At 56.7% G+C, this 43,120-nt stretch carries 32 protein-coding genes; 18 read left to right on the top strand and 14 right to left on the bottom strand.

The genetic code is table 11. The features are described from left to right. The coding region (locus tag NB063_RS28025; RefSeq protein ID WP_250932374.1) for a hypothetical protein at positions 1-194 on the top strand (194 nt) is incomplete at its 5' end. Here NB063_RS28025 and NB063_RS28020 read toward each other — a convergent pair. Together NB063_RS28020 and NB063_RS28015 are read right to left on the bottom strand one after the other, a co-directional pair. Further along, a complete protein-coding gene (locus tag NB063_RS28020; RefSeq protein ID WP_250932373.1) occupies positions 182-361 on the bottom strand; it encodes a hypothetical protein in 180 nt (59 codons plus the stop codon). The two genes, NB063_RS28025 and NB063_RS28020, sit on opposite strands and share 13 nt — an antisense overlap. A gap of 94 nt (positions 362-455) precedes the next feature. Beyond that, entirely contained in the window at positions 456-1,637 is a 1,182-nt protein-coding gene (locus tag NB063_RS28015; protein WP_250932372.1) for a DUF1559 domain-containing protein, read from the bottom strand. A 560-nt stretch (positions 1,638-2,197) separates the two neighbouring features. On the opposite strand from NB063_RS28015, the gene NB063_RS28010 reads away from it, so the two are divergent. Next, entirely contained in the window at positions 2,198-6,673 is a 4,476-nt protein-coding gene (locus NB063_RS28010; RefSeq protein WP_250932371.1) for a protein kinase domain-containing protein, read from the top strand. A gap of 85 nt (positions 6,674-6,758) precedes the next feature. Here the strand turns inward: NB063_RS28010 and NB063_RS28005 are convergent, their stop codons facing one another. The 3 genes from NB063_RS28005 to NB063_RS27995 form a co-directional block, all read right to left on the bottom strand. Beyond that, complete coding sequence (locus NB063_RS28005; protein ID WP_250932370.1) at positions 6,759-8,225, bottom strand: sulfatase; 1,467 nt, start codon at positions 8,223-8,225, stop codon at positions 6,759-6,761. Between the two features lie 243 nt (positions 8,226-8,468). Further along, on the bottom strand, positions 8,469-8,978 hold the full coding sequence (locus tag NB063_RS28000; protein WP_250932369.1) for a nucleoside deaminase: 510 nt from the start codon (positions 8,976-8,978) through the stop codon (positions 8,469-8,471). 39 nt (positions 8,979-9,017) lie between these two features. Next, a complete protein-coding gene (locus NB063_RS27995; protein WP_250932368.1) occupies positions 9,018-9,257 on the bottom strand; it encodes a hypothetical protein in 240 nt (79 codons plus the stop codon). A gap of 118 nt (positions 9,258-9,375) precedes the next feature. Between NB063_RS27995 and NB063_RS27990 the strand changes: the two genes are divergently transcribed. After that, a complete protein-coding gene (locus tag NB063_RS27990) occupies positions 9,376-10,884 on the top strand; it encodes an aldehyde dehydrogenase family protein (RefSeq protein WP_250932367.1) in 1,509 nt (502 codons plus the stop codon). Positions 10,885-10,944: 60 nt separating this feature from the next. On the opposite strand, the gene NB063_RS27985 is transcribed toward NB063_RS27990, so the two are convergent. The 3 genes from NB063_RS27985 to NB063_RS27975 form a co-directional block, all read right to left on the bottom strand. Next, on the bottom strand, positions 10,945-12,699 hold the full coding sequence (locus NB063_RS27985) for a TIGR03545 family protein (protein ID WP_250932366.1): 1,755 nt from the start codon (positions 12,697-12,699) through the stop codon (positions 10,945-10,947). Continuing rightward, on the bottom strand, positions 12,696-13,610 hold the full coding sequence (locus tag NB063_RS27980; RefSeq protein ID WP_407652738.1) for a TIGR03546 family protein: 915 nt from the start codon (positions 13,608-13,610) through the stop codon (positions 12,696-12,698). Before NB063_RS27980 ends, NB063_RS27985 begins: the two co-directional genes overlap by 4 nt. Positions 13,611-13,815: 205 nt before the next feature. Continuing rightward, a complete protein-coding gene (locus tag NB063_RS27975; protein WP_250932365.1) occupies positions 13,816-14,754 on the bottom strand; it encodes a prenyltransferase/squalene oxidase repeat-containing protein in 939 nt (312 codons plus the stop codon). A gap of 301 nt (positions 14,755-15,055) precedes the next feature. Between NB063_RS27975 and NB063_RS27970 the strand changes: the two genes are divergently transcribed. Together NB063_RS27970 and NB063_RS27965 are read left to right on the top strand one after the other, a co-directional pair. Beyond that, positions 15,056-15,319: a Flp family type IVb pilin gene (locus NB063_RS27970; RefSeq protein WP_250932364.1), complete on the top strand. Its 264-nt coding sequence runs from the start codon at positions 15,056-15,058 to the stop codon at positions 15,317-15,319. A gap of 83 nt (positions 15,320-15,402) precedes the next feature. Next, positions 15,403-15,942, top strand: coding sequence for a hypothetical protein (locus NB063_RS27965; protein ID WP_250932363.1), 540 nt, complete (start codon positions 15,403-15,405; stop codon positions 15,940-15,942). Between the two features lie 149 nt (positions 15,943-16,091). Here the strand turns inward: NB063_RS27965 and NB063_RS27960 are convergent, their stop codons facing one another. Beyond that, complete coding sequence (locus NB063_RS27960; RefSeq protein WP_250932362.1) at positions 16,092-16,520, bottom strand: hypothetical protein; 429 nt, start codon at positions 16,518-16,520, stop codon at positions 16,092-16,094. A gap of 217 nt (positions 16,521-16,737) precedes the next feature. On the opposite strand from NB063_RS27960, the gene NB063_RS27955 reads away from it, so the two are divergent. After that, the gene (locus NB063_RS27955) at positions 16,738-17,985 is read left to right on the top strand and encodes a hypothetical protein (RefSeq protein WP_250932361.1); all 1,248 of its coding nucleotides are present in this window, start codon (positions 16,738-16,740) and stop codon (positions 17,983-17,985) included. Positions 17,986-18,175: 190 nt separating this feature from the next. After that, positions 18,176-20,773, top strand: a complete 2,598-nt coding sequence (locus NB063_RS27950) for an ATP-dependent Clp protease ATP-binding subunit (protein ID WP_250932360.1) — start codon at positions 18,176-18,178, stop codon at positions 20,771-20,773. Positions 20,774-21,215: 442 nt separating this feature from the next. On the opposite strand, the gene NB063_RS27945 is transcribed toward NB063_RS27950, so the two are convergent. From NB063_RS27945 to NB063_RS27935, 3 genes are all read right to left on the bottom strand, one after another. Then, complete coding sequence (locus NB063_RS27945) at positions 21,216-22,055, bottom strand: DUF6690 family protein (RefSeq protein WP_250932359.1); 840 nt, start codon at positions 22,053-22,055, stop codon at positions 21,216-21,218. A gap of 388 nt (positions 22,056-22,443) precedes the next feature. Further along, positions 22,444-22,761 (bottom strand): hypothetical protein, encoded by a 318-nt coding sequence (locus NB063_RS27940; RefSeq protein WP_250932358.1) that lies wholly within the window; start codon positions 22,759-22,761, stop codon positions 22,444-22,446. Positions 22,762-22,797: 36 nt separating this feature from the next. Continuing rightward, positions 22,798-23,448, bottom strand: a complete 651-nt coding sequence (locus NB063_RS27935) for an arsenate-mycothiol transferase ArsC (protein ID WP_250932357.1) — start codon at positions 23,446-23,448, stop codon at positions 22,798-22,800. 428 nt (positions 23,449-23,876) lie between these two features. On the opposite strand from NB063_RS27935, the gene NB063_RS27930 reads away from it, so the two are divergent. Genes NB063_RS27930 through NB063_RS27915 form a run of 4 tightly spaced genes read left to right on the top strand, consistent with a single transcriptional unit; the run spans position 23,877 to position 28,100 of the window. Further along, entirely contained in the window at positions 23,877-24,890 is a 1,014-nt protein-coding gene (locus NB063_RS27930; protein WP_250932356.1) for a 4Fe-4S dicluster domain-containing protein, read from the top strand. After that, positions 24,887-25,630: an HAD family hydrolase gene (locus NB063_RS27925; RefSeq protein ID WP_322975321.1), complete on the top strand. Its 744-nt coding sequence runs from the start codon at positions 24,887-24,889 to the stop codon at positions 25,628-25,630. The genes NB063_RS27930 and NB063_RS27925 overlap by 4 nt, the downstream gene beginning before the upstream one ends. Then, the gene (locus NB063_RS27920) at positions 25,627-26,865 is read left to right on the top strand and encodes a GTPase (RefSeq protein ID WP_250932355.1); all 1,239 of its coding nucleotides are present in this window, start codon (positions 25,627-25,629) and stop codon (positions 26,863-26,865) included. The genes NB063_RS27925 and NB063_RS27920 overlap by 4 nt, the downstream gene beginning before the upstream one ends. Continuing rightward, positions 26,862-28,100, top strand: a complete 1,239-nt coding sequence (locus NB063_RS27915) for a class I SAM-dependent methyltransferase (RefSeq protein WP_250932354.1) — start codon at positions 26,862-26,864, stop codon at positions 28,098-28,100. The genes NB063_RS27920 and NB063_RS27915 overlap by 4 nt, the downstream gene beginning before the upstream one ends. 864 nt (positions 28,101-28,964) lie before the next feature. Here the strand turns inward: NB063_RS27915 and NB063_RS27910 are convergent. Beyond that, positions 28,965-29,261 (bottom strand): sulfatase-like hydrolase/transferase, encoded by a 297-nt coding sequence (locus NB063_RS27910; protein ID WP_250932353.1) that lies wholly within the window; start codon positions 29,259-29,261, stop codon positions 28,965-28,967. A gap of 80 nt (positions 29,262-29,341) precedes the next feature. Then, the gene (locus NB063_RS27905) at positions 29,342-30,526 is read right to left on the bottom strand and encodes an AraC family transcriptional regulator (RefSeq protein ID WP_250932352.1); all 1,185 of its coding nucleotides are present in this window, start codon (positions 30,524-30,526) and stop codon (positions 29,342-29,344) included. A 312-nt stretch (positions 30,527-30,838) separates the two neighbouring features. Here NB063_RS27905 and fucP point away from each other — a divergent pair, with 312 nt between their 5' ends. The 7 genes from fucP to NB063_RS27870 all read left to right on the top strand — a co-directional run bounded on the left by fucP (position 30,839) and on the right by NB063_RS27870 (position 42,962). Then, the gene (gene fucP, locus NB063_RS27900) at positions 30,839-32,284 is read left to right on the top strand and encodes an L-fucose:H+ symporter permease (protein WP_250932351.1); all 1,446 of its coding nucleotides are present in this window, start codon (positions 30,839-30,841) and stop codon (positions 32,282-32,284) included. A gap of 220 nt (positions 32,285-32,504) precedes the next feature. Beyond that, positions 32,505-34,316 (top strand): L-fucose isomerase, encoded by a 1,812-nt coding sequence (locus tag NB063_RS27895; protein WP_250932350.1) that lies wholly within the window; start codon positions 32,505-32,507, stop codon positions 34,314-34,316. 93 nt (positions 34,317-34,409) lie between these two features. Beyond that, positions 34,410-35,168 (top strand): class II aldolase/adducin family protein, encoded by a 759-nt coding sequence (locus NB063_RS27890; protein ID WP_250932349.1) that lies wholly within the window; start codon positions 34,410-34,412, stop codon positions 35,166-35,168. Then, entirely contained in the window at positions 35,165-36,646 is a 1,482-nt protein-coding gene (locus NB063_RS27885; protein WP_250932348.1) for a rhamnulokinase, read from the top strand. The genes NB063_RS27890 and NB063_RS27885 overlap by 4 nt, the downstream gene beginning before the upstream one ends. A 575-nt stretch (positions 36,647-37,221) precedes the next feature. Then, the gene (locus NB063_RS27880) at positions 37,222-39,606 is read left to right on the top strand and encodes a hybrid sensor histidine kinase/response regulator (protein ID WP_250932347.1); all 2,385 of its coding nucleotides are present in this window, start codon (positions 37,222-37,224) and stop codon (positions 39,604-39,606) included. Between the two features lie 169 nt (positions 39,607-39,775). Further along, positions 39,776-41,068, top strand: coding sequence for a class II aldolase/adducin family protein (locus tag NB063_RS27875; protein ID WP_250932346.1), 1,293 nt, complete (start codon positions 39,776-39,778; stop codon positions 41,066-41,068). A gap of 97 nt (positions 41,069-41,165) precedes the next feature. Then, the gene (locus NB063_RS27870) at positions 41,166-42,962 is read left to right on the top strand and encodes an alpha-L-fucosidase (RefSeq protein WP_250932345.1); all 1,797 of its coding nucleotides are present in this window, start codon (positions 41,166-41,168) and stop codon (positions 42,960-42,962) included. Positions 42,963-43,120: the final 158 nt, after the last annotated feature.

The following is a 43,120-nucleotide window of genomic DNA, read 5'->3' as shown; positions in this document are numbered from 1 at the left end:
CAATTATTGGGACGCTTCCTGAAGCCGTGGGGATGCCGTTTCTCAGGGTCACGTGGTCGCTAGGTGATGATCGGCGGGGCGGATACGACATGACGCAATGCGCCCGTATCCGCGCCACCATCATCGAATTAAAGGGAGACCGCGCGACGGTCATCCAAACCCAAGATCACGACGGTGATTATTACTCGTTATAATCAGTGTCGTCTTCCTCCATCATGTCGATGCCTTCTTGGTTCAATCGGTTGTACTCTTCAATCGCTGCCGCATCCGCATCTTCGGCAACATTGACTGACTGTGAATCTGAACAACCGCTAGCGACCATCATCACACCGACGAAAAGTGCCACATATAAATGTTTCATCTCATTTCCTAACTTGATCAACACGTTGATTTAATTGAACACACATGACGCCCGACCCAAATTGCGTTTTGGGCCGGGCTTGTAAAGAGTCTGTTTAGAACTCTTCACTAATGACTTCTTTGGCAGCGCGAGTTCCGAGCGATCCCCACAGCCCATAGGGGCTTTGATGACCGTCTCGGTACCCGTTGGATATCTGCCGCGCCGTTTCATCCCCCGCTTCGATTGAGTCGGTGATGAATTTCACAGCACCGTCACCCATCAAGACATGAACACCGCCCTGGTGTCGGCTCGACATCGTCGAGACCAAAGTGACGCCTGCTGAGTTGTACGGACCACAGACTTCACGATTGGGAGGAAGGATTGTCATGCAAGAGGTATAGGTCGGTTGGTAGTCGGCCCACTTGAAGCCTCGGCCTTGGCTCGCATTCACGTCGACAGTATGAATCGGATCCCAAAACTGAGGTCGATCCGCTTGCACTTTACTCTTGCACCGTGAGGGATTGTTACGAACTTGTCCCCAGGTAGGGCTCTTGTTCGAATTATCTCGCCAATTGACCGTGCGTTTGTCATCATCGCCAAGGTCCGTGGCAATTTCTCCCGCAGCAATGGTGTTCGCCAGTCCATCCAAACAATCCCGGAACCGAGTCTTGTCGAGGGTCTTGAAGAAACCACGACTACTTATTCGAGACCCTTCCTCGCCGGTCCGTTGGGTCCGATAAGAATTCCAGGGACCATGCGGATGAGTGCTAAAGCTGTCACCGACACATGCTGCGTAGTTGGTTCGACCGAGCGCGGGTAGTCCAAACCCGGGGTCGCTGGGACAACGAAAACCAGGAATCTCAGTCGCCCAGGGGCCATAGGCCAAAACATCGGGGGTAGGCCCCATCGCGGGATAGGTCGTCCCCATCGGATTCGAAATTTGCTCCCAAATCGCTTGTTGCTCGATGAACGGAGTGATTCCAACCAGCATGCTCAGCCGCATCCGGTTTCCCATGTTGGAAGACCGGTGGTGATCCCACGGTCCGTTGGCCGTTTTCTCGGCGGTGAGTAGCGGGTTGGTTCCCGTACCGTGCGTCGGCAGTTGATTGTAGGCGGAGTGATAGTTGTGAATCGCCAGCCCAATCTGTTTGAAATTGTTGCTACAACTCATCCTGCGAGCAGCCTCGCGGGCCGCTTGGACTGCTGGTAGCAGCAATCCGACCAGCACACCGATGATCGCGATCACGACGAGAAGCTCTACGAGCGTAAACCCGCGTCTTTGTAAACACTTGTTCATATGGAGTCCCTGCGTACAAAAAAAGGAATTCGAGGTCGTGTAAATCGACCCGAACGCTATGAGGTGACATAGCCGGACAACATCCAGCGTCTTAAGTGCCTTTGTAGTCCTGTAGGCCTCCGCGGCGTATCGTGTGTTTACAGGACTAGGAGCAAATACCCCACCATGAACGGGCGTCTAGTTTGCACCGGATTCTGTTTGCGTTGCAACGACGACCGAGTGACGGACGACGTAGGTAGCCTGCTCCCAAAATCGACACACGTCGCGCACAGAACGCCTTGAAAACGCTAGCCAAAGCAAACCCTGGTGGACTTGCAACACTCAATAGAGGTGAGAACGGCGTGGGGCTGGGTAGGATTGTGGGATTGAGTTGACCTGGGGGTTGGTTTCATGGTCGCTAGACGATGATTGTGGCAACTTGGTCTTAGAAAACGGGTGAAATGTACATGTTCCACGGTGAAGACCTGTTTGGATCTCGCTAGACTAACGGGGGGCACTATCGGTCCCGTGCGATGCACACCCGTCTCTACCATTCATATGTTCAGTTAGACCATTCGCCGATGCCTGCCGTAATTCAACGAGGACTCGAGATCGTGCCGGGCTACACGCTCGTTCGTCGACTCGGATCTGGAATGGCAGGTGAAGTTTGGGTAGCGCGGGCCTCCGGCGGGGTTTACGTCGCGGTGAAGGTCGTTCGCGACATGGGCATGATCGGCAGCAAGCGGGAACTCGGGGCGCTGCGGATCGTTCGCGAAGTCAAACACACGAACCTGTGTCCTTTGATCGGGGTGTGGTTTTTTGATGCCGAAGGGGAACTGCTCAGCAACTCCGCGACGGATGAAATTCTCGGCCGCGAGTCGTCCTTAATCGACACCGAGTGTTTGGGCGGTGAACGAGATCCCGATGGCGTGCGAGAAACGCATGCGATGGGGTTGGCCGATTCGGCGGTCGACCCCGATTCATCAGAGAAATCCGGAACGAGTGATAGTCAGCTGCGCGAGACCGGCGAGTACCTCGGTGACGCGAGCTCTGGGTTCCTAGCGGCGCTCGGGCGGAAATCGGCCTCACCGACCGCCGGCGAAACGGAGAGATCGGATTCTTCGATCATCCGTACGCCTGGAGACCGACGCAACGAAGACGACCAGGATGCCTCACTGGGCGAAGCCCGGCAGATGGTGATCGCAATGGGACTGGGCGAGAAAACGCTCCACGATCGATTGGTCGAGATGCGTGCCCCCGGAAACGCCCCCGAGGGTGATGACCCGCTGCACCTGCCCGGCGGTGTGCCCGCACCCGAGTTGCTGCGCTACATCACCGGCGCGGCGTCGGCAATCGACGAACTCAATATCCATCACAACATTTATCACTGTGATATCAAGCCGCAGAACATTCTGATCGTTGGTGGCAACGCGCAGGTATGCGATTTCGGACTAGCCCGCCGTGTGCACGAAAATCGACGCACTCAGCTGGCAATCGGCACGCCCGCCTATGGTGCGCCGGAAATGTTGTTCGACCAAACCTACACCAAGACGATTGATCAGTATTCACTGGCGATCACCTACTACGAGCTTCGCACCGGGTCGCTGCCGTTTGAAACTTCGAGGCGGTCGTCGTTCCTTCGCGCCAAGGCAAACGGCGAGTTGCAACTCGGAGCGTTGTCACAACCAGAACGCGAAGTGATCGAACGGGCGACGCGACTCGATCCAGCACAACGATACAGTTCCTGTTCCGAATTCGCGGAGAAACTCAGCGAGGCGGTTCTCAACAAGGGTAAGAGCGGGGCAACTTCGCGACGGAGCCACGCTCTGATCGCCACGGCAATCTTCCTCGGTTGTTTGGCCGGAGGCGGTCTGTATCTCTATTTAGCCAATCAAACGCCCTCCGTGGCGGAAGCTGACAACGGCGACGCAACCGTTGCCACCATTCCCCGGATCACGCCAAACGACTCCACCGATATTCCACTGGCAAAAGATCCAGATGCCAACGTCTCCCCAAGTTTGACGACGGATTTGCCGACGGACGTCGGCATCGAACCAAGCCGCCAGGGTCGTTCAGATGGCGACTCGGCGATGCCAGAGACCGAAGAACCAAACGTCGCGTTAGAAACTCGAGAGAACAATGACAACCGTTCCCAGCCAGACGTTTCAACGATCCCCAGCGTTCCACCGGGAATAGTCGAGAGCCCCGCTAGCTCAAACGAGACCATTGAATCGGACGCCAACGCGACCGAGATGCCCAACGTCGAATCCACGGAGTCTTCGGATCCCGCGATCGAAGCGCCGCCGACCAAGCAACCAGAAACGATTGAAGAACATCTCGCTCTCGCGCGAGCCGATTTGGATCGTTGGGACGATGCGGACGGCGCCGATCTGTCGATTCGGGATCTACAGGCATTCGTCTCGCGATTGGAGAAGTTTGCGCCGACCTTGGACGAGGCAGGCAATTGGATCGAGCCCGAAATTGCCAAAATCACCGACCTCCCCTATGAAGAACGGTTTGTGGCCGAAGGCAATTCGATTGCCGATCGATTCCGCCAATCGACGCTGCGAGATTCCTCAGTGGCGTTCGATGCGAGCATGAAAGACGCTATCGCGGAGTTGGCCGCCCGGGTCGATCTCACGTCGCTCTCGTCGCTAGTTTGGCTTACGTCACGTCCCAACTCGAACGTCGCTCCACTGGAACGCCAGACGCTTATCGAAGGGCTGCCCACACGTGCCGCGGTTGTTCGTGACTCGTTTATTGCCGACAACCAATTTCCAGCGAACAACCGGGCGGCGGATGCAAGCTACACGCTCGCTCGAATCGTCATCGACGATAAAGGCGTGACGCAATTCAACGGCGAACAACTCGACTCGATCGCGACTCGGAGCAACGACCTGCGTCGCGCGATGATGCTTAATACCAACGCAACGCGGCTCACGCGAGTAGCGGAATCGCAAATGCAAACACTCGTCGCGCTCCGCAGAACCCGCGACGCGCAGACAGCAGATGACCGGAAGGTTGATGACGAGATCGCTTCGATTGACCGCATGGCGATTGACTTGGTTCAACAGCTCGGACAAACCGCGTCGCACGCGGATCGCAAACAGGGCTGGGACCGAGTCAGCGGTAAACTACGACTAATCGCGCGCACCGTCGCAGGATTGGTGATGTGGGACAGCAACCGCGTTAGCGATGCAATGAAGAATTGGATCGACGTGCAGAATGATCCCATGTTGGAACTGATCGTTCCTGACGTCTGGCGTGAGGATGTCGCCTATCGTTGCCTGGACTGGTTACAGGAAAACTCTGGCGCGGCCGACGACGATATCGAAACGATCAGGCATGCTAGATCGATCACACGTAGCACCGGGGTGCTGGATTTGGCCCAGCGTTTCGCGGGGCAATCAAACGCATTCCGGATACAGGTTCAGCCTGAACGTTTCCTGCTCGTCGCCGCGAGCGGTGATCTACCGGACGCGATGAAAATCTGGGATTCGATGAACATGTCGCTGGACGACGCTCGCCGAACACCGCAAGTTGGGTTTGCGTTGTGGCAGTTGGTCTCGCGTCGGCTCAATGAAACGATTCAAGATTCAGAACGTTCGGATCTGGCCGGCAAACTGGTATTCGCCTCCGTCGGACAACTCGACTCATCAGACATCGACAAACCATTTAACGTCACCGCAAATGCTGACGAAACGCTGGTCAGCCGTTTCACCAAAGCGATCGATGCGGTTCGTGAATTGACGTCGCAGCCAGTTGCCGGATCACCTGTCATTCCCTCGGTACTCGATCGTCCCGAATTGACGGTGCTGTGTCATCGTTATCTCGATGCGATCTCACGGTCGACCGCTCCGATGGAATATGCGAATTTTCTCGATCGGCTCGATCGCGTCGAATTCGCCGCCGCAACCGCTGCGGCCCGCGAGAAAAACGCTCAGCTTCGCGATGAACTTTACCTGATTGCCGCGGAAGCCTTCATTCAAAAACGATACGAAGAAATCGACGATCTGCCGGCGTCGGTCATGATCGAGCGATTGTTTGCATACGAAGCGGCTGCCGAGCGAAACAGCGATTCCCCGCCGTCCGTTTACCGCACTTTCTTGTTCGGACGTGCGGAGGACCAGCGTGGATTCATTAGCCGCGAGGATGACGACGCCCGCAGGCATTACTCGCAAGCGCGTGACGCGTACACGAAAGTGATTGACAGTCGCGACGTCCCTGCGGACTTGCGGGGAAGCGCATACCGATGTCGCGCGGGATTGCTATCGCGGATGGCGGTACTGGAGACGCCTCCACGATCTCGCGAACTCCTTGAGCTTGCCTCGGAGGATGCGGCAGCGGCTATCGCATTGCCGCCACGGTGGCACTTTGATAACGATGACCGGTTGACGACCGCCGCTGAAGTTGACATCTCGACGGTGCGACTGGCGACGGATTTAGACTTGCCTCGCGTCCAGGAATTACTGGATGACGCGGACCGTTTTCTCGCCGAGGCGATTGCCGTTCGCAATCAGCGTGGGTACCCCGTTTACATGCAAGAAACGCACCGGCTCAACGGTTACCTATTCGACCTGTTGAAGTCACCCAAAGGTCGACGTCACAGCAATCGCGAACAAAAAGCGATGACGTTGATGAGTCAGCTCGCGACCGAACCGATTCCGGAGTCCGAGAGCGATGGCATTGAGATGACGATTGCCGTGCCTTCGATTCGGACCAAGGTGCATTGGCACTGCATGTGTGCCATGGTGCATCGGCTCGCCGAACATCCCGAGATGTCGATGAGCCACATTCGCTATGCAATACGCATCGCCGAACAACACTTACCCCAAACTGATGAGCGGCGCCACCGGGCGGTTTTGATTTACATCGAGTTTAAAGGTTACGAATTGCTCGAAGGTATCAAACAGACCGGACGTCCCAATCTTGAGCTGGTGAAAGAGCTCAATGACCTGCTCGACACTGTCGTCGATCCGTCAACGCAACTGCGAATCAAGAAAGAAGGCTACCTTCGAGATCTTGAAGCCATGGTCAAGAAACAGCCGAGCAGGTAGGCACGAATACTCAGCGAAGCTCATAATCGAAGGTTGGGTGTTCACTCCGGTCGCACGGTAAAACCATGGCAACGTCCGGTCAATATTACTTGTTTCGCTTGGCCTTTTTCTTCGCGGCCGGCTCGTCGGGGTGATAGTTCGGATTGGGCGTCATCATTTGGGCACCCGTTGCTTTTCGCCAGGTAACCAGTTGTTGAAGGAGCCCTTCGGCTTGCTCGGGCTTTGTCTGAGCTAGGTTTTTTGTTTCACCAGGATCATCGCTGAGATTGTAGAGTTCGAGGCGACCGTCTTCAAAGAATTCAATCAGCTTCCAATCGCCCCGGCGAATCGCGCCGTACGGTGCCGTGCGATGATAATGCGGATAGTGCCAGTACAATGCCTCACGCGGGAGGCTCGCAGACTCTCCCTTCAGCAGCGGAACGAGGCTGATTCCATCTTGATGCTCGTTTGGACGCAGTGGTAATCCGGCGATGTCGAGCATGGTGGGATAGAAGTCGGTGCCGATCACCGACTCGTCGCATGACGTCCCCGATTGCGTGACCCCCGGCCAATGAACGATGAGCGGTTCACGCGTACCGCCCTCGTGCGAGAAGCCTTTGAAATCTCGCAATCCGCCGGACGTGCCTTGAAAGTTACCGCCGTTGTCACCCGTGATCATCACGACGGTGTTGTCGGCGACGCCGAGTTCGTCCAGCTTTTGCATCAGACGACCGACGCTCGCATCGAGACGTTCGACCATCCCCGCACGTGCCGGATCAAGGTGTTCGTTTTTCGTATTCTCAAAGTTTTTCGCCTTCGTTCGATACTTCTCGACCAAGTCTGGCGGGGACATGATCGGGCCGTGAAGCGTGTAGTAGGAAAAGTACAGTAAGAACGGCTTTGATTTTCCAGTCTTGTCTAAGAAGTCTACGGCAGCATCCGTCAGTTTGTCTGTCAGGAAATCACCAGGCTCGCCGTCGTCGAGATTGGGCATGTCAAAAGGTGAGAAGTATTTTCCTGGCCCTTTGGGTTGCCCCCATTCACGACCACCAATATTGATGTCGAATCCGTGGGCGGTCGGATAATGTTGATCGAAGTCGTCCTGCCCGTTAGGCATGAGATGCCACTTGCCAAAGAACGCGGTCGCGTAGCCAGCCTCCTTTAATGCCTCCGGTAGCGTCACCCGCTCATGATCGATCTTCATCTTCCAATCCGGCACGGCGAGTTTGGCGTGTGGATGACGATGGCCTGCGATCCAGTCGGTGAGTTGTAGGCGAGCGGGATAGCAACCCGTCATGATCGCGGCTCGACTCGGCGAGCAAACCGTGCAGGCGGCGTAGGCGTTTTGAAACGTCATGCCCTCCTTCGCTAACGCGTCGATATGCGGCGTTTCATGGAAACGAGATCCGTAGCACCCGAAATCTCCCCAGCCCAGATCATCAACCAGCAAAAAAACAAAGTTCGGCTGGGCCGATTCCCCCGGAGTCGCTTCCGCCTGCTCGGCGTGGGCGGAGCACAGCGGAAACGCGGTGAGGACGAGACAAAACGCTAACACGAATCGAGGTGGGGACATCTTGGTGGCTCAGGCGGTGCGGTTCTCGATGATCAAACGGACGCCGAGGATACCGGGTCCGTACTGAGCATGCAAATTTCCCCTTGTCGCCTCGTGACCGGCGGCGCGGAACCCACCACATTTGGCAAAAGAACGAGAAATCCCCCGTGAGAGAGGGACGCTAATCGACCACCGCCGGTTGCTCGCCGATCATTGCGGTCGATCGCGAACCAACCGATGCCACTTCAGTCCGCCGCTTTCAAATCAGGCAGAACGCTCACGTTTTCGGTTCCGTAACAGCAGCGTGATGCAGTCGTTACCGAGAACTGAGCCACGCACGTCGACGTCGCAAGAAAACATCTGGGCAAGCTCGCGTCCGGTAACGCCCAGGCCACCATATCCGGCTTCACTGACCACGATTTGATTGGCACCAAACGCGATGTGCCGAATGCCAGCCAAAACCGAGGCCGACATGCACATCGGACACGGCTCTGCGGTCGACGCCAACCAACAGCCCTGGAGGTTTCGGCTGCCAAGAGTCTTGCACGCTTCGGTGATCGCATTAATTTCCGCGTGTGCGGACGGGTTGTTTGTCGATCTCGCCGTGTTGTGCGCAACCGCGACTTGTTCACCTCCCGGCGAAAAGATCGCAGCGCCGAACGGGTTCTCTCCCCGCTCGACGCCCTCCTCGGCGCTCTTCAACGCCGCCTTCATCCATTGCTTCAACATCCAGTCGGTTACCGTCTGCGGATTCCTTGCAGGCTTGTCACTCATAAATTTTTGGTCTCTAGAAAGAATCATCTGTCGCTTTGTTCACGTGGAGACGCGGCATTGCGGTAGAAACGGGTAGGCTGCGTACCCAGCGGGAGCATAGTCGTCAGCGATCGCTGTAGACAGCATTTCCCGCGCCGCTGGCGGCAACAGTTGACCGCTAAAAATGATCGGTCTGACGCACGTATTCGCCAAGAAGCTCGGCTGCGTTTGCTCGGGACTCACCGCGTCGGCGGATCCCGCTACAAATCGCCAACTCAGGAGGCTTCTTCGGTGGCGCATCCGACCGCGTCCGCCTCGCAATGGATGGCATCAAAACGAGGTCGATGGCATGAAATCTGTTACGATCGTCAATTGTCTTCACCTCACAATCCTCCCCACAACCGCAGGTTGAAAACCGATGTCTTCCTCTACCGCATCCCGTTCCCACGTACCGGCTGATCTTGAATCGTTTCTGTCGTCGCCCAAGAAGATGTTGATCAACGGACAATGGGTGAATTCGAAAAGTGGCAAGAAATTCGATGTCTACGATCCTGCGACGGATCAGGTGATCGCTCAGGTTGCAGAAGGTGATCGGGAAGACATCAACGCGGCCGTCTCCGCCGCCCGCGCAGCATTCGACTCCGGCCCGTGGTCTCGGATGACTGCGTCGGAGCGCAGTCGATTGATTTGGAAGGTGGGAGAACTCATCGAATCCAACGCGGACGAACTCGCTCAACTAGAAACCCTCGACAACGGAAAACCGCTCGCCGTAGCAAAGGCGGCGGATGTCGCACTCGCGGCAGACATGTTCCGTTACATGGCGGGATGGGCAACCAAGATCGAAGGCAACACGATCTCGTTGAACGTACCCTACTCGCCCGGGAGCGAATTCCATGCTTACACGCTCAAAGAGCCCGTTGGCGTCGTCGGGCAGATCATTCCGTGGAACTTTCCGCTCTTGATGGCTGCTTGGAAACTCGGCCCCGCTTTGGCCACCGGTTGCACGATCGTGCTCAAGCCGGCTGAACAAACACCACTCTCTGCCATCCGTCTCGGCGAGTTGATCACCGAAGCCGGAATTCCTGAAGGCGTTGTTAACATTGTGACAGGTTTTGGGGAAACCGCCGGTGCCGCACTCGCGTCCCACGATGACGTCGACAAGGTTGCGTTCACGGGTTCGACCGAGGTCGGCAAGCTGATCATTCACGCCGCCGCAGGCAACCTCAAAAAGGTCACCCTTGAACTCGGAGGAAAAAGCCCCAACGTGATCTACGATGATGCTGACATCGACACCGCTGTCGCCGGCGCTGCCGATGCGATCTTCTTCAACCAAGGTCAGGTCTGCAGTGCGGGATCTCGGTTGTATGTGCAACGCGGGATCTATGACGAAGTCGTTGCGGGCGTCAGCGAGATCGCGACAAACATGAAACTTGGCAGCGGATTCGATCCGGACACGCAAATGGGGCCCCTCGTATCACGGGAGCAATTCGAGCGCGTCAGTGGGTACTTGCGTGCCGGAATGACCGAGGGCGCCGAAGCGGCCGCGGGCGGCGCCGTGGTCGATCGCGCCGGGTACTTTGTCCAGCCCACGGTACTCAAAAACGCGTCACCCGAAATGTCGATCGTTCGCGAAGAAATATTTGGCCCGGTCGTCGCCGCGATGCCGTTTGACAACGATCGCGAGATCGCTACCCAAGCCAACGACTCGACCTATGGCTTGGCGGCCGGGATTTGGACCCGAGACATCTCAAAGGCACACCGGTTGGCACGAACCGTCAAAGCGGGAACGGTGTGGATCAACTGCTACAGCATCTTTGACGCCGCGTTACCGTTCGGCGGATACAAGCAATCAGGTTGGGGGCGCGAGATGGGCCACGCGGCACTGGAGAACTATCTGCAGACCAAATCGGTCTGCGTCAAGTTGTAGCCATTCGCCACTGAGCGATTCGCTCGATAGCAAATCGCGCAGAGTCGGCAATCACCGCGATTAACGCAAACTCTTGCCAAATGACGTGCGAAGTTTGCCAAGATAGCTGTCCGCATCGCCAACTTCCGCAAGCACCTTCTGGCTCATCTCTTCGATCGAGCGATCTGCCGAGGCGAGCAAAGTTTGTGCTTCGGTTTGTTGCTTGGACATCCACTCACGCATGCTCAACATTTGCTCACGGTGCACCGCTTCGACCTTGGCGGCGAGTTTCGCCTTGCTGACTTCCAGCTGTTTCGCGATCGCACCTTTCGCGGCGTCGCTGAATGCGTTGCCGAGGTTCGTGTTCAGGTCAAGATCGAGTTCCTTCCAGTTGCCTGTGAATGCTGCATCAACTTCGATCGTATTCACGTTGGCAAGCGATTGATTCATCGAAACGACAGCGGCGGAATTTGCCGCGTCGCCATCGACAGCGATGTGCATGTTGACACCGACTTGCTTGCTAACCAAGCGGCCTTGCACGTCATCGCCATGGCTATTGAGCTGAACCCAAACTTCACGCTGCCCACCACTGATCGCGACGGCAACATCGCTGCCATCACCCAAACGCACGGGATCAACAAGCATCTGTGGCCAATGCAAGGTCAAGCGATCGAGTGTATCGCCTTCGCGTCGGTCGCGAACGTAATCGACTTGGACCGTCTCAGGCCCTTCGAGCAACAAACGTGCACGGGTCGGCGTTTGCAACAGTTCCGGTTGCGGAGTCATGTTTTCGACAACGCCAGTCAACGCATAGGTTTTTCCGTCAGCACGCATCAATCCATCGACATGGCATTCGCGGATCAACATTTCAGGTTGACGCCGTTGTCCGAGGAAGTCGAAATCCTCCCCGCGGATACGTTCACTATCGGGCGCCACAACGGTGTAATTTGCCAGAGTACGCCCGTTATCAAGGTAGCCCCGTAGCTGAGCAAGCGAACGGCGAATTTCGGCGGCGATCAGGTCGACGCCAAAATTCTTTGACTCGCTTAGATCACCGGGAACATACGCGTCGACTTTCGCAAGATCCGCTTTGCGGGCTTCTTCCAGTCGCGCCAGGTCGGCTTGCATTTCGTCCGGTAACGCGTCGAGTTTCGCACGGACACGCAACAGCTCTTCGCGGGCACTGCGGGCTTCGGCGAGCGTTCGCTCAAGTTCGGGCCAATCTCGCAGCGGATTGTCGATGCCTTTGGCTGCGTCTCGAATGGTCTTGACGCGTTGCTCGAGATCGCGAGCTTGCTGCAACAGGTCCGCGTATTCCTCTTTCCAGCGCACGCGGATTTCTTCACCCGTCTTGACCGTTTCAAGATCCTCACCGATCGCTTCCGCCTGATCGGATAAACCCGATGTGAACTGCGTCAGCATTTTCGAGATCATCGAAGGGCTATCGGGCTCGTCGGCCGAATCAACCTCTCGATCGTATTGGCCCGAGCTATCACGCTGCGAACCGATTTGCAGTCCCGTGATTTTTCCTTGACGAATGACCCAGCGACGACGCAGGAATGCGTCACCGTCAATCGTGAGGTCGACGGAGTCGGCGACGAATGCATCGCGGAACTCTTTCCCATCACGTGGATCGGCAACACGCACGTCGGCATAGTGGATCGACGGTGGAAACAGTCCCACCTTTGCCGAACCGATCTCAGCCTTCGCGCCCGTGGTTGTTTCCAAGCCGGCGATGGTAACGTACGTCGCCATCGGGCCGAGGCCCAATGCGAGGATCATCATTATGGCGACAACGAGAATGACTCGTGTCAATAAAAAACGCCAACGAATCATGCCGCATCCTTGTCTTGGGAATCACGCAGTTGACGAAGCAAGTAGCTAAGCGCTTCGTCGATCTTTTGCTGGTCATCGGCAGCCGACAAATTCTCTTCGGCGCCTAATTTTGTTTTGACGAACTGATCTGACCCAGTTGCACCCGGCGACTTGTCGCCAGCGATAGCGACAAGCGTTTGCCGTACCGGTTGGGCTGGGGTCGATGGCTTCACGGCAGCCGTGTTCGTGGTGCCTGGATCGATCCGACGGACGTCGTAGACACGTCCCGATGTCGCAGTCATAGGGGCATCACCGCCTCCTGTCGTGCGTGTCTTTTCAGCCGCTGGACGACTGGGCCTTTGCGGACGCTCTGCAGGAGCGACGTGGGGCGCCGCGGCGTTGTGCTTGGTGTCGACGCGGTGAACAGGCGGCTCGTCCACAGCTTTGTTTTTGCGTGGTTTAGCGTGACGAGGCGATGAGCCGTCTCCGGACTCTTCGTCAGCCGGTGCGAGGGCGCGGAAGATCGGATAGGTCAGCAGAAACAGCGGTACCAACGCGACCAAACCGATCAGAAAACTCCCCGCGACAACGGTGTTATTGAGATCCGTCCACGCCACGAGTGGAAATTGCCAGGCTTTCGCGAGGTTCATCGACACGTCGGGTTGGGCAAAAAACCAGCGGCCGACGGCGTCGAACGTGGGGTCAATATTGGGTGCCACAAGCGTGACACCGACACCGACGAGCGCCACCATGGCGTGATTGACGCGGAGAGACAACACGAACAGCACCAAGGCGACGGCGAGCAGGTTCCCGTGCGGAATCAGGCCGACGAGCACACCGAAAGCGACACCCCAAGCCAATTGCGACGGGTATTTCCGTCCCGCAATTGCCTTGCGTATCGTGTTGATGACTTTAAATGTGAACAATATCATGGCTTGACGCCTCTTGCGGTTAAACGCTTCGCAGACCGAATGATCAATCGATGCGGCGCCGAGTTCCATCAACGCGCTATCCGTGTTAATCGGCACCATCGGCACGATCATTGAATACAATCGGCAAAATCGTTGCTGCCAGACCAATAGCCGTCATTTGTTCGCCCGAATGACAGCGAATTGACGCGATCTGGAACAGCGGTCGCTATTGCGAAGGGTTCAAACCGGCGCACATTGCAAGCGTCGCGAGGCCGTAGAACGTGTATTCCACGTCAGGGGTCTGGTCGAGTGCAAAACCGACAAATCCGCCGCCGGGTGCCTGCATCGACTCGGCGTATTGCCTGAGACGTGGTAGCGAAAGCTGGTCGGCGGCGGCGAGGTCGACCAGTGTTGTCAGCCCTGTGAAACTGCTCAACAAGTCCGCGAAAGGAATCCGCGTGTTGGCGCTCAGGCCACCCTCCTGGCTCTGCATTTCCAACAAAAACTCCGCCGTGTCGGACTGATCGCTGACGTCGAGCCGTCCGAGCGTTTTGAGGGTGCCGATGGCGGCGGCGGTCGGGTTAACGCCCGCACGTTTGGCGACGCGAATTTCCAGATAACCACCGTCTTCATGACGTTGCGAGTCAAGAAATCGGGTGATCCCTTCGACATCGGGAACGGGAACATCCATCAATTCATGGCACAGCACCGTCAAAAAGGTTTGATAGGTGCTGCCCGCTCGTCCCTCGGGGGTCTTGGCGAACCCGCCGTCGTCGCAGCGAAGCGTCGCAAGCATGTCGGCGACTTTCTTCCGCCAAGTCGTGTCGTCATCGGAAATGACCACTTCGCCCGTGGCCATCTCCAAAATCGCGGCGGCAAATATCAACGAAATCAAATCAATCACGCTGTCGCGCCGCGCCATCCGTTGCCTCAGAAACTCACCTGCGCGGGCAGCCACTGGTTCCTCGAGTCGGTCGAGTATCCACAACGCCCTCAGTGCAAAAGCGGTGTAGTACGGATCGCTTTCGCCTTCACGTCCCGCGAAACCACCATCACCGCGCTGACACTGCTGCAGCCATCGGGCGTGCGAATCCCGCAAGTCGGGGGCGAGGTTTGCGGCACCAATCGCCAATCGCAGGGTCAGTTCGTTGAGGTATCCGCTCATAAAATACTTAGATGGAGACGATCGGTGGGCGGCGAAAAGGGGGTGCTCGATTCAGCAAACGTCGCGAAGGACGACCAAGGTGCCGCAATCGGCGGGTGCCCATGGTGAATGATTCCGCTTAACTCGTCCAACCCGCACAATCGGATCAAGCGTCCTTTTTTACAGGTTTCTTGTAAACCTGAGGCGGTCGGTTTGCGGTGCAGACGTTCCGGCTGAGGGAGTTGACCTACGTTTGCTCTAGTGGGGATGGTGCCCACTGTGCGTCTCAACGCCTTCCTTCCTTTTCGCCAACGATGCGATCATGTTTGTCGCGACAACCACTCAACAAGTCAAACCCGCTAAAACGAGCCGCCGAGTGCCTCAAGCAAGCGCGTGCCTCCGCAATGTTCGACTGAACCGTCGCAGCATTCGGAATTGGATCGCTGACGAAGAAGGAACCACCGCTGTGGAATACGCCGTCATGGTCGCCATGATCGCCGTTGTTTGCATGGTCGGTGTCAATCTCATGACCGAAGCTGCGGAGGAGAGTTTCTCCAGTTCAGCTGCGGCAATCGGGAACGCGTAGTCTCCTGATTGTTCCAGCACTCTTGCCGAGTGCCAATCGAAGATATCGTCGTTTGTGCCCCCAAACATTATCGAGATCCCCCCATGCCCTCACGCCCCATTCGCCAGCAATTGCTGGTTGAACAAGATGTCCAAGTAAGCTTGGTCTTTCGGGCGGTGCTTTATGGCGCCGCCTGCATGACCTATTTCACCGTCATCCAGTTCTTCACCCAAGCGATGCATCATCCTGGCATTCTCATGTCAGAGATCTTTCTTTCGCTGACCGATGAAGCCGTTTACTGGGTACCAGGATTCCTCGTTCTCGGACCGCTGATGGTCTACGACATGCTGCGGATCACAAACCGCGTTGCAGGTCCGATTTACAGCATGAGACGCGAAATGCGTGCGCTCGCATCGGGCGCCGATGGACGCGGCTTGAAGTTCCGAAACGACGACTACTGGGATACGCTGGCAACCGAGTTCAACGAACTGCGTCGAACAGTCCTGGAACTGCGCGACGAAAACGACGAACTGCGTCTCGCTCAAGCCGAATCAACGACAACCCCCGAAGTCGCCACACCGGAGTCGCCCGAAATGGAAGCCGAACTGGCGAGCGAACCCGCCGGCGAAGTTGTGCCGAGCTAAGAAACGTCTCCTCTCCTAGACCGCTCTTTTAAATGGCCCATTGTGTCGTTGGCGAGTGGGCCATTTTTGAAAAATTGCGTTTGGGGCGATGCGGCTCCGCGATCGAACGACCGGCTTTCGGGTTGCCTCCGCTCGATTCTCGATTTCTCTCAGTCGGTGTACCCATGCACAATTTTGGCTGTCACGTGGATTCCAACCTGAGTCAGCACTTCAGCGAGTCTTTCGGATTCGATCAGGTTTTCGTTGGTTTCACCCGGCTGCGTCGTGTCGTAGATCGATTCCTCGAGATCCGCAATTAATCGATTTGCGGCGTCAGACACTTTGATTCTAAACGTCACCGTTGACACCATTCTCGCCCCGTTGTTGACGTATCGCACGTACAGACGCTCGCCGCGGGGTTCGCACTCCAGGAGTTGCAGGTCACGATAGATCGTAGAGACCGCGTCTCCGCCATAATTTAGCGAGTATCGACTCTGGTTTCCGCGAGTCAAAATCGCAATCGCGATGAGCACGGCAGCCACAATCAGAACCGCACAGACGGACGCCGCGAAGAACAAAGAGATGGTCAAGTACGTCATGTCCGTGAGCCCCGTGTTTCGTGTTAGAGTATTCAGGATAGCGTTTGATCGATGGCGTTTGGCTATCGCAGCGTCCGCGCGAGACGAAACTTGACGAACACATGGCCTCCCGTGTTTGACCGACGCAACCGCGGGCAGGTTCGCCGATCACGAAAGACACGGCAAATCTGGCGATGGACGCTTTGCCCTTTTTCCACCCTTTGATGAGCCCCCATCCGTGAATGCAGCTCCGACGACCACCACCGAAACCCCGTCGCTTGATCCCGGCATGCTGGAAAAACTCAGCCACGATCCTGCGAAGCGAATTGATGAGGTGATCGCGTTTTATCGGCGAGAACGTCGACCGGTGGAACTGTTCGAGGCGTTGAAAATGAAAACCCGGATGTTGTTCGGGTTACCGATGATCGCTCCACCCGACGAAAAGATCGGCATGCAAACGCCGCGAGAAGTCGAAATTCAGCGTGGTCTCGAAGAGGGCCTGCTCGACGCATGCCGCCAAGCCGGTGCGATGCTCATCGAGAACGGCAAGATTGGTGAAGGATGGATGTATTTACGGCCAATCGGTGATCCCGCCCTCACCAAAAGATTGTTCTCAAAAGTCGAAATCACCGAGGACAACTACGACGAAATGATTCACGTGCTGTTGCACGAAGGCGTCGATCTGCAGCGCGGCTTCGCCGCTGTGATCGCGCAGCAGGGGACGTGCAACTCCATCACGCTTTATGATTCCGTGATTGCGAGCCGGTCCCGCGAAGAGAAAAAAATCGCATCCAAATGCCTGCTTGAGCATCTCTACGAAGAACTCGATACCCGCGTTCGCGAGGATTTTTCGCAGCGGGCGGCCGACAACGGCGTCGACGCCGAAACCGTCCAACGGGAACTCGCGAATACGTCGCTCGGAGACTTGGTTTCCAAGCACAAGTGGATTTTGGGTGGGGGCGGCTACCACCTGGACACGACACATTTAGCGTCCGTCGTGCGATTTTCGCTGGTTTTGGATGATCGCGAGTTGCTGGAAAAGGCCTTGCAACTGTGCCAATATGGCCGGCGACTGCCAGCCGATTTTCAGTATCCCGGCGAGGAACCGTTTGTGGATTTCTACCCCGCTCACGCGGCCTTTTTCTCCGCACTGTTGGGGAAACAAGTCGACGCGGCGGTACGACTATTTGAGCAGCGGGCGAGGACGGTCGACGCCGTCGTTCATGGCAGCGGCTCTGTGGAGGTGTACATTGACCTGCTCGATCGCCTGGGCAGACCCGGAGACGCGCTGCGTGCGGCAATGGAATTGTTTCCCGATGGCGTCCCCTTGGGACGGGTTATGCCGGAGATGATCGAAATGGCGGCACGGGCGACAGAAATCGGTGACAAGCAAATTGCCTCGGAATTAGAAAAATTCTGCTTCGAACGCAACGATTTGCTGGGTGTAGCCGCTGTCAGCGAACTCCTATCCCCCAATCCACGTTAAACCATTAGGATGGCGGTTTATCGCCAGGTGTCGTAAGGTTTTGGTGTGCGGTTTGCGTTGCTGTTGACAGTGCCGCGAAAGATTCGCCAATTTGACAGCGTTACAAAAATGTTGATGCGGGCCGTGATCCGCCGACAGCGTTGAGGGTTCGGAACCAGATTTGAAGTTTTTGATTTAAGGACGAAAAAACATGTACGAACGGTTTACAGACCGAGCCCGGAAAGTCATGCAGTTGGCTAACCAAGAGGCTCAGCGATTCAATCACGAGTACATCGGTACCGAGCATATCCTGCTCGGACTGGTGAAAGAGGGCAGCGGCGTCGCCGCCAATGTCCTTAAGAATCTCGATGTCGACTTAAGAAAAATTCGTCTCGAAGTCGAAAAACTCGTCCAAAGCGGTCCCGAAATGGTGACCGTTGGGAAATTGCCCCAAACACCGCGAGCGAAGAAAGTCATCGAGTATTCGATGGAAGAAGCTCGTAATCTCAATCACAGCTACGTGGGCACCGAGCACATCCTGCTCGGTCTGCTGCGTGAGCAAGAGGGCGTCGCCGCTCAGGTTCTGATGAACCTGGGATTGAAACTCGAAGACGTCCGCGAAGAGGTGCTCAACCTCCTCGGCCACGGGCTCGAAGGCGCCGAAGTCGGCGAACGCGGCGGACGCACCGGCGAAGGTAGCGACGGCGGTTCGAGCGGTAGCGGCAGCAGCAAGAGCGGCAAGAGTAAGACGCCGGCCTTGGATAGCTTCGGTCGCGACCTCACTGAACTCGCCCGCAAAGGCGAACTCGATCCGGTCATCGGGCGTGAACGAGAAATCGAGCGTGCGATCCAAATCCTCTGCCGTCGTACCAAGAACAACCCCGTGTTGCTCGGTGAAGCCGGTGTCGGTAAGACCGCGATCATCGAAGGTTTCGCTCAACGGGTGATCAACGGCGAAGTTCCCGAAATTCTCAGTGAGAAACGAATCGTCGTGCTCGACCTCGCGATGATGGTCGCCGGTACCAAGTACCGCGGTCAATTCGAAGAGCGGATCAAAGCCGTTATGACGGAAGTCCGCCGGGTTAAGAACACAATCCTGTTCATCGACGAATTGCACACCCTGGTGGGTGCCGGTGGTGCCGAAGGCGCGATCGATGCCGCCAACGTGCTCAAACCCGCGCTCGCTCGCGGTGAGATCCAGTGCATCGGTGCAACCACCCTCGACGAGTACCGTAAGTACATCGAGAAGGACAATGCATTGGCACGTCGTTTCCAAGAAATCATGGTCGAACCGACCGGAACCAAGGAAACGATCGAAATCCTCAAAGGATTGCGTGAGCGTTACGAAGAACACCACCGCGTGCAGTTCACCGACGATGCCGTTGTGGCCGCCGTCGAAATGAGCGAACGCTACATCACCGCTCGTTGCTTGCCCGATAAGGCGATCGACGTGATCGATGAAGCCGGTGCACGGGTGCGACTCCGCTCGATGACCCGTCCACCAGATCTCAAAGAAATCGACGAGCAAGTCGAAACGCTGAACAAGGACAAAGAGGACGCGGTCGCAAACCAGGACTTCGAAAAAGCCGCCAACCTGCGTGATCAAGCCGAAAAACTTCGCAAGAAGAAAGAGAAGATCACTCAGGAGTGGCGTGAGAAGAGCCAGCAAACCGATGGCGTCGTCGACGAAGAAGTGATCGCCGAAGTTGTCAGCAAGATGACCGGTATCCCACTGACTCGCCTCTCGACCGAAGATTCGCTGCGTCTGCTCAAGATGGAAGAGGAACTGCACCAACGTGTGGTCAGCCAAGAGCAAGCCGTTACGGCGATCGCCAAAGCGGTCCGTCGCAGCCGCTCGGGTTTGAAAGATCCGAAACGGCCGACCGGTTCGTTCATCTTCGCCGGGCCCACCGGTGTGGGTAAAACGTTGCTCGCCAAAGCACTCGCCGAATACATGTTCGGTGACGCCGACGCGCTCGTTCACATCGACATGTCCGAATACATGGAGAAACACAACGTCAGCCGACTGATCGGGGCACCTCCCGGATTCGTCGGGTACGAAGAAGGCGGTCAGCTCACCGAGAAGATCCGTCGTCGCCCGTACGCCGTGGTCCTGTTCGACGAAATCGAAAAGGCTCACCCCGATGTGTTCAACATGTTGTTGCAAGTGATGGAAGAAGGTCGGTTGACGGACTCCTTCGGTCGCAACGTCGACTTCCGCAACACGATCTTGATCATGACCACCAACGCCGGTGCGGAAGCGATCAAGAACGAAGCGGCGTTCGGTTTTGCCAAACCGGATGGTGACGCGAGCTACGACTCGATGAAATCACGCGTGATGGATTCGATCGAACGCGTCTTCCGTCCTGAGTTCCTGAACCGACTCGACGACACGATCATCTTCCGTCACCTGACCACGACCGACCTCAAGGGCATCATCGACTTCGAATTGCAGAAGGTTCGCGAGCGGTTGCTCGAACGCGGATTGGCGTTGGAATTGACCGACGAAGCGAAGGAATTCTTGATCAAGAAAGGCAGCAACCTCGATTACGGTGCTCGTCCTTTGCGTCGTGCTCTCGAGCAACGCATCGAAGACCCGCTCGGCGAAGAACTGCTGCGTGGTACCTTCGAAGGCAAGGACACGATCGTGATCACCGTCCATCGCGACGATTCCGGCAAGATCACCCGACTGAACTTCGACGGCGAAGTTCGCGGGCTGCCCGATCCGAAGGATTCGCAAGAAACCGTCGGTGCGAGCGCCGGATCGAAAACCGAAAAGACGGACGAATCATCGGAAGACAAATCCTAACGATTCGGCTGATAGCTAAATAACGAAAGAGCGTCTGAGTGATCAGACGCTCTTTTTTTGTTTAACACATGGCGATTCTTGTATGCCGCCACCATTTGTGCGACGAGCCAATGTTTCGCGAATAGTTAGTCACGGACAGGCTGAGAAGTTATGAGTGTGGCCGTTCGCTCCGCGAACGAGCGTTCCCGCAAGCTTCGTTTGCGGAGCAAACGGCCACATTGCTTCGCCTCGGGATGTCGCTTGCATAACTGCGGGATTTCAAAAGTAGCGGAATGGCGCGAGCCGTCCGGTCCCGCGTTGCCAGACGACTCGCGCCGTTGCGCTAAAAACGTCACTAAAACAATCGACGTCCCCCGGCGAATAGATTCACAGCCTAGAAGTGTCGCCATACGCTAGCGGCGGACGTGAATCCGTGGTTTGGGATCGAGCTCGCCCCCGGCGACTACCAGCGACCGGTCCAGCGGTCGGTTTGGATGATCCGCCGTGCCTCTTCGCTGATCCCATACCGCAGGTTCGGCTGGTTCAGTTCGAGAAACACCGTGTACTTCTGGTGCACCGCGTCACTGAACACGACCGGCGCGTGGGTGATCCGCAACAAGTGCACCGGGATGCCGTTCCAACGCCTCGTATAAACCCCCGCGTCGAGAGCTCGCTCACCTTCGAGCCCATAGTGGTTCGTCAGCGTTGAGACGAGCCGCTGCGTGTCGCCGGTGAAGCCGTGTAAGTTGATTCGCTGGATCGAGCCCGACTGATCGAAGTAATACGTCAGCGTCCCGGCGAAATCGTCGCTGCGGATGCCCGTCACGACCGGAACGCGAAGGCCTTCGAGTTGCAGGTCAGCGAGCACGGTCGAAACTCGGGAGAACCGATTCAGAATCATCGGCGGGGTCAGGTCAAATCGCAACGCTTCCCGGATGTCCGCGACGTTGTTGCCGGCCAGACTCGGGGGTGCGTTCTCATCTTCGGGCATCGCTCCGAGTTTGCGAGCAATGTCTTCTTCATAGCGATAGCGGGACGATGAAACCGGTCGTAATGTTTCAACCTCATGCAGCGAATGGATCGGGTACCGGTTCGATCCCCGGCCCTGCGTCACGCCTCCAGGTGCCGGTTCGCCCGCTGCGGTACTCCACGGTGCGGACACGTTCCACGAGCCACCTTCGCCGCTGATTTGTCTCGTGATCGACGTCGTAGCGTCGCGGCCCCACTGGGTTTCGTTGGCAACGTACGGAGTGCCGGCGGCGACGGCTAAAACCGCGATTTTTCCAATGCGTCCGCCAATCATCACTTTTTCTCCCAATGCCGATTCACGCGATCGAGCGATGCGATGCGACTCTCCCGCACAATCGGAGAGCCTGGGTTACTGAGTCCCTTGTGTTCCAGCACGCCGCGGAACACTTCCTTACTCGTTCCATCGGCGTCCGCGAGGTTTAAGCAACCGTAATAATCCGTGCGCCACGACAGCAGTTACGACCGCGACAACCCGTCGACCGAGAGCTGAAATCCGCGAACTGATTGAATCAGGGCGTGTACTTGCGGGTGAAGACGCGCGTTTGACCCGTTGTCGGATTTAGCGCACTCGCGGAATCATGATCGAGCGTGACGATACGGAGCCGGGTGTGAGACTGCCCCGACTCATCATCGTGAATTTGCAAGTCACCCGTGTCGAGAATTTACCACTTCGCAACGACACCATAGACCGTATTCATTGGCTCGTTACCGTAGACCGGGTCGATGATGTCTTTCTTCCCGATTGTGCATGCGACGGTGCCATTGGTTTCGAATCGGTACTCGGCGATCTCCGATTCACTACTGAGCTGATAACGCCAACGCTCCGTTTTGAGATGGTCCCACGAGACCAATGGCGCCCCGCCAGCCATCGAGGGCGGTTGAGCAGGCGAGCAACCGCCTAGCGATGCGAGAAGAATCGACGCAGCAAACATCGCCAGCGACGTCAACCTGCGACAACGAAAGTGAGTCAATTTGCGCATCCAAGTCTCTCGCGATTGAACGTAAACGCCCGTTGATCATTTCACCAGTTGATCATTTCCGCCAGCGACCGACCGCTGTTTCGTTTGCCGCCGCTCGGCAACTTCGCCCATCACGATCCACATTTCCGTTGCAATCTGTCGATTGCGCAAATCATACGTTGCCGCCTCATCCGATGAGTCGTCAGATACTTTCGGATCAGTATAGAACATCGGTACGCGGAGAGACGCTCCTCGCACGACCGGGCAGTTGGCTTCGGCATGGTCGCAGCACATCACCGCGATGTAATTCGCACTCGGATTTTCACAGGTATCGTACACCTTGCTAAAACACTTCACCGGCCGGTGAGCTTGGCTGTACGCGATATCGTAGACACGATTTTCCTCCGCGCCCGTTTCCATGGTCAGATCTTCGGTGACGACAAATCCCGCACGTGCCAATGACGCAATCGTGCGGGGATTGCATGCGGTTGCTTCCGTTCCGCCGCTGTAACAGACAACGTCATCCCGGGTCATGCCAAAGTAGGCTGCGGCGGTTTGAGCCCACACCTGTGCAAATTGACTGCGTCGCGAATTGTGCGTGCAGATAAACGTGATTCGTGCGGGCAAACTCTGGCTCATTTGAGCCTCAACACGATCGGCCAGGCCGTTCACTAGTTCCTGACGATCCGCCGGCAGCGCGGTTCTCATGCTCCGCCAATCGGTTTCGCCGAGAAATTTCAGGACCGCATCTGAGACAGTCGTTTGGACGTTCAACGTTGGAACTCCACAAAAGAACCGATCGCGTGCTCGGCGGCTTTCGCACCACTGAAAACAGCAGAGGTAAACGCGAGGGCAACGATTCCCCGGATTGAGATAACAGGGAGGGAATGCTTGGCCAATCAAATGTCCAGAACGCAGCCGAGTAGCTTAGCAGCCGACCGGACGCGCCGCGAGTATCACGGGTGTATACCAAAAACGCAAAAAGGAGCTGTGATTCGTGACAACACGCGCTGCCCGGACAATCGTATCGCGATGTCAATGCACTCGTTACGAAAAACGGGTGGCTTGATCGTTACGGCCGCGGTGGTCAGGATAGTAGGCACTGGAATCCTTCCCCAAATCCCGCTGACCGCGTCATGATTCTCGCCGAGAAGATTCGATCCTGTACACTCGTCGTCTCCAAAGGCCAGTCTCGCAATCCGGCGAAACGGGCGTTGGAACAAGCGATTGCGGATGCCGCTGGCAAGATCGCGGATCTCGATGTCGTAATTGTCCCGCACCTTTATGATTTGCCGAAAAACGGCGAGTCGATCAATCGTCTGCGTGCGATCGAAGGAGACGTGATCCTCGCGAGCTGGATCTTCCCGCGTGCCGCCCACTGGGTGCTCGATCGAAATGGCGTCGGCGGCAATGTCGGCAAAGTGCTGCTGGGGAATGACGACTCGGACGAAGATGACGCGGAGTCAACACTGGGGGAACAGCAATCTGCGGACGCCGCCGACTCCACCGTTCGGATGACGGATCTGTACCCGCGCCCCGATCGCAAGATCTTCTGCATCGATCTGAAATCGTCGGAAGACACCACGGAATTCGTCGCTGAAATTTACCGCATTCTCGGCCTCGATTCCGAGCCAGCTGATTCGCGAGCACTGCCAATCGTCGGTGGCAAGATCGAATCGGTCGACGAAGCGACCGGTCGTCGCTGGTATCCGGTGATCGATTACAGCCGCTGCACGAACTGCATGGAGTGCGTCGACTTTTGCTTGTTCGGTGTTTACGGCGTCGATGGTGTCGAAAGCATCATGGTCGAACAGCCCGACAATTGTCGTAAGGGCTGTCCCGCCTGCAGTCGTGTGTGCCCCGAGAACGCGATCATCTTCCCACAACACAAAGCCCCGGCGATCGCGGGCGCGGAAACCGAAGGCGACGAGGGTTTCAAAATCGACCTGTCGCAGTTGTTCGGTGCTCCCGCCACAGGCGATGACCCGATCGCAACCGCCGCTCGCGAACGGGACGAACAATTACTGCTGGCCGGACGTGGCACAGTCGGAATCGACGAACGTTTAAAAAAACGGCAAGCTTCACGCCAGAATCAACCCAAAGACGAGCTCGATCGGCTCGTCGACTCTCTCGATGAGATGGACCTTTGACCCGCCCCAACGAAACGGACCCGACAAACGAACTGCATCGAAAGATTCACGGTGTGGCGCTCGACATGGACGGGTTGCTGTTCGACACCGAACGCATCTATTTCCGTGTCGGCGATGTCGTGCTGCAGCGGCGCGGATATCGGTTCAGCAATGAATTGCAAACACGAATGATGGGCCGAGTCGGTTTAAGTGCGATCGCAGAAATGATCGCATTCCATCAACTCGACGACGCGCCCGATGAACTGCTGGCGGAATCGAACACGGTTTACGGCGAGCTATTACTCGAACATTTGCGGCCAATGCCGCAGCTCGATCAATGGATGCAGCGCCTTCGTGACAGCGGTGTCCCTTTTGGAGTCGCCACCAGCAGCCAACGACAATTTGTCGAGATGATTCTCCCAACCACCCAGTGGCACGATCAGCTCGCGTTTGTGTTAACCGGCGACGACGTCACGCATGGCAAACCACATCCCGAGATGTACCTCAAAGCGGCCTCGGCGATGTCGATCTCGCCGGACAACATGCTCGTACTCGAAGACAGCGGCAACGGCGCCGCGGCGGCGGTCGCGGCAGGTGCGATTACGGTTGCGGTCCCCAACGAACACACCCGCGACCAAGCGTTCGATGGCGTGCATCTGATAGCCCAATCGCTGAGTGACCCGCGGTTGTGGGAAATGCTGCCGGAATCGTCGAGCAAGGAATTGCCTGCGTCGTCAACTGCGCAGCCCACTCGCCCATGAGCGAGACTTATGTCAGTCGCATCACCGCCGTAGGTCGTTCCGCAGTCGCTGTGGTCAGCGTCGCGGGGCCAGAAGCGGAAAAGTGGGTCAGGAAATGCTTTCGCGCGGCGACGAATGCCCCGTGGAATCCAGGCCAGATCCGCTATGGAACTTGGCAGGCCGCAGACGCGATCGAAAACTTAGCCGCCGAAGGTGAGTCTGTCGTCCTGACGCCACTAGGCAAAACCCATTTTGAAATCCACGGCCATGGCGGTTCCGCCGCGGTCAGACGGATCATCACGTCGCTCGTGCAACTCGGCGCCGTCGAAGTCGAATCGGCGGAATTCGCCCGCGTGAGCGTTCCGTCCGGCGATGGACCTTTTGAACCACTCATTGCGGAAGCTCAATGGGTGCTGGCGGCTTGCACGACCCAGCGAAATGCGGCGATCGCACTCGCCCAAACCCGCGGTTGTTTGCTCAATTGGACAAGCGATTGGATTGACAGAATCAAGAACCAACTTCAACGTGATGAAAACCAGACACATTCCCAAACACTCGACGAACTGATCTCGTCGGCGGCCGAAATACTGGGGCGTCGATCAATCGGTTTACATCTCACCACACCGTACCGCGTTGTCCTGGCGGGACCGCCCAACGTTGGCAAGAGCAGCCTAGTCAATCAAATCGTAGGCTATGGACGCAGTATCACGCACGATGCCGCGGGCACGACGCGTGACGTCGTGGACTGCGACACCGTCATTGACGGACTCGCCATCCGCCTCGGAGACACCGCTGGCATTCGCGCCGGTGGCGACGTGATTGAACAAGAAGGCATCCGTCGCGGGTCATTGGCGATCGCGGGAGCGGACCTAGTCGTCATGGTGGTCGATCCCGATACGGTTACTCACGCCGATGACATCTTGAAAACCATCCGATTGCACAACAGCGATGTGCCGACGTTGTCCGTGCTCAACAAAGCCGACCGGCTCGAAAGCGATACGCAAAGATCGCTCTATGCATCCAACTGGCTGACCACGGTCGCCGACGATTCGCACGGTCAAACAAGTGGCATCGTAGCGTTCATGCGATCGATCGTCGCAACACTTCGCCCCGATGAATTCGACCTCGCTTCCACGCCAATCCCGATCGTGCCTCGACAAATCAACTGGCTTAAACGCTTGACGCACGCGACTGACTTACATACCGCGTTGGATTGTTTGCTAGGCCTGCGCAGCGGAAGCGAGCCTAGCGAATGAGCGATACATCCTATTCGCATCACGCCCTCGGCGAGATCACCGACACCCTTCAAGCCCGACTGAACGAACTCAGCAACGATCCGAGCAGCAAGGCAAACCAGGACACGATCACGTCCGCTCAACGTGCCGTCTTAATCGACATCGCTTCGCTGCAGGTAAAAGCGAAACGCACGTTCGGTGAGGCGGCGAACCAACAGGACGCGTGGTGGGTGACACGCCGTGGACTCCAGCAATCGACGCATCACTGCGTCGCGAGCCTCAAGGCCTCTTGGATGGGAGATCGCCCCGTCGCGGACCTCTGCTGTGGCTTGGGAAGTGACTTGATCGCACTCGCCAAACGCGGCCCCGTGACAGGCGTTGATTTCGATCCCGATGTGCTCGCATTCACGGCGGCGAATTTACAGGTCGCCCGAGTGAGTGCAGAACTTCGTACTCTCGACGTAACTGTCGCTACGTCGGCCGACCTGATCGCTGGTGCCACCTACCTCCATGTCGATCCCGACCGACGCGCCGATGGACAACGCCACACGGACGCCAACGATTTAGTTCCTGACTGGTCTCGCGTCACGGAACTCGCGAAGTTGACACGGGGCGGATTAATCAAGCTCGCCCCGGCCACACAGCTTTCCGACGACCAAACCGCCGACCTCCATCGAACCTGGATTTCCGCATCGGGCAGCGTTCGGGAACAGACAGCAATTTACGGTGAACTCTTCGACAATCCTTGGATGCTCGAGCATGGCTTACGCCCTGGCCAACGATCGGCAATCGCTTTGCGCAACAGAATCCCTCACGTCTTTGCCGCACCCGCGGAAGATACCTCGGTTCCCAATTCGTCCGGGGCGGGGATCGGGGAGTGGATCATCGATCCCGATGCATCGATACGTGCCGCAGGATTAACCACATCGTTTGCACGAGAGATCGGCGGACGAGTCGTCGGATCGGCGAGCGGATTCTTGACGTGCGATTCACTCGAACAAATGAGTGACTGGGGGTCGATGGCGATGGCCGCACGCGTGATCGAAGTCGTCGGTTGCGACGATCGAAAATTGCGCCGATGTTTTCGCACTCGCAAAGCGCACCCAGAATTGATAAAAGTCCGCGGCAGTGACCTCGATCCCACGCAGTTAGGTCGCCGGATGAAGAGCTGTGGCGACACGCCGCTCGGTCTCTGGATCGGACGTGACGGCAAAAGAACCTTCGCCGCCATCACCGAGCCGATCGCAAGCGTTTAATGCTCTTCATCTTGGGAACTTGTGCGTTGCTCAACACCGCTGGCTCGCGCCACCGGCATGGGTTGTATCGGCCCTCCGGGCCTAGTCGCACACCAACGCCGCAGGCACTTGCCGGGGCAGACACGAGATGCCGCTCTCTAGATCTCACGCCGTCAGGAGGCCCAGCGGGCCGGTACAACCAATGCCGGGCCTGCAAAGGCCCGGTACAGATCCGATTCAATCACGCGAGGCCTGAAGGGCCGACACAATGGAGTTTGTATCGGCCCTCCAGGCCTCAAACGCATGCCCACTAACAACACCGGTGGCTCGCGCCACCGGCATGGGCTGTATCGGCCCTCCGGGCCTAGTCACACACCAACGCCGCAGGCACTTGCCGGGCATAAACGAGATGCCGCTCTCTAGATCACGCCGACACGAGGCCCAGCGGGCCGGTACAACCAATGCCGGGCCTGCGAAGGCCCGGTACAGATTCGGTTCAGTCAACCGAGGCCTGAAGGGCCGACACAATGGAGTTTGTACCGGCCCTCCAGGCCTCAAACGCTTTCCCGCTATCAACACCGGTGACTTGCGCCACCGGCACGGTTTGTATCGGCCCTCCGGGCCTAGTCGCGCACAAACGCCGCTGTCACTTGCCGACCAGACACGAAAGGTTCCACCCTCTAGACCACGCCGCCACGAGGCCCAGCGGGCCGGCACAACCAATGCCGGGCCTGCGAAGGCCCGGTAAAGAATTCGGTTAAGTCAAGCGAGGCCTGAAGGGCCGACACAATGGAGTTTGTGCCGGCCCTCCAGGCCTCAAACGCATGCCCGCTAACAACACCGGTGGCTCGCGCCACCGGCATGGACTGTATCGGCCCTCCGGGCCTAGTCGCACACCAACGCCGCTGCCACTTTCCAGGCAGATACGAGATGCCATTTGCCCACACAGGCGGTCTCGTATCCCGCGGTTCTTAACATGTCTGTAAGAGTCGTCTCGTCCGGCTGCAGCCCCTTGTTACTATGAGGAAACAAAACCGCATCCATGCTCAATCGTTGGTAATGACACCCTGTGAGTAGCGACGTTCGAGAGCCCGAGCAGACGGCGCAGCCGACATAGGAATCCGTAAACTTCATCCCCTCGCTCGCCATCTGGTCGAAGTTGGGTGTTTTGGGACCACTCACCCCACCTCGTCGCCGACGTGTCACCATGTGCGAAGAATCAAGCGGGGGAATCCGCCAATTGCCACGTCTCGTCGCGACAACTACGGAGCGGGCGGTTTGGCATTTTGGCTGCGGTACTCACCGGGAGTCTGTCCCGTTTCCCGTTTGAACACCGCACTCAATCGTTCCTTATGGCTGTATCCCGTCCGGTGCGTGATCTGCTCGAGTGTCATCTTGGTTTCAGTGAGCAGCTGTTTGACACGTGCGATTTGAGTCGCGGTGATCAATTGGTGCAGCGTCTGGTCTAATTCTTCTTGGCAACGACGTTCGAGCTGTCGGCGTGAGAGAGTCGTGAATTCCGCGACGTCGCCGACATTGATTCCGTCACAAGCATGTTGGCGAATGAAACGGCATACCCGCGCCAATTCGACGTCGTCGACCGCAATCACTTTGGTCGAAAAACGTTCGCACACCGACGTCGGCGAGATGTACTCGATTTGTTCTTCAGGCTGTAAACCCGAGAGCATCTGGTGCAAGATTTCTCCCGCCCGATACCCGACGCGAACCGCGTCTGGCCGAACGCTCGATAAAGTCGGATCACAAAGCAGACAGATCGCGTCGTCATCATCGACCCCGATGACGCCGATGTCATCAGGAACCGACGCTTCAATATTTCGGCACGCGTTGAGAACCTGTTGCCCTCGAATGTCGTTGCAAACAAACAGCCCCGTCGGACGCTGCAACGTTGCCAGCCACTTGGACAACGGCTCAAAGTCGACCAAGCCTGCTTCCTCGAGCATCGTCAACGAACTGCTCGGTTTCCCTTTCGACTCATACACCGACAGCGTGCAGCCGGATGCCGCAACGAGTTCACGGAAGTATCGCAACCGTGCGTCGGAGTAGGACGCGAAACGAAACCCGCAAAATGCGAACCGACGAAAGCCACGATCCCAAAGATGCTCGAACGCCAACTCGGCGACTTTCTTATTATCCGTCTCGACTTGTGGAATCCCATCGAACTTGCGATTGCAGCGCACGTCGACGATCGGCACGTTAAGCTTGCGTAACGGATCGATCGTGTGCAGATCGACGCGGGCGATCACACCACTGACTCGTGCACTCGAAATCCAGTCCGGGAACGCCGAATCGAGTGTCATTTCTTGATGCAGCAACGACCAATCCACCTGCGTGCGGGCAAAAAGAGCGACGCCGCGAAGAAGTTCACGTCCATAGGCGCGAGATGCCTCGACGAGCAACGCGATTCGGGGACGTGATTTAGGTTTCATGAGTTTATCCGAAAGCATTCTAGCTGACGCAAAAGATTAATTTTGTGTCGCGTTTTGTTCCCAGCGAGGGGGATTATTTCGCTATTATCTAGCCCCAAGGTGCCAAAGGAAGACGCATTTTATTCCTTTGCGATGCTCAGCGGAAGGCAGTTTGCGGCGAAACGTCACACACACTCCCGCTGAACAACGTGATCCTTAACCTTGAAGGAGCGCAGGCGGAGCTCGTCAAGATTCAAGGAAATGAACGCCTCCCCACGTGTCGCGTGCCCGCGATATTGTTCCTTTTTTCGAATTCTTTTAGTCGTCGCAATCATGCATTCAGAAGACTCTCCCGCGATTGCTGATACCGAGCAATCAACCGGTTCGAAAGCCGCCGTGGTTCCGAGCCAATACCTGTTCCCCTTCATTCTGGTCACAACGCTCTTTGCGTTATGGGGATTCGCCAACGATATTACCAACCCGTTGGTCCGAGCGTTCAAAGAAATCTTCTTGATTAGCAACGCCCAGAGCAGTTTGGTTCAGTGGGCGTTCTATGGCGGCTACGCAACCATGGCAATCCCGGCGGCTTTGGTGATCCGCAAAGTGTCCTACAAGTCGGGCATTATCATCGGCCTGACGCTCTATGCGATCGGTGCACTGTTGACGATTCCCGCCAGCATGATGATGGACTTCAACGTCTTCCTCGTCGGTTTTTACGTGCTGACCTTTGGTCTCGCGTTCTTGGAAACCACCGCAAACCCTTACATCTTGTCGATGGGCCCGCGGGAAACCGCGACTCAGCGATTGAATTTGGCTCAAGCGTTTAACCCGATGGGGTCGCTAACCGGCATGATCGTCGCCAGCACGTTTATTCTGCCTGGTCTTCAAGTTGCCGACTTCCGAGCTTCCGAGTTGGCCGCTCACCCCGAGTACGCAACCATGTTGCCCAGCGAAGTGGATGGACTGATCACCGTTGCGATGGAAGAACACGCCGTGGCGGAACCCGAGGCTCGCCAAGCGATGATGGCTCACGATTTGGATGTTGTGAAAACTCCGTACGTCGTGATCGCGTTCATCGTCTTGGCAGTGTTGGTGCTATTCGTGGTCACCAAATTGCCTGATACGGGCCATGAGGAAGAAGAAATTCACATCGCCGTCTTGATGAAAAACCTCCTTACCAATTGGCAATACGTCGGCGGCGTGATCGCGCAAACGTTCTATGTCGGTGCCCAAATCATGTGTTGGACCTTCGTCATCCACTACGGGATGACGTTGGTCGGTCTCAGCGCTTCGCAAGCTCAGAATGCCAACATTGTCGCAATGATCATCTTCTTGGTCAGTCGCTTCATCTGCACGTTTATCCTGAAGTTCATGCAGCCCGGGTTGCTACTCGGCATTCTCGCGATCGGCGGCGGATTGCTCACCGCCGGAGCAATCTTCCTGCAAGGCATGACGGGGCTGTATTGCCTGATCGGAGTCTCGGCGTGCATGTCGTTGATGTTCCCAACGATTTACGGCATCGCACTCAATGGTCTGTCACCAAATGATGCCAAGCTGGGCTCGGCCGGTTTGATTTTCGCAATCGTCGGTGGTGCATTCATGCCTCGCTATCAAGGTGCGATGATCGACGGCGAAGGGATGACGATCGCCGGTCAAGCACTCGAGTCGGTACGCGTTTCGTTCTTCTTGCCTTTGATTTGCTTCATTGTCATCGCGATCTTCGGTTTCTCGGTCTACCTACTGCGTCGCAAACAAGCGGCACCCGTTATCGCCAGCTAATGATCCAGCGGAAGATGACTGTCCGATCTGGTAATCGCATTCTTCCGCGTTCTTTACGCGGTAGGCTCTTGCCGAACTCGACAACCGCAGCTGAATTCCACTCGGTCGTAAACCAGATGTCCCCAAACCTTTTCTCTCCTCACGCCGTCCCTGTTGCTGACAATTTTTAGATTCGTTCGCAGCGGTCCTCACAACGGAAAACCTGAAAGGAAATAGTTCCATGTCCAGCAACAACTCCTCACCGACGATCTGGAAGGGTGACCTACCCAAAATCGGCATTCGTCCGACCATCGACGGGCGTCTCGGCGGAGTCCGCGAATCACTCGAAGACCAAACGATGAACTTGGCAAAGACCGTTGCCGAGTTGATTGCGTCCAACGTTCGATATCCCAATGGGGATCCCGTTGAGTGCGTGATCTCGGAGTCGTGCATCGGCGGAGTTGCCGAAGCCGCTGAGTGCGACGCACTGTTTCGCCGCGAAAACGTCGGCGTGTCGCTGACCGTAACACCTTGCTGGTGCTATGGTTCGGAAACGATGGACATGGATCCGCTGCGTCCCAAAGCCGTCTTCGGGTTCAACGGAACGGAACGTCCCGGCGCCGTTTATCTCGCTGCGGTTTTGGCCGGACACACGCAAAAAGGCATCCCCGCGTTCGGCATCTACGGCCGCGACGTGCAAGAAGCCGGCACGTCCACGATGCCCGCCGACGTCACCGCAAAAATCTTGGACTTTGCCCGCTGCGGTCTCGCCGCGGCATTGATGAAAGGCAAAGCCTACCTGTCGATGGGTGGCACCTCGATGGGCATCGCCGGTTCGATGTTGAACTACGATTTCTGGGAAAAATGGCTCGGCATGCGGGTCGAAGACATCGACATGAGCGAGTTCATCGGCCGGATGAACAAAGGCCAATACGATGCCGCTGAATACGAAAAGGCTTTGGCTTGGGTCAAAGAAAATTGCCCCGAAGGGAAAGATTACAACAGCGACGACACCAAACGCTCACGCGAGCAACTCGATAGCGAGTGGGAAGACTGCGTGAAGATGGTGTTGATCGCACGCGACCTGATGGTCGGCAATCCGAAATTGGCCGAAATGGGGCTCAAGGAACAAGCCCAAGGTCACCAAGCGATCGCATCGGGCTTCCAAGGTCAGCGTCAATGGACGGACCACTTCCCCAACGGCGATTTCATGGAAGCGATCCTCAACACGTCGTTTGACTGGAATGGCAAACGGACTCCTTACATCGTCGCGACCGAAAACGACGGTTTGAACGCCGCCACCATGTTGTTCGGGCACCTGCTCACCAACACCGGTCAAGTCTTCGCCGACCTTCGAACCTACTGGAGCCCCGATGCCGTTGCCTCGGCATGTGACGGCTATCAACTCGATGGAGTCGCAGCGGACGGACTCTTGCACCTGATCAACTCAGGCCCCGCGACGCTCGACGGCACCGGACAGCAAAAAGATGCCGACGGCAATCCGACGATGAAACCATTCTGGGACATCACCGACGAAGAAGTCGACGCGTGTCTTAAAGCCACCACTTGGCACCCTTCGATCACGGAGTATTTCCCAGGCGGCGGCATGAGCAGCCGCTTTGCCACCCTCGGAGGAATGCCCGCGACGATGACCCGGATCAACCTTGTCTCCGGACTCGGACCGGCTCTGCAAATTGCCGAAGGTTACACGGTTGAACTGCCCAAGAACGTCCATGACACATTGGATTTGCGGACCAACCCGACTTGGCCGACGACGTGGTTCGCCCCCATCGTCACCGGGCGTGGAGCGTTCACATCCACCTACGACGTGATGAACTCCTGGGGTGCAAACCACTGCGTGATGACAGCGGGACATGTCGGTCACCTGTTCATCACATTGGCGTCGATTCTTCGGATCCCGGTCTACATGCACAACGTCGCCGGCGAACGCGTGTTCCGCCCGAGTGCGTGGAATGCGTTTGGTACCGACAACATCGAATCCGCTGACTTCCGTGCCTGCGAAAACTTTGGCCCGCTCTACGGACGCGCCTAATCTTCTGCTCCCAGGCACGCTGCCTGGGATCTTGCAATATACTGAACTTTCCCTCAATGCAGGCTCGCGGCCTGCATGCTGTAGAGAATGCAAATGTCTTCAACACAAACACAATCAGACCTGCTCGAACTCTCTCATTTTCTCGGCCAAGAAGATCGCAACCTCGCGATCCTGGGCGAGGGCAACACGTCCGCCAAACTCGATGACGAGTCGTTTCTCGTCAAAGCCAGCGGCAGTTGCCTGGAAACGCTCGGCAAAGACGACGTCGTCGCTTGCCGATTTGACGCGTTGCTGCCGATGCTCGATAAGGACGACCTGACGGATCAGGAAATCGAAGATCACCTGCTCGCCTGCCGCGTCGATCCGGAATCCAAGAAACCGTCGGTGGAAACGCTCTTTCACGCTTACCTGCTGACGCTCCCCGGGATCAACTTCATCGGGCACACTCACAGCATCGCGGTGAACCAGATTCTCTGCTCGCCGATCGCTGAGCAATTCGCCACGAAGAAACTCTTTCCGGACGAAATCGTTTGCTGCGGCGCCCGATCGGTCTTCGTCCCCTACACCGATCCAGGGTTGCGACTTTCGCAAGTCATTCGCGAACAGACACAGAAATACATGGACGAACTCGGCACGCCCCCACGCGTGATCCTGCTCGCCAATCACGGCCTGATCACGCTCGGAAAAACACCGGGAGCGGTCAAGGCGGCGATGTTGATGGCTCACAAGTCGGCGGAAATTTTCGTCGGCGCGGCGGCTTTGGGCGGGCCCGTTTTTCTTTCCGATGAAGACGTCGATCGGATCGCCAACCGGATCGACGAACACTATCGACAGCGAGCTTTAAAACTATGACCAGTCGTTACTACGTCGCGTGTGATCTCGGTGCAGAAAGCGGTCGCGTGATGCTTGGCAGCGTCACCGATGGAAAATTGGTCCTCGAAGAAATCCATCGCTTTCCCACCGGCGCCACGCGTATCCAAAACTCACTGCGTTGGAATGTCCTCGGGATCTTTCAAGAACTGAAGACCGGGCTGCAAAAAATTGCCGCTCGTGGAATCGCGGTCGCCTCGGTGAGCGTGGATTCATGGGGCGTCGACTACGCGTTATTCAATGAACGCCAGCCGCTGCTCGCGACGCCCTACCAATATCGGGATGCCCGAACGGAAAAGCGTTACACGGCGGCCCTTGAAACGGTCGGACGCGAAACGATCTTCGCCGAAACCGGCATCCAGTTCATGTCGATTAATACGCTCTACCACATGATCGCGGATGTCGAAGACAATCCGGACGTGCTCGGGATTGCCGATCAGTTCCTCAACATTGCCGACTACCTGAACTATCTGTTCTCCGGGGTTGCCCGCGCCGAAGTGAGCTTGGCGAGCACAACGCAAATGTACAATCCCACCACGGGTTCGTGGTCTGCGGAATTGCTGCGTCTGTTCAATTTGCCCGAACGGCTGTTCCCTCCGATCGTGGCCTCGGGCACACCTCTCGGTCCGATGACGGCGGAATTGGCTAACGACACCGGGCTCAAAGGGACGCAAGTGATCGCGACCTGTTCACACGACACGGGCGCCGCCGTGGCTGCCGTGCCCGCCGCCGAGGGAGACGATTGGGCCTACCTGAGTTCAGGCACGTGGTCGCTGATCGGTGTCGAATTGCCGGGGCCGTTGATCAACGAAGCGGTTCGGGAAGGCAACTACACCAATGAAGCCGGCTTCGGCGGCACGACGCGTTTTCTGAAAAACATCGTCGGGTTATGGCTGCTCCAAGAATCCCGCAGGGCATGGCTACGTCAGGGCAACGAATATGACTACGCCGAGATCAATAAGCTGGCCGAAGCCGCCGAGCCGTTTCGTAGCCTGATCGATCCTGACGACCCTCGATTCTTGAGTCCCGCGGACATGCCCGAAGCGATCGCAGGCTATTGCCGCGATACAAAGCAACCGGTTCCCGAATCACCTGGTCAATTTGCACGATGTATCCTCGAAAGTCTCGCGTTACTCTATCGGAGTACGCTCGACACGATCGAACGCTTGACCGGACGGACGATCAAGAATTTGCATATCGTTGGCGGTGGTAGCCAGAGTGCATTACTCAATCAATTTGCCGCCAACGCGACCGGACGCAAAGTATTGGCGGGGCCGGTCGAAGCAACCGCGATTGGAAATGTGTTGATCCAAGCGGTCGCACTTGGCGACCTGGAATCGCTTTCGGCGATGCGTGATTTGGTACGTCAATCGTTTCCGATCGACACGTTCGATTCAACCGATTTCGATCAATGGAGCGAAGCGCAGAAGCGATTCGAAAAACTACGCGAATCAACCTAACCGAACAGTGCAATGGTCACGTAGCTCGGTCTCTCGGGACATTGATTTACTTACTGCGGGATTTCAATCATAGCGGAACGGCGCAAGCCGTCCGGTGACTCGGGACCGGACGGCTCGCGCCGTTCCGCTAAAAAAACACTCAAACAAGCAACGTATCTCCGAGACCGAGAACTGCGGGCGTCATCCGCTTGCGAACCCTCGCGAGACCTCGATTTACTTACTGCGAGATTTCAATCGTAGCGGAACGGCGCAAGCCGTCCGGTAATAATAGCACTAAAACAATCAATGTCCCGAGAGGGTCGGCGACGTCCAATGTCGCGGTGTTCAGCTAGATCACTTACATTTTAGGTAGTGGTGGCTTCCATCCGCCAACATACGAACGACGGCGACTTCCAGACGCCAACGCACAGCCGAAGGCAGCTGGAAGCCACCACTACTTTTTCGCAACTCCAATCGAATTGAAAACGCTCTAGCCTGGACCGAGTGCGATCGGTTTTGAAGATAGGCCGGCATGCGACTCCGCTGTCGCATTTCCGGTCGGTTAACCCTCCCGTGAAACTTGCGAGTTGTCTGCAGTGATACTTGGAAACCAAAACGCGACCGAACAACCGCTTCCCGAGTGGTTACTACGTCCGTTGGTCGAAGACCTACCGCTGCACCTGATCATCAAAGACGTTCAAGGACGGTTTCTCTACGTCAATCGCGAGACCCGCAAACTACTCGGTTTGCCCGCCGAAGCGATCATCGGGAAGACCGACTTCGAATTGTTCCCGCACGACCTTGCGGCCAAGTACGTCGACGACGATCGTCGTGTGTTAGAGACCGGACGAACGTGCGAACATATCGAACTCAACATGGTCGCGTCGATCAATCGCAACGTCTACGTTCGCAAGAACCCGATCTTTGATCCCCAAAACAACCTTTTTGGGATCTCGGTCGCGTTCTTCGATATCACCGCTCAAACCGAGGCGCAAGCGGAATTGGAACAAGAGCAATTCTTGTTTCATACCTTGCTCGACAACCTGCCCGATTTCATCTACTTCAAAGATCTCGACAGTCGGTTCTTGCGAATCAGCCGGACGTTGGCGCAGCGAATGGGGCTCTCGGATCCCCGCGAAGCGATCGGAAAGACCGACTTCGACTATCACCGCGAAGCTTACGCGCGGGCCGCTCGCGAAGATGAACTCAGTCTCTTGGAGAGCGGCCAAGAAATCCTCGGACGCGAGGAGTACGCAATCTGGCCCGATGGTTCGAAAACATGGGTGGCCACGACCAAGCTGCCGATGCGGGATCCCCACGAAAAGATCGTTGGCACCTTCGGGTTGTCACGCGACATCACCGAAATGTGGGAAGCCAACGAAGCCTTGGTGCTCGCCAAAGAAGCCGCCGAATCCGCCAGTCGCGCCAAAAGTGAATTTGTCGCCAACCTGAGCCACGAGATCCGAACTCCGATGAACGCCGTCATCGGAATGTCGGAACTCCTTTTGAGCAGCCGCCTCGATCCGGCGCAAAAAGATCAAGTCAGCACGATCCTCGAGTCCGGCGAAGCGTTGCTCGGGTTGCTCAACGAGATACTCGATTTTTCACGCATCGAGTCGGGCCATGTCGAGCTCGATCCGATGCCCGGCGACATCCGCGAAATTGTTGCCGGCGTCATGAAATCGCTCGCCGTCCGGGCTCACGATAAAAACATTGAATTGGCGTTGGATATTTCATCCGATGTGCCTCAGCGCGTCGTTGCTGACTTCAGCCGCCTGCGGCAAGTCCTCGTTAATCTCGTCGGCAACGCGATCAAATTCACCGAAGTCGGCGAGGTGGTTCTGAAGATCGAAGCACAGCGTCAGCCAGACGATACCGTCACGCTCCGATTCTCCGTACGAGACACCGGGATCGGTATCCCTGACGAAAAACGGGACGTCATTTTCGAAGAATTTGAACAGGTCGATCGGTCCACAACGCGTCGCTTCGGCGGTACCGGTCTGGGCCTCGCGATCACGCTGCGAATCGTGCGAATGATGGGCGGCCAGATTGACGTCACCAGTGAATTGGGGCAAGGCAGTTGTTTCGCGTTTTCGGTGAATTTCCCGATCGGCCATGACGCTCCCGAAAGCCTCAAGAACGATCTGCTCTCTGTCGTCAACGCCGTCCGCGTCCTGATCGTGGACGATAACGAAACGAACCGAACGATCCTGGCGAACATCGCCCGAGAATGGGGAATGCAGCCCCGAGTCGCACCGGGCGTGACCATCGCCCTCAACGAACTACGACGAGCCGAAAAGGCAGGCGAGCCGTTTCAAATCGTTCTCTCAGACGTCAACATGCCCGATCGCGATGGTTTTGAATTGGCAAAATGCATCCGCGAAGACGGAGCTTTGCGGCACATCAAAATCATCTTGCTGACGACCGGGATCCGCGAAGAAGACCTGGAACGCGTGTCCGAACTCGGGATTCAGTCGCACCTGATGAAGCCGATCCGACATTCGGCGCTGCTCGACGTGGTCGCCACCGTCATACGTGACGAATCGACGACGGATGCGGAACCGGTTAAGGCAAACCGCGACAGTCAACACGGCGAAACACGTCCGTTGCGGGTCTTGTTGGCCGAAGACAGTCTGTTCAATCAAAAAGTCGCAACGTACTTATTAAGCGAACAGGGACACCAAATTACAATCGCCGAGAACGGTCGCGAAGCGGTCGAGAAATTCGCCTCCGAGCCGTTTGATCTCATCCTGATGGACGTGGAAATGCCCGAAATGGACGGTTTTGACGCGACCATGGAAATTCGTAAAATCGAAGAAGAATCCGAGAGCGGCAAACGCACCCCGATCATCGCCATGACCGCACACGCGATGGCCGCCGATCATCAACGTTGCCTCGATGCGGGAATGGACGCTTACATCTCAAAACCATTCCGCCGAGAAAATGTTTTGCAAACGATCGCTGACCTGACGGCTCCGTAGGCGTGTATCCTAGTAAGTACAGCGTGACGCAGATCCACCAGTTCTGCCAACGCACTTCATTCCCCCGATTTTTCCAAAATCCCGCCCACACAAAGTGCGTGAGCTCCCAGCCCCGCTGGACTGTTCGCCCACGCGTTGTTTGGTGACCGACCAACGTTAGGATTCCCTCATGACCCAACCGCGTCCATTGATTCATCCCCGCGACGAAATCAAGCATACGATGAGCCGCATATACGGCTACCGAATGACCACGACCTCGGGCGGGAATCTCTCGATTCGCGACGAGTCCGGTGACATCTGGATTTCTCCCGCACGCGTCGACAAAGGTAATCTCACGCGAAACGACATCGTCTGTGTGAAATCCGATGGAACCGTCGACGGACTTCACCCGCCGTCGTCCGAGTTCCCGTTCCACAAGGCGATCTACGAAGCGAGACCTGACATCCGTGCAATCGTCCACGCCCACCCGGTCGCCCTGGTGGCATTCAGCATTTGTCAATCGGCGCCCAACACCAAACTGTTCCACCAGACACACTCGGTCAGTGGCCGGGTCGGGTTTGCCCCCTACGCGTGCCCCGGCAGCGAACAGCTCGGCGCGAACATTGCCGCGACATTCGCCGAAGGATGCGACAGCGTGATCCTAGAAAACCATGGCGTCGTCGTCGGTGGAGAATGTTTGTCGACGGCGTTTCAACGATTCGAGGCATTCGAGTTCGCCGGAAAAACCTTGATCAAAGCACGGCAAATCGGCAAGGCACGCTACCTCGATGACGAGCAACTCCGCATCGCGGCCGATCGAAGTGTGGCCTTGCCCACATTTGAGCCCGAGACGGCCCTCCCCACCGAACGCGAACTACGTCGGCAACTATGCGAGTTTCTACGTCGCGGTTGTCGGCAACGATTGTTGATCAGTACCGAGGGCAGCTTTTCAGCTCGCCTGGACAAAGACACGTTCCTGATCACCCCCACCCAAAAAGATCGTGAAGAACTGACCGTCAACGATATCGTCCTGGTCAATCGTGGCCGACAAGAACTCGGCAAGAAAGCTAGTCGCGCGGTGCTGGCTCACCAGGCGATCTATGATAACGACCCTGAAGTCAAGGCGATCGTGTTTGCTCACCCGGTCAACGCGACCGCGTTCAGTGTCACGGACGTTGTCTTTGATACACGAACGATTCCCGAGAGCTATGTGTTCTTGCTCGACGTCGACCATGTCCCTTACGGCGTACAATATCAAGCTGACGGCAGCATTGCAAAATACGTTTCCACACGATCGCCCGCTGCGATCTTGGAAAACGACGGGGTTGTCGTCGCCGGCAAAAGCGTACTCGACGCCTTTGACCGACTCGAAGTCCTCGAATCAACCGCCGAAGCCGTGATTAACGCACGCTCGGTCGGCGACGTGTCGGTGATGCCCGACGAAGTGATCGCCGAACTGCGTTCCGCCTTTAACCTCAATTAAACGAACACACTTTGTCCGCAGTCATCATCCAAGGACGACTTTTCGAACACCTCCATCTGGTAAATCAAGCGAACATCTCCCCTACGAGGAATACAACATGACCTTTCGACAATTAACGCTACTTTGCTTCGCCGCCTTGCTTTTGAGTCCCTGCAATTCCTTTGGCCAAGAGACGGCCGAGAAACGTTCCGGGAACATGGATGAATTGTGGGGTGATCGCGTCACCAAACTCCGCGCCGAGAACGCCGAACGGGGGCAACTGTTTGATGAAGGCAATTACGCGATGTTCATCCACTGGGGGCTGTACTCGCAACTCGGCAACAAAGTCGACGAGAAAACCTATTACGGGATCGGCGAGTGGATCATGAACAAACGCATGGCCGACATTCCGATCGCCCGCTACAAGAAACTCGCCGGAACGTTCAACCCGGTCAAATTTGATGCCAACGAAATCGCACGCATCGCCAAAGATGCCGGCATGAAGTACATCGTCATCACCGCAAAACACCATGACGGTTTCGCGATGTACCACTCCAAGGCGTGTGACTTCAACATCGTCGACTCAACGCCCTGGAACAAAGATCCGATGAAGGAACTCGCCAAAGCCTGCCGGGATGCGGGACTCGGGTTTGGATTCTACTACTCGCACAATCAAGATTGGACGTTTCCCGGTGGTGGTGGTGGACCGGGCGTGGACGAAGAAGGAAACCGTGCCACCTTCGACGATTACTTCGAGAAAAAGTGTCTGCCACAAGTTCGCGAGATCACCACCGAATACGGACCGATCGAGATCGTGTGGTTCGACACGCCCGGAAAGATGCCCAAACATTATGTTGAAAAACTCGTCGAGGTCGTCCACGAGAACCAACCGCACGCGATGGTCTCCGGACGCGCCGGTCACGGACTCGGCGATTATCAAACGCTTGGCGATATGGAAGTGCCACGGGAAAACATCGAAGGGATGTGGGAGAGCGTCGACACAACGAACGATTCATGGGCCTACGCTTGGTACGACCAGTACTGGAAATCACCCCGTGAAATTCTCAAACGGTTACTCGCCTGCGTCGGCCGTGGCGGAACGTACATGCTCAACATCGGCCCCCGCGGCGATGGAACGGTGCCTGAACGCGCCGTCAAAACACTCGAAATGTCCGGCGAATGGATCCGTCGATACCCGCAAGTCGTTTATGCCGCAGACGCTTCACCTTGGGAGCACGCGTTGCCATGGGGTGACGTCACCCGGCGTGGCAACACGCTATATCTTTGCGTGTTCGAATGGCCCATGTCCGGCAAACTTTATCTCCCCAATTTGAAAAATGAAATCGAATCCGTTGAGTTGCTCAACGCCCCTCAATCGGAACCGGTCACTTCAACACGTCAAGGAAACGCAGTCGTTCTGACGCTACCACCGCGTGCACCCGAGAAGCTCGTTTCAGTCGTCGAACTAAAATTGGTGGGTGAGCCCGACGTCGATCCGACTTGGGCGATCGACCCGAGCATCGAGACCGAATTGCTAGTTGAGTTTGCCGACGTTAACAACGCCAAAAAGGAAGAGAAACGCTGGATGGAAAAATTCGGCGAATGGAAAGGCATCGTTCACGCTCACGACTGGAAAGCGGACAGCAAAGCGTCCTGGACGATCGACGTGCTCGAGGCAGGTGAATACAACGTCGACTTGACCTACGCCGGTGAAGGGCGTCTGGTCTGGAAAGTCGCGATCGAGGGTGGTGAAGCGATTCAAAACCAGCAGAATTCATCACACAACTACCAAACATTCCCGATCGGCTGGATCAATTTCCCCGAAGCAGGAAGGTACACAATGGGAGTGAACTGCATCGAAGGCGAAGTCGAAACCGCTAGCCTGAAAGCAATCCACTTCACGCCAGCGTACTGATCCCCTCGTACTCTTCCTAGCGGTACGGCGCGAGCCGTACGGTACTCCTACCGCCTCGGGTTCTTCTTAGCGGTACGGCGCAAGCCGTCCGGTCCCACCCAACGCTCTCGCGATTGCATCAGCCGCATCAGATGAGGATTAACAGCCTGTTGATTTAT

The sequence above is a fragment of the Aporhodopirellula aestuarii genome, from assembly GCF_023701485.1.
Lineage (GTDB): Bacteria > Planctomycetota > Planctomycetia > Pirellulales > Pirellulaceae > Rhodopirellula > Rhodopirellula aestuarii.
This window is presented reverse-complemented; position numbering and strand designations above follow the sequence as displayed.

Excerpts from the sequence above, each read along its gene's own strand:
- NB063_RS27890 (WP_250932349.1), top strand. The coding sequence starts at position 34,410 with ATGTCTTCAACACAAACACAATCAGACCTGCTCGAACTCTCTCATTTT.
- NB063_RS28015 (WP_250932372.1), bottom strand. The coding sequence starts at position 1,637 with ATGAACAAGTGTTTACAAAGACGCGGGTTTACGCTCGTAGAGCTTCTC.
- NB063_RS28020 (WP_250932373.1), bottom strand. The coding sequence starts at position 361 with ATGAAACATTTATATGTGGCACTTTTCGTCGGTGTGATGATGGTCGCT.
- NB063_RS27950 (WP_250932360.1), top strand. The coding sequence starts at position 18,176 with ATGTACGAACGGTTTACAGACCGAGCCCGGAAAGTCATGCAGTTGGCT.
- NB063_RS27930 (WP_250932356.1), top strand. The coding sequence starts at position 23,877 with ATGATTCTCGCCGAGAAGATTCGATCCTGTACACTCGTCGTCTCCAAA.
- NB063_RS27895 (WP_250932350.1), top strand. The coding sequence starts at position 32,505 with ATGTCCAGCAACAACTCCTCACCGACGATCTGGAAGGGTGACCTACCC.
- NB063_RS27940 (WP_250932358.1), bottom strand. The coding sequence starts at position 22,761 with ATGCGCAAATTGACTCACTTTCGTTGTCGCAGGTTGACGTCGCTGGCG.
- NB063_RS28010 (WP_250932371.1), top strand. The coding sequence starts at position 2,198 with ATGCCTGCCGTAATTCAACGAGGACTCGAGATCGTGCCGGGCTACACG.
- NB063_RS27985 (WP_250932366.1), bottom strand. The coding sequence starts at position 12,699 with ATGATTCGTTGGCGTTTTTTATTGACACGAGTCATTCTCGTTGTCGCC.
- NB063_RS27995 (WP_250932368.1), bottom strand. The coding sequence starts at position 9,257 with ATGCGCCACCGAAGAAGCCTCCTGAGTTGGCGATTTGTAGCGGGATCC.
- NB063_RS27920 (WP_250932355.1), top strand. The coding sequence starts at position 25,627 with ATGAGCGAGACTTATGTCAGTCGCATCACCGCCGTAGGTCGTTCCGCA.
- NB063_RS27885 (WP_250932348.1), top strand. The coding sequence starts at position 35,165 with ATGACCAGTCGTTACTACGTCGCGTGTGATCTCGGTGCAGAAAGCGGT.
- fucP (WP_250932351.1), top strand. The coding sequence starts at position 30,839 with ATGCATTCAGAAGACTCTCCCGCGATTGCTGATACCGAGCAATCAACC.
- NB063_RS27980 (WP_407652738.1), bottom strand. The coding sequence starts at position 13,610 with ATGATATTGTTCACATTTAAAGTCATCAACACGATACGCAAGGCAATT.
- NB063_RS27945 (WP_250932359.1), bottom strand. The coding sequence starts at position 22,055 with ATGATTGGCGGACGCATTGGAAAAATCGCGGTTTTAGCCGTCGCCGCC.
- NB063_RS27915 (WP_250932354.1), top strand. The coding sequence starts at position 26,862 with ATGAGCGATACATCCTATTCGCATCACGCCCTCGGCGAGATCACCGAC.
- NB063_RS27960 (WP_250932362.1), bottom strand. The coding sequence starts at position 16,520 with ATGACGTACTTGACCATCTCTTTGTTCTTCGCGGCGTCCGTCTGTGCG.
- NB063_RS27965 (WP_250932363.1), top strand. The coding sequence starts at position 15,403 with ATGCCCTCACGCCCCATTCGCCAGCAATTGCTGGTTGAACAAGATGTC.
- NB063_RS27875 (WP_250932346.1), top strand. The coding sequence starts at position 39,776 with ATGACCCAACCGCGTCCATTGATTCATCCCCGCGACGAAATCAAGCAT.
- NB063_RS27905 (WP_250932352.1), bottom strand. The coding sequence starts at position 30,526 with ATGAAACCTAAATCACGTCCCCGAATCGCGTTGCTCGTCGAGGCATCT.
- NB063_RS28000 (WP_250932369.1), bottom strand. The coding sequence starts at position 8,978 with ATGAGTGACAAGCCTGCAAGGAATCCGCAGACGGTAACCGACTGGATG.
- NB063_RS27975 (WP_250932365.1), bottom strand. The coding sequence starts at position 14,754 with ATGAGCGGATACCTCAACGAACTGACCCTGCGATTGGCGATTGGTGCC.
- NB063_RS27870 (WP_250932345.1), top strand. The coding sequence starts at position 41,166 with ATGACCTTTCGACAATTAACGCTACTTTGCTTCGCCGCCTTGCTTTTG.
- NB063_RS27935 (WP_250932357.1), bottom strand. The coding sequence starts at position 23,448 with ATGAGAACCGCGCTGCCGGCGGATCGTCAGGAACTAGTGAACGGCCTG.
- NB063_RS28005 (WP_250932370.1), bottom strand. The coding sequence starts at position 8,225 with ATGTCCCCACCTCGATTCGTGTTAGCGTTTTGTCTCGTCCTCACCGCG.
- NB063_RS27970 (WP_250932364.1), top strand. The coding sequence starts at position 15,056 with ATGTTTGTCGCGACAACCACTCAACAAGTCAAACCCGCTAAAACGAGC.
- NB063_RS27990 (WP_250932367.1), top strand. The coding sequence starts at position 9,376 with ATGTCTTCCTCTACCGCATCCCGTTCCCACGTACCGGCTGATCTTGAA.